The sequence below is a fragment of the Agarivorans sp. TSD2052 genome, assembly GCF_023238625.1.
Classification (GTDB): Bacteria; Pseudomonadota; Gammaproteobacteria; order Enterobacterales; family Celerinatantimonadaceae; genus Agarivorans.
Genome location: NZ_CP096670.1, coordinates 3,862,501 through 3,920,171, shown reverse-complemented (window position 1 = coordinate 3,920,171; position 57,671 = coordinate 3,862,501). Strand labels below are relative to the sequence as shown.

At 44.4% G+C, this 57,671-nt stretch carries 53 protein-coding genes, 3 tRNA genes and 1 pseudogene (2 of these 57 only partly in view); 34 read left to right on the top strand and 23 right to left on the bottom strand.

Annotated features, from left to right (window positions below):
* From M0C34_RS17875 to M0C34_RS17850, 6 genes and pseudogenes are all read left to right on the top strand, one after another.
* Positions 1-869: the 3' portion of a methyl-accepting chemotaxis protein gene (locus M0C34_RS17875; protein ID WP_248713017.1), read on the top strand. It extends 1,126 nt beyond the left edge of the window; the window shows 869 of its 1,995 coding nt (coding positions 1,127-1,995); its start codon lies beyond the left edge, outside the window; it ends in the stop codon at positions 867-869.
* 101 nt (positions 870-970) lie between these two features.
* Positions 971-1,411 (top strand): annotated as a pseudogene (locus tag M0C34_RS17870) (IS5 family transposase); the annotation flags it as partial.
* Between the two features lie 588 nt (positions 1,412-1,999).
* Positions 2,000-3,640 carry a dihydroxyacetone kinase subunit DhaK gene (locus tag M0C34_RS17865; RefSeq protein WP_248713016.1) on the top strand — a complete coding sequence of 547 codons (1,641 nt, stop codon included), beginning with the start codon at positions 2,000-2,002 and terminating at the stop codon, positions 3,638-3,640.
* 50 nt (positions 3,641-3,690) lie between these two features.
* Positions 3,691-5,646 (top strand): dihydroxyacetone kinase operon transcriptional regulator DhaR, encoded by a 1,956-nt coding sequence (gene dhaR / locus M0C34_RS17860; protein ID WP_248713015.1) that lies wholly within the window; start codon positions 3,691-3,693, stop codon positions 5,644-5,646.
* A 557-nt stretch (positions 5,647-6,203) separates the two neighbouring features.
* The gene (locus M0C34_RS17855) at positions 6,204-6,695 is read left to right on the top strand and encodes a putative pterin-binding protein (protein WP_248713014.1); all 492 of its coding nucleotides are present in this window, start codon (positions 6,204-6,206) and stop codon (positions 6,693-6,695) included.
* Positions 6,692-8,617, top strand: a complete 1,926-nt coding sequence (locus M0C34_RS17850; protein ID WP_248713013.1) for a putative bifunctional diguanylate cyclase/phosphodiesterase — start codon at positions 6,692-6,694, stop codon at positions 8,615-8,617. Before M0C34_RS17855 ends, M0C34_RS17850 begins: the two co-directional genes overlap by 4 nt.
* Here the strand turns inward: M0C34_RS17850 and M0C34_RS17845 are convergent.
* Together M0C34_RS17845 and epmB are read right to left on the bottom strand one after the other, a co-directional pair.
* Positions 8,607-8,921 (bottom strand): hypothetical protein, encoded by a 315-nt coding sequence (locus M0C34_RS17845; protein ID WP_248713012.1) that lies wholly within the window; start codon positions 8,919-8,921, stop codon positions 8,607-8,609. The two genes, M0C34_RS17850 and M0C34_RS17845, sit on opposite strands and share 11 nt — an antisense overlap.
* 86 nt (positions 8,922-9,007) lie before the next feature.
* Positions 9,008-10,030: an EF-P beta-lysylation protein EpmB gene (gene epmB / locus M0C34_RS17840; RefSeq protein ID WP_248713011.1), complete on the bottom strand. Its 1,023-nt coding sequence runs from the start codon at positions 10,028-10,030 to the stop codon at positions 9,008-9,010.
* A 34-nt stretch (positions 10,031-10,064) separates the two neighbouring features.
* Between epmB and efp the strand changes: the two genes are divergently transcribed.
* Both efp and M0C34_RS17830 read left to right on the top strand, forming a co-directional pair.
* A complete protein-coding gene (gene efp, locus M0C34_RS17835) occupies positions 10,065-10,631 on the top strand; it encodes an elongation factor P (RefSeq protein WP_248713010.1) in 567 nt (188 codons plus the stop codon).
* A 226-nt stretch (positions 10,632-10,857) separates the two neighbouring features.
* Entirely contained in the window at positions 10,858-11,076 is a 219-nt protein-coding gene (locus M0C34_RS17830) for a hypothetical protein (RefSeq protein ID WP_248713009.1), read from the top strand.
* 32 nt (positions 11,077-11,108) lie between these two features.
* On the opposite strand, the gene frdD is transcribed toward M0C34_RS17830, so the two are convergent.
* From frdD to frdA, 4 genes are read right to left on the bottom strand one after another with little or no spacing between them, the layout of a single operon-like run.
* Positions 11,109-11,462: a fumarate reductase subunit FrdD gene (gene frdD / locus M0C34_RS17825; protein ID WP_248713008.1), complete on the bottom strand. Its 354-nt coding sequence runs from the start codon at positions 11,460-11,462 to the stop codon at positions 11,109-11,111.
* A gap of 9 nt (positions 11,463-11,471) precedes the next feature.
* A complete protein-coding gene (locus M0C34_RS17820) occupies positions 11,472-11,861 on the bottom strand; it encodes a fumarate reductase subunit C (RefSeq protein WP_248713007.1) in 390 nt (129 codons plus the stop codon).
* A gap of 2 nt (positions 11,862-11,863) precedes the next feature.
* A complete protein-coding gene (locus M0C34_RS17815) occupies positions 11,864-12,598 on the bottom strand; it encodes a succinate dehydrogenase/fumarate reductase iron-sulfur subunit (protein WP_248713006.1) in 735 nt (244 codons plus the stop codon).
* A 1-nt stretch (position 12,599) separates the two neighbouring features.
* On the bottom strand, positions 12,600-14,393 hold the full coding sequence (gene frdA / locus M0C34_RS17810) for a fumarate reductase (quinol) flavoprotein subunit (protein ID WP_248713005.1): 1,794 nt from the start codon (positions 14,391-14,393) through the stop codon (positions 12,600-12,602).
* 196 nt (positions 14,394-14,589) lie between these two features.
* Between frdA and epmA the strand changes: the two genes are divergently transcribed.
* The gene (gene epmA, locus M0C34_RS17805) at positions 14,590-15,564 is read left to right on the top strand and encodes an elongation factor P--(R)-beta-lysine ligase (RefSeq protein ID WP_248713004.1); all 975 of its coding nucleotides are present in this window, start codon (positions 14,590-14,592) and stop codon (positions 15,562-15,564) included.
* Positions 15,565-15,596: 32 nt separating this feature from the next.
* Here the strand turns inward: epmA and M0C34_RS17800 are convergent, their stop codons facing one another.
* The 4 genes from M0C34_RS17800 to rsgA form a co-directional block, all read right to left on the bottom strand.
* On the bottom strand, positions 15,597-17,000 hold the full coding sequence (locus M0C34_RS17800; RefSeq protein WP_248713003.1) for an SLC13 family permease: 1,404 nt from the start codon (positions 16,998-17,000) through the stop codon (positions 15,597-15,599).
* A 70-nt stretch (positions 17,001-17,070) separates the two neighbouring features.
* The gene (gene mscM / locus M0C34_RS17795) at positions 17,071-20,346 is read right to left on the bottom strand and encodes a miniconductance mechanosensitive channel MscM (RefSeq protein ID WP_248713002.1); all 3,276 of its coding nucleotides are present in this window, start codon (positions 20,344-20,346) and stop codon (positions 17,071-17,073) included.
* Positions 20,347-20,491: 145 nt separating this feature from the next.
* Positions 20,492-21,349, bottom strand: coding sequence for an archaetidylserine decarboxylase (gene asd / locus M0C34_RS17790; RefSeq protein ID WP_248713001.1), 858 nt, complete (start codon positions 21,347-21,349; stop codon positions 20,492-20,494).
* Between the two features lie 24 nt (positions 21,350-21,373).
* Entirely contained in the window at positions 21,374-22,414 is a 1,041-nt protein-coding gene (rsgA, locus tag M0C34_RS17785; RefSeq protein ID WP_248713000.1) for a small ribosomal subunit biogenesis GTPase RsgA, read from the bottom strand.
* Between the two features lie 93 nt (positions 22,415-22,507).
* Between rsgA and orn the strand changes: the two genes are divergently transcribed.
* The 5 genes from orn to M0C34_RS17760 all read left to right on the top strand — a co-directional run bounded on the left by orn (position 22,508) and on the right by M0C34_RS17760 (position 24,919).
* Positions 22,508-23,062 (top strand): oligoribonuclease, encoded by a 555-nt coding sequence (orn, locus tag M0C34_RS17780; RefSeq protein ID WP_248712999.1) that lies wholly within the window; start codon positions 22,508-22,510, stop codon positions 23,060-23,062.
* A gap of 202 nt (positions 23,063-23,264) precedes the next feature.
* Positions 23,265-23,340, top strand: a tRNA-Gly gene (locus tag M0C34_RS17775).
* Positions 23,341-23,670: 330 nt separating this feature from the next.
* Positions 23,671-23,746 (top strand) — tRNA-Gly (locus M0C34_RS17770).
* A 241-nt stretch (positions 23,747-23,987) separates the two neighbouring features.
* Positions 23,988-24,063 (top strand) — tRNA-Gly (locus M0C34_RS17765).
* 133 nt (positions 24,064-24,196) lie between these two features.
* Positions 24,197-24,919: a DNA alkylation repair protein gene (locus M0C34_RS17760; protein WP_248712998.1), complete on the top strand. Its 723-nt coding sequence runs from the start codon at positions 24,197-24,199 to the stop codon at positions 24,917-24,919.
* On the opposite strand, the gene ppgK is transcribed toward M0C34_RS17760, so the two are convergent.
* Positions 24,916-25,653, bottom strand: a complete 738-nt coding sequence (ppgK, locus tag M0C34_RS17755) for a polyphosphate--glucose phosphotransferase (RefSeq protein ID WP_248712997.1) — start codon at positions 25,651-25,653, stop codon at positions 24,916-24,918. The genes M0C34_RS17760 and ppgK overlap by 4 nt on opposite strands.
* Before the next feature lie 58 nt (positions 25,654-25,711).
* Positions 25,712-26,845 carry a tRNA epoxyqueuosine(34) reductase QueG gene (gene queG, locus M0C34_RS17750; protein WP_248712996.1) on the bottom strand — a complete coding sequence of 378 codons (1,134 nt, stop codon included), beginning with the start codon at positions 26,843-26,845 and terminating at the stop codon, positions 25,712-25,714.
* Between queG and M0C34_RS17745 the strand changes: the two genes are divergently transcribed.
* The 11 genes from M0C34_RS17745 (at position 26,844) to M0C34_RS17690 (ending at position 38,298) form a co-directional block, all read left to right on the top strand.
* Complete coding sequence (locus tag M0C34_RS17745) at positions 26,844-28,361, top strand: NAD(P)H-hydrate dehydratase (RefSeq protein ID WP_248712995.1); 1,518 nt, start codon at positions 26,844-26,846, stop codon at positions 28,359-28,361. The genes queG and M0C34_RS17745 overlap by 2 nt on opposite strands.
* A 3-nt stretch (positions 28,362-28,364) precedes the next feature.
* Complete coding sequence (gene tsaE, locus M0C34_RS17740; protein ID WP_248712994.1) at positions 28,365-28,835, top strand: tRNA (adenosine(37)-N6)-threonylcarbamoyltransferase complex ATPase subunit type 1 TsaE; 471 nt, start codon at positions 28,365-28,367, stop codon at positions 28,833-28,835.
* Positions 28,825-30,174, top strand: a complete 1,350-nt coding sequence (locus tag M0C34_RS17735) for an N-acetylmuramoyl-L-alanine amidase (protein ID WP_305883139.1) — start codon at positions 28,825-28,827, stop codon at positions 30,172-30,174. Before tsaE ends, M0C34_RS17735 begins: the two co-directional genes overlap by 11 nt.
* Positions 30,175-30,178: 4 nt before the next feature.
* On the top strand, positions 30,179-32,008 hold the full coding sequence (gene mutL / locus M0C34_RS17725; protein ID WP_248712993.1) for a DNA mismatch repair endonuclease MutL: 1,830 nt from the start codon (positions 30,179-30,181) through the stop codon (positions 32,006-32,008).
* Positions 32,001-32,927: a tRNA (adenosine(37)-N6)-dimethylallyltransferase MiaA gene (gene miaA / locus M0C34_RS17720; protein WP_248712992.1), complete on the top strand. Its 927-nt coding sequence runs from the start codon at positions 32,001-32,003 to the stop codon at positions 32,925-32,927. The genes mutL and miaA overlap by 8 nt, the downstream gene beginning before the upstream one ends.
* An 86-nt stretch (positions 32,928-33,013) precedes the next feature.
* On the top strand, positions 33,014-33,262 hold the full coding sequence (gene hfq / locus M0C34_RS17715; RefSeq protein WP_016403748.1) for an RNA chaperone Hfq: 249 nt from the start codon (positions 33,014-33,016) through the stop codon (positions 33,260-33,262).
* Positions 33,263-33,311: 49 nt separating this feature from the next.
* The gene (gene hflX / locus M0C34_RS17710; protein WP_248712991.1) at positions 33,312-34,604 is read left to right on the top strand and encodes a ribosome rescue GTPase HflX; all 1,293 of its coding nucleotides are present in this window, start codon (positions 33,312-33,314) and stop codon (positions 34,602-34,604) included.
* 28 nt (positions 34,605-34,632) lie between these two features.
* On the top strand, positions 34,633-35,814 hold the full coding sequence (gene hflK / locus M0C34_RS17705; protein ID WP_248712990.1) for an FtsH protease activity modulator HflK: 1,182 nt from the start codon (positions 34,633-34,635) through the stop codon (positions 35,812-35,814).
* A gap of 3 nt (positions 35,815-35,817) precedes the next feature.
* Entirely contained in the window at positions 35,818-36,690 is an 873-nt protein-coding gene (gene hflC, locus M0C34_RS17700; RefSeq protein WP_248712989.1) for a protease modulator HflC, read from the top strand.
* A 36-nt stretch (positions 36,691-36,726) separates the two neighbouring features.
* Positions 36,727-36,915, top strand: a complete 189-nt coding sequence (locus M0C34_RS17695; RefSeq protein ID WP_248712988.1) for a DUF2065 domain-containing protein — start codon at positions 36,727-36,729, stop codon at positions 36,913-36,915.
* A gap of 87 nt (positions 36,916-37,002) precedes the next feature.
* Positions 37,003-38,298 carry an adenylosuccinate synthase gene (locus M0C34_RS17690; protein ID WP_248712987.1) on the top strand — a complete coding sequence of 432 codons (1,296 nt, stop codon included), beginning with the start codon at positions 37,003-37,005 and terminating at the stop codon, positions 38,296-38,298.
* A 67-nt stretch (positions 38,299-38,365) separates the two neighbouring features.
* Here the strand turns inward: M0C34_RS17690 and ispB are convergent, their stop codons facing one another.
* Entirely contained in the window at positions 38,366-39,337 is a 972-nt protein-coding gene (gene ispB / locus M0C34_RS17685; protein ID WP_248712986.1) for an octaprenyl diphosphate synthase, read from the bottom strand.
* Between the two features lie 244 nt (positions 39,338-39,581).
* Here ispB and rplU point away from each other — a divergent pair, with 244 nt between their 5' ends.
* The 6 genes from rplU to folA all read left to right on the top strand — a co-directional run bounded on the left by rplU (position 39,582) and on the right by folA (position 43,305).
* Positions 39,582-39,893, top strand: a complete 312-nt coding sequence (gene rplU / locus M0C34_RS17680) for a 50S ribosomal protein L21 (RefSeq protein ID WP_248715663.1) — start codon at positions 39,582-39,584, stop codon at positions 39,891-39,893.
* Between the two features lie 17 nt (positions 39,894-39,910).
* A complete protein-coding gene (gene rpmA, locus M0C34_RS17675; protein ID WP_248712985.1) occupies positions 39,911-40,168 on the top strand; it encodes a 50S ribosomal protein L27 in 258 nt (85 codons plus the stop codon).
* Positions 40,169-40,290: 122 nt separating this feature from the next.
* On the top strand, positions 40,291-41,460 hold the full coding sequence (gene cgtA / locus M0C34_RS17670; RefSeq protein WP_248712984.1) for an Obg family GTPase CgtA: 1,170 nt from the start codon (positions 40,291-40,293) through the stop codon (positions 41,458-41,460).
* Positions 41,461-41,497: 37 nt separating this feature from the next.
* Complete coding sequence (locus tag M0C34_RS17665) at positions 41,498-42,319, top strand: threonine/serine exporter family protein (protein ID WP_248712983.1); 822 nt, start codon at positions 41,498-41,500, stop codon at positions 42,317-42,319.
* 1 nt (position 42,320) lies between these two features.
* On the top strand, positions 42,321-42,788 hold the full coding sequence (locus tag M0C34_RS17660) for a threonine/serine exporter family protein (RefSeq protein ID WP_248712982.1): 468 nt from the start codon (positions 42,321-42,323) through the stop codon (positions 42,786-42,788).
* Between the two features lie 28 nt (positions 42,789-42,816).
* Positions 42,817-43,305, top strand: a complete 489-nt coding sequence (gene folA / locus M0C34_RS17655) for a type 3 dihydrofolate reductase (RefSeq protein WP_248712981.1) — start codon at positions 42,817-42,819, stop codon at positions 43,303-43,305.
* Here folA and M0C34_RS17650 read toward each other — a convergent pair.
* The 6 genes from M0C34_RS17650 to lptD all read right to left on the bottom strand — a co-directional run bounded on the left by M0C34_RS17650 (position 43,302) and on the right by lptD (position 49,954).
* Positions 43,302-44,132 (bottom strand): symmetrical bis(5'-nucleosyl)-tetraphosphatase, encoded by an 831-nt coding sequence (locus M0C34_RS17650; RefSeq protein ID WP_248712980.1) that lies wholly within the window; start codon positions 44,130-44,132, stop codon positions 43,302-43,304. The genes folA and M0C34_RS17650 overlap by 4 nt on opposite strands.
* Before the next feature lie 13 nt (positions 44,133-44,145).
* Complete coding sequence (gene apaG / locus M0C34_RS17645) at positions 44,146-44,529, bottom strand: Co2+/Mg2+ efflux protein ApaG (protein WP_248712979.1); 384 nt, start codon at positions 44,527-44,529, stop codon at positions 44,146-44,148.
* Positions 44,522-45,352 carry a 16S rRNA (adenine(1518)-N(6)/adenine(1519)-N(6))-dimethyltransferase RsmA gene (rsmA, locus tag M0C34_RS17640; RefSeq protein WP_248712978.1) on the bottom strand — a complete coding sequence of 277 codons (831 nt, stop codon included), beginning with the start codon at positions 45,350-45,352 and terminating at the stop codon, positions 44,522-44,524. Before rsmA ends, apaG begins: the two co-directional genes overlap by 8 nt.
* Positions 45,345-46,343 (bottom strand): 4-hydroxythreonine-4-phosphate dehydrogenase PdxA, encoded by a 999-nt coding sequence (pdxA, locus tag M0C34_RS17635; RefSeq protein WP_248712977.1) that lies wholly within the window; start codon positions 46,341-46,343, stop codon positions 45,345-45,347. The genes rsmA and pdxA overlap by 8 nt, the downstream gene beginning before the upstream one ends.
* Positions 46,340-47,617, bottom strand: coding sequence for a peptidylprolyl isomerase SurA (gene surA, locus M0C34_RS17630; RefSeq protein WP_248712976.1), 1,278 nt, complete (start codon positions 47,615-47,617; stop codon positions 46,340-46,342). Before surA ends, pdxA begins: the two co-directional genes overlap by 4 nt.
* A 63-nt stretch (positions 47,618-47,680) precedes the next feature.
* Positions 47,681-49,954, bottom strand: coding sequence for an LPS assembly protein LptD (gene lptD, locus M0C34_RS17625; protein ID WP_248712975.1), 2,274 nt, complete (start codon positions 49,952-49,954; stop codon positions 47,681-47,683).
* 151 nt (positions 49,955-50,105) lie between these two features.
* Between lptD and M0C34_RS17620 the strand changes: the two genes are divergently transcribed.
* From M0C34_RS17620 to djlA, 3 genes are read left to right on the top strand one after another with little or no spacing between them, the layout of a single operon-like run.
* Positions 50,106-51,095, top strand: a complete 990-nt coding sequence (locus tag M0C34_RS17620) for an aminoglycoside phosphotransferase family protein (RefSeq protein WP_248712974.1) — start codon at positions 50,106-50,108, stop codon at positions 51,093-51,095.
* A complete protein-coding gene (gene murU / locus M0C34_RS17615) occupies positions 51,092-51,772 on the top strand; it encodes an N-acetylmuramate alpha-1-phosphate uridylyltransferase MurU (protein ID WP_248712973.1) in 681 nt (226 codons plus the stop codon). The genes M0C34_RS17620 and murU overlap by 4 nt, the downstream gene beginning before the upstream one ends.
* Before the next feature lie 2 nt (positions 51,773-51,774).
* A complete protein-coding gene (gene djlA, locus M0C34_RS17610; protein WP_248712972.1) occupies positions 51,775-52,572 on the top strand; it encodes a co-chaperone DjlA in 798 nt (265 codons plus the stop codon).
* 1 nt (position 52,573) lies between these two features.
* Here djlA and M0C34_RS17605 read toward each other — a convergent pair whose 3' ends face one another.
* The 4 genes from M0C34_RS17605 to rapA form a co-directional block, all read right to left on the bottom strand.
* On the bottom strand, positions 52,574-53,530 hold the full coding sequence (locus M0C34_RS17605) for a D-2-hydroxyacid dehydrogenase (protein ID WP_248712971.1): 957 nt from the start codon (positions 53,528-53,530) through the stop codon (positions 52,574-52,576).
* Positions 53,531-53,616: 86 nt separating this feature from the next.
* Complete coding sequence (locus M0C34_RS17600; protein WP_248712970.1) at positions 53,617-54,384, bottom strand: DUF3530 family protein; 768 nt, start codon at positions 54,382-54,384, stop codon at positions 53,617-53,619.
* Positions 54,385-54,449: 65 nt separating this feature from the next.
* Positions 54,450-55,100 (bottom strand): pseudouridine synthase, encoded by a 651-nt coding sequence (locus tag M0C34_RS17595; RefSeq protein ID WP_248712969.1) that lies wholly within the window; start codon positions 55,098-55,100, stop codon positions 54,450-54,452.
* A 60-nt stretch (positions 55,101-55,160) separates the two neighbouring features.
* A protein-coding gene (rapA, locus tag M0C34_RS17590) for an RNA polymerase-associated protein RapA (RefSeq protein ID WP_248712968.1) crosses the window boundary here: on the bottom strand, positions 55,161-57,671 show its 3' portion. 408 nt of this gene lie beyond the right edge of the window; the window shows 2,511 of its 2,919 coding nt (coding positions 409-2,919); its start codon lies off the right edge, out of view; the stop codon is at positions 55,161-55,163.

Genomic DNA, 57,671 nt, shown 5'->3' with positions numbered 1-57,671 from the left:
ACAATTTTATAGAATTCTTACATTCAATTATGGTGATGGTTTCTACTTCCTCAAAAGAAATTTCCGATTGTGTTTCTCGTGTTGAAGAGCAGGTTCGAAGCAATCAATCAGTTATTCAAAAACACAGTGTTGAGACGGCGCATGCCGCAACTTCAATAGATACCATGAAAACGACGGCTGAAACAGTAGCATCTAACGCTAATGAATCCGCTTCGTTTACACAAAAGGTTAACAGTGAAGCAATTGGTTCAAAAGCGACTGTAAATATAGCTTCCGACAGCGTTAAAGGGCTACTGGATAATGTAAATAGTACTTACGGAGATGTTGAAAACATGAACGAAAGTACCAAGAAAATTGCTGAAGTCTTAAAGATTATTGGCGAAATCGCAGAACAAACCAATCTCTTAGCCTTAAACGCTGCAATTGAGGCCGCTCGTGCCGGCGATCAAGGGCGCGGATTTTCAGTCGTTGCTGATGAAGTTCGCGCATTAGCCGGTCGTACACAGAGCAGTACAAATGAAATTAAGAATATGATTAGCCAATTGGAAAATGGAGTTTCGTCAGTCGTGAACGCGATGGATAAGACGAAAGAAAGTTGCCAGGATACATCTCGTAATACCGAGCAAGTTAATATTAAGATAGATAATATTAGCTCTTCTATAGAGCGGATAAGTATACTAAGTTTTCAAATGGCAGAAGCAGCTGAAGAGCAGAAAATTGGTACTGAGCAAATTGATAGTATTATGTCTCACATAAAGAAAATTGCAGATGACATCACTCAAAGCGCTAATGTATCGATGGAGAGCACAGGTGCCTTATCAAATGCAAACAACCAACTAGTAGATTTAGTGAATAAATTTCATTTATAGCTTTGTGTTATGGCTTTCAAATTGATTTGGAACTGGCGAGGTAATGCACATTCTCGCCTTTCAGCGATCTGAACGTTAAACTGCAATAATCAGGTTACATTATGGGCAAAGCAAAAGGCGATATCGTTAACTGGGAACAATTCAACAAAGCCTTAACTCAACGAGGCTCAATCACTTTCTGGATAGAAGATTTTGCTATGAAGCAATGGTACAACAATACGCCTACAGGTCGCCGTGGGCGCAGTAACACCTATAGCGATATCGCCATTAGCACTGCATTGATAATAAAGAGTGTGTTTAAACTCCCGCTTCCTGCCTTGGAAGGCTTCATCAACTCTCTACTCCAACTCATGGATGTTGACCGTAAATCACCTGACTACAGCTGTACTAGTAAGCGAGCACAAACTGTTGCGGTAAATTATCGGCCACGGAGCTGTGGTCCGGTCAGGCATATAGTGATTGATTCAACAGGCCTCAAAGTATTTGGTGAAGATGAATGGGATATACGTAAGCACGGCAAGGAAAAGCGACGTACTGCCAGAATGAAAAAAACAATCGGGCTACCATGAGCGGTCATTATCCGAGACTGCCATGTATTGGTGTAAACTGCTGATAGGTGGAAAACTGATTTTTCGGAATTACAACGCCCACAAAGAAAGTAAGTTGTGAAACAAGTTTATTTACACAGCCTTTATTTTTCTTTAGACGGAATCCGTTGATATGTATGATCTAACCAATAGCCACAAAAGACGTTGGGGTGGTAGCCAGCATTTTATCTATAGTTTCTTATTCAAATTATAGATTGGGAATTGTTTGTAGAGCTGATTTTCCAGGTTATATTTTTAATGTAAGGTGATCGTTGTCACAATATTAACTCAAGACTTTCACTTGAATACCTACATATGGCCTACTCCGCCTTCCATCTCCACGAATACTTATCACTCAGAAGATGATTTAGCTCAAAACAAAAAGTATCTATAACTCCAGATGTTCCATTTGGAAACCTTTTGGGTCATATAATTGTTTCTAAATGAAACAATTATATAAAGATGACGGTATTTATTTTAGGCATATTATATCCATCACATTCAAAGAATGATTACGTTAAATCAAAGTGAAGGAAATATACGATGTCTCAGTTGATAGTTAATTCGAAAGAATCCTGGGTGGCCGACTCTATAGATGGAAGTCTATACACCAGTAAATACAACAACATATCTAAGATTGAGTTTGGCGATGGCTCAAATATTGTTGCCCGAAACGATTGGGATAAAAGTAAAGTCGCGATAATCTGTGGAGGAGGCTCGGGTCACGAACCTGCTCATGCAGGATTCGTCGGTAAAGGTATGTTAACAGCCGCTGTATGTGGAAACATATTTGCGGCCCCAAATGTAGATGCGGTCTTAAACGCTATTGTGCACGTTACGGGTGATGCCGGTTGCTTAGTTGTCATTAAGAATTATACGGGAGATCGCCTTAACTTTGGTCTGGCTTGTGAAAGAGCTAAAGACATGGGGTTAAAAGTAGATATGGTCATCGTGAACGATGATATTTCTATCCCTAGTAATCCTCAACCTAGGGGCATTGCCGGTACCCTATTTGTTAACAAGCTAGCGGGCTTCCTTTCTGAAAAAGGAGAATCGCTAGAGTCCATCAAAGAAAATGTTCAGAAAGCAATTAAGGATACTCATAGTATAGGAGTGGCCATTACTAGCTGTAATTTGCCTGAACAAACATCCGATAAGAGTATCTTGCCGGGTACTGCTGAACTTGGATTGGGTATTCATGGCGAATCTGGTATCGAAGTTATTCAGAATATTAAGTCCAAGTTACTCGTTCAAGTAATGATTCAGAAATTGCTTTTGGCGCAAGAGGACTCGCAAGCACCCTTGGCTGTAATTATTAATAATTTGGGAGGTTTATCTCCGATTGAAATGAACGTCGTTGCAAAAGACATATTTGAGTCTGAGTTATCGAATCGAATTAAGCTGGTCGTTGGGCCAGATACGTTGATGACCGCTATCGATATGAAAGGGTTTTCGATTTCTATTCTTGCCCTAGATGAAGTACGTCATGAAGCTCTGATAGCGGAAACACAAACTCAGGCATGGTCAGGGGCAAGGGAGCCACATAGTCGTTCAGTTTTAAATAGTGTAAATCATGCTAAAAAAACTCAGTACGAACCTTCAGAAAATGATCATGTGAAAGGTATTTTGCTTCGCGTGTGCAATAAAATTGTTGGTATGGAAGAGTCTCTCAATAATCTTGATGCAATAGTTGGTGATGGGGATACAGGTTCGACATTCGCTGCTGGAGCTAAGTCTATTCTTCGCAGAATTGATTTAAATGACTTACCTTTAAATGATACAGCGCTTTTACTTATGGTCATCGGAGAGAAGTTGTCAAAAAGTATGGGGGGATCATCAGGCGTATTGCTTTCAATATTTTTCACGACTGCCAGCCGACATTATTCAATAAGGAATTGCTTAGTGTCTGCTTTCCAAGCAGGTTTGGCTACAATGATGGAATACGGAGGAGCTAAGGTTGGAGATCGGACGATGATTGATGCTTTGTATCCCGCGCTTGAAGCATGGAAAGAAAAGGGTTTTTCTGCAGCGGTTCTTGCTGCTGCAAATGGAGCAGAAGGGACGGTTGATATGACAAAAGCAAAAGCTGGCCGTTCTTCATATTTGAGCACCGCTTCTTTAATAGGTACGAAAGATCCCGGCAGTTATGCGATTGAAATGATGTTTAAATCGGTGATCGATTAGTACCTTTATGCTCAGAATATAAAGTTCTGAGCATTTTTTTTAGAGGAATCATGACTACTTATTTAAAAGTAACCAAGGATATATGGGCTGAATTTGTCAGTGATACTGTGCTTAGTGACCGTATTGCAGGGATTGACCCCTCATTACTTCAGACTTGGAATCGCTGTAAACGTCAATTGTCCTATAAACAATGGATCACCCCGCATTATGCGAAAGGGATATCTTTCGAAGCAATAAAAAAAAATAAAAATGGTTTTCTGAATTTTTCCATTCCCGTTTTGGAAGATGTATTCGAACATTTGGAAAACGAAAACTGTTCTTTGCTTCTTACTGACGAGACAGGATGTACACTATATTCAATTTCTACTCCGCTAATGAAAGAAACACTATCTGAATTGCGCATACAAGAAGGCAGTTATTGGAAGGAAAGTAGCATGGGAAACAACGGTGTATCCACAGCTATGCAACAAGGTATCTCAGCGAGCTCCTGCGGTTTCGAACATTATAATCAAGCCTTACATAAGCTAGCAATCTACAGTTCACCAGTGATTGATAGTTCAGGTAAGGTGCATGGTTCGGTGTCTATGCTCATTCCAAGTCAACACAGCAACGCTTTTTCTACTGCTTTAATTCACTCGGTATCAAAAGATATTTCAAGTCAAATACAAGCTGACACAATGCTAAATGAGTCAAACCAGTATTTGTCCGAGGTTAACGTCTTGCTAGAAGGTGTAGAGGAAGGCGTGATCTCTTGGTACACAGATGGCGTCATTCATTATTTGAATACGAAAGGAGCGGATTTATTGTGTTTGCAAAAATCAGATTTAGGGAATGATGTAAACTCATTATTGAAGTTCCCGCAGCAAGCTAAAAGAGCTATACGTAAAAGAAAGTCTTTGGAATTATTTGAGACAACAATTGAATCGAAGGGAAAACTAATTTCGCTGTTGATGTCTATTAACGTTGTCAAAAGCGCTGACAATTCGACTCACTGCTTTATTGCATTACTTTACCCGCTCAGAAAGCTTCACGATCTTGTTAATCGTCATAATGTTAATTGCGCTAGGCACTCCATTGATGACATTATTGCTGAATCTGACACAATGAGTAGAGTAAAACGCCAAGCGAAACAAATTGCGAAAACGACTACGCCTATAATGATTCAAGGGGAGGATGGTTTAGGTAAAAGTCATTTAGCAGAAGCTATACACAATTTAAGCAATCGAGCAAAAGGGCCTTTTGTATCCATTAATTGTGAGGCTATTCCACATAAAATGATACTGAATGAATTTCTCGGTAACCGACGAAATGCAGAGAATGCTACTCCATCTAAATTGGAACTAGCGAATGGGGGAACTCTATTTCTTGATCAAGTGGAGTACTTACCAAAAGAGGCTCAGGCGACTCTGGTTCAAGTTATGAAAACGGGATTTCTCAATCGAATTGACGGCTATATAATCCCTATCGATATTCGTGTCATTGTCACTTCTTGTGTTGACCTCGTTCAGCACGTTGAACAAGGTAGGTTTAGGAAGCAATTAATGCTTGAATTACAGGCGTGTACTATTCAAATCCCTCCATTAAGAGAGCGACAAAGCGATATTCCGCAATTAGTTAAGACAAAGCTTTCTCAAATAGAGAGTTTTGTGTCATCTCAAATCGATATTAGCGATGAATCCATGGAGCTCTTGTGTTGTTATCATTGGCCTGGAAATCACAGAGAGTTACAAAATTGCATTGAAAGGGCGGCGAGTTTTGCAAAAGACAATAAAATTCAAGCGAAAGACCTTCCTGAAATACTGACAAATTTCATTGGCATTAGACAGCAAGGTGATGAAGTGCAGAGTGCGATATCAATTAGTGATGCCGAAAAACAAGCAATTATTAGGGCCGCTATTTTGTGCAATGGACGGGTCTCAAAAATGATAGTGGAATTGGATATTGCTCGAACGACTTTGTGGAGAAAACTCAAGTTCTTTAAAATAGATTTGTCCGACTATAAGTAAAGCTGTTGGGCTTACCAATAGCCTTTTTTAGAATGCTTTGCAGTTGGGATACTCTTCTCCATTCAAACTATAGTGACCGTGTTTTTGTTAGTTTTGAGCTGATCATCGTACAAATTTGGCTAATTAGCCAATGCTATTGGTGGAAGTCGGGTATAAATAGGGGTATGTATTTTTACGGTTTTTTTTAATTAAATTAAATCAATGGTTTATTGTGTGGTGGGCGGCATGATGTAATCATCGCTCCAGCTATTCATAGAAACTCATAAAGTTTCTTAAAGCCCGTAAGGCATTGCTTTACGGGCTTTTTTATTTAAGTCGAACAGTCATTGTGGCTTAAGTGTGCGCGCCATAGCTTTATTCTCGAGGGGGGGGAAAGCCTTAGCTGAGTTGTCATCTCATTCTTGGCTCCCTAGGCGGCGCTAATCTTGAAGCCGGGGGATCTTCTACCGTACTTCGTATAACGGCTGTTCTTTTCTATTGACCAATGATCACTCATACTGAATGATAGTGTTAGTGACTGATTTTAATTGGCATTTAGCCGATAGGGAGAACCTGTTATGCGATTTTTGTTGGTAAGTAGTTTGTTTTTTTGTACTTACTTCGCTCAAGCGGAACTAGCAAAGCCACATGATGAACCCATTTTAACAGTCGCAGGGGTGATTCAAAACAGCAACAATAATGGCGTGGCAGACTTCGACTTAAAAATGTTGCAGAGCCTTCCTCAGCACACTATCGTCACTCGAAACCCTTGGGTTGAAAGCCGTCATCATTATAAAGGCCCCAAAGTCGCAGATATATTAGAGTTGGTTGGTGCGCAATCTACCGAATTAGTATTAGTGGCCTTGAACAACTATGAAGTAGAAATAGAGTTTGCCGATATTGCCGAGTATCAGCCTATCTTGGCTTGGTCTGATAACGATAGACTGATGCGAGTGAGAGACAAAGGACCATTGTGGCTGATGCTACCCATTGACCAGCACCCTGAGTTGCTTCAGATGCCCTATAATGATTTTATGATATGGCAACTACGCAGTATAGTGGTTAAATGATACGTTTCTCTTTAAATAGCTTACTTAAACTGCCGGCAAAATATAAAAAAGGCTTACTGTCATTAGTGGTGTCGCTGTTTATTGTCAGCGCGGTCATCTGCGTGTATCAGCTGCGGCATATTATTCAAATCTTAGAATCCCCCAAATCAACCACCTCGTGGTCGGTGGTGCAATTGCAAATGGAGCATCGGCGTTTTATTAACGAGCTACAGCTTTATCGCTTAGACGGTACTACGCTATCTCAGTTAATGCTGCGTTATGATATTTTGTGGAGCCGTTTTCCGGTTTTATTAGAAGGCCAAGAAACCGCCGGTTTTCAATCAATTCCTAGTGCTATTCAGTTGGTACGGGAGTTGTTTAAAGAAATCCAAAGAATAGAACCGTTATTGCAAGCGCTGCCGCCTGGTCACGAGAAATTTGAACAAATAGTCGATCGTCTTGAGTTTTACTCCTCTCCCATTAACAGCTTGGTAAATAAAGAGTTTCAGCGTAATAGCGAGTTTGATCTGAAAACAGACATCAAGTTACTGCAACTACAGCTTATTTTATCGTTTTCAATTGGCGCTTTGCTGATTTGTGGCTCTATCCTGATTGTGTTGATTGTTCGTGAAAACCACCGAAATAGATATTTAGCTAACCATGATGTGCTTACTGGTTTACCTAATCGGGCAGGCTTACGCGAATTTATCGCGAGCCTCAATCAAGACAAACGCGATTACGCGATCATGGTGCTCGACCTTAATGGTTTTAAGGGGATTAACGACAGTTATGGCCATGAATACGGCGACCAAATTCTAAATCTGGTTGGGCAAAGATTAGATGGGCAAATGCGTCACTGTGATTTTGCGGTACGTTTAGGCGGTGATGAATTTGCGATAGTGCAAACCCGTGTTCGCTCCATAGAGGATTGTTCTGGTTTTGCTCAACGATTGATTAATGTGATTGAAAAACCGATGTCTTTGGAAGGGCGAGAGTGTTTTGTTGGCACTAGCATAGGTATCAGCACCGCTTTAGATAGTGACGATGATTGGCTAACTATTCTAGGGCAGGCCGATACGGCAATGTATCAAGCCAAACATGAGGTGAGGGGCAGTTCGTGGCAGTTCTTTGAGGGAGAGATGCAGTTAGCAAAAGAGCGCGAACAACAACTGCTGAGCCAGTTCCGCGAAGCTCTCGAGCAGCAACAGTTATGTTTGTTTTATCAACCCATTGTAGACCTATCCACAGAAAAAGTGGTGGGCGCTGAAGCACAGGTTCGTTGGCAGCACCCTACTTTTGGTTGGGTAGAGCAGGCTGAATTGGTGGATATCGCGCATGCGTGTGGTTGTGTCGTCATTTTAGAATCTTGGGTATTAAAGGTCGCAACTCAGCAGTTGAAACGTTGGCATCATGGGGTAAGCCCACATTTACAACTCGCGGTGTCTATTTCCTCAACGACCTTACATGGCGAACTACTGGTTTTAGTCAATAAAGTGTTAATAGAGAGCCGAATATTACCGCATCGTTTGATCATTAATATTATTGATAGTGATAAACACATGTTATTGAGCTGTGTAGACGCAATTCGTGAATTACGGCGTATCGGGGTCAGCTTATGCTTAGATAATTTTGGCAGTGCGGAGTGTCCGTTAGAGTTGCTGAATCACCTGCCAGTACAATATTTGCGAGGAGCTAAGTCTTTAATGGCTGATTTACTCACCTCTCCAGATAAGCAACCAATGCTAACCGCTACGGTGATGTTTGCTAATCGCTTGGGGGTTAAATTGATTGTGCCAGGTATTGATAACGAGCAACACTTAGCTCAGCTAAAAGCGATTACTAAAGATGTGTATGTGTTGGGTTCGGCCTTTGCTTCATGGGCGCCAGCCGAAGAGTTTTCACCGTATCTACGAAATTTGTCGCTAAAAGATCCTAGCGAATAAAGGGCTTAAATTCGGCCAGTAATTTGTGAATTTGCTCTAGCTTAGCCACCATTATTTTTAACTGCGTGACAAAGTGTTCGTCGTCTTGGCACTCTTGTAGGAGCACCAAGTCACTGGCTAGTTCTTCCACGTAAGGTAGAAACTGTCGGTGTTGTTGCTTAAACAAGTCACCTTTGAATAGCCCGTTAAATTTGGCGCTGCCCTGTTCTTGAAGTTGTTTGAGTACCGCGTCAGCATCGATAGCTTTGTGGTAAATATCTTTAAGGTTTATTTGAATCTGCTCTACGAGCTTAATTTTATCCATGGGCACAATCACTACTTTTTTGTTTAGTATACGTTAGCTGCAAATGCTTTACAGTTTTAGCCAGCAGACTAAGCTAATCACTTAGTTTAGCTCAAACCAATATCTATCGGGGTTTTACTGGATTTTCCCGCTTGCTCTCGAGATAAGCGAGGCACCAAATAGCCTGGCAGTAGTTTATACAGTTGGCGCATTATCGCTACTGCCTTTTCTTCTGAACTATCAAAATGCGCCGCGCCTGCGACTTTATCTAACAGAAATAAATAGTAGGGCATGATGTGGCTAGCAAACAATTGCTCACTGAGTTTGGCCAAGGTATCAGCATTATCATTGATACCTTTTAGCAGTACCGCTTGATTTAACAAGCTAATGCCTGCTTTATGCAGCCGTGCATAGGCTAAACGCAATTCATCATTTATCTCATTAGGGTGGTTAATATGGCTAACCATCACACATTGCAAGCGCGTATCTTGCAGTAAGCTAACCAGTTCATCAGTAATTCGGTTGGGTATCACTACGGGTAAGCGACTGTGAATTCGCAAACGGCGTAAGTGAGGTATTTGTTCTAGTTGGCCTACCAGCCAGGCGAGTTGCTGATCATTGGCCATAAGTGGATCACCACCACTAAAAATTACTTCATTAATGTTCTTGTCTTGGCGAATGTAATCGAGGGCTTGCTGCCACCCTGCTTTATTGGGGCTGTTGTCTTGATAAGGGAAGTGGCGCCTAAAGCAGTAACGACAATTCACTGCGCAACCACCTCTAACAATAAACAGCACTCGACTTTGGTATTTATGTAGTAACCCTGGGACAGCCGATTGATGCTCACCTAAAGGATCTTCGGTAAAGCCTGGACTGGCTATAAACTCTTCAGCTAAAGGTAACACTTGCAGTAATAATGGGTCTTTAGGGTTACCTTTCTCAATCCTGTTCACAAAACTCATGGGGACTCGCATTGGGAACAATTTGCGTGCTTCAATGTCTTGTTGATGGTTTTCAGGGGCTAATTGTAAGCGTTTTAGCAAATCTTTGGGATTTGTGATGGCGTTTGCCAGCTCTTTTTGCCAATTACCCTGCACAGCGAGGCCGTTTCGCGGTATTATTCGCACCATTGAAATTGAAATTACCTTGTAAGTAGAGGAACAAATGGCGTCATATAATACCAGTGAATTCAAAGGCGGGCTAAAAATAATGCTCGACGGCGAGCCTTATGCAATTATCGAGAACGAATTTGTTAAACCTGGCAAAGGCCAAGCCTTCAGCCGAGTAAAAATGCGTCGTTTATTGACCGGCAAAGTGTTAGAGAAAACCTTTAAGTCTGGCGATACAGTCGAAGCTGCTGACGTCATGGATCTTGAGTTAGCCTTCTTATACAGTGACGGCGAGTTTTGGCATTTCATGAACAATGACACCTTTGAGCAAATCGCTGCAGATGAAAAAGCGGTAGGCGATAGTGCCAAATGGTTAGTTGAGCAAGATTCGTGTGTGATCACCACGTGGAATGAGAATCCGATTTTAGTGACTCCGCCAAACTTTGTAGAGTTGGAAGTGACAGAAACCGATCCAGGTTTAAAAGGTGATACCGCCGGAACCGGCGGCAAACCAGCGACCTTAAGCACGGGTGCGGTAGTGCGTGTGCCTTTGTTTATTCAGATTGGTGAAGTGGTAAAAGTAGATACACGCAGCGCTGAATACGTAGGCCGCGTGAAATAGCCACTATTTTTCTCGAAAAAAAAGGAACCTATGGTTCCTTTTTTTATTTCTTTTATAGCGTGTTTACTGGTTGATTCAACCAATAACGCAGCACAAGATTATCTTTGTTAGTTGAATAAAATATTGTAATAACAGTCTTTGATTTAAATCAAATTTGTATTTTGCGCATTCTCTGTTTGTCTGCAATGCTTAATCCATGGCTTATTAATGATAGGAAGGTTACCTAATGGATATTGTCTTAGATTCAGCCGTTGAGCATATAAACAAGCGCTACTCGAACAGAATTAGTTTTGCCAAAGGCGGCGGAGATTACCCAACAGGGGTCTTTGAGCAATTGGCTTGCAAAGAAGCTGAGTTAGACATGCTTAAGCAGCGTGAGCAGCAATTAGAGCTAGATATTGCAGCCTTAAAGAATAGATGCCAAAGAGATTTAAAAATGGGCTAAGTATTTAGCCCATTTGCTTACTTGTTACTTGATTACAGTAGACCTAATAGCAACAAAGTTGCGCATGCCACTGAGCCAGCAAAAGCCACGCCATAAAACAGCGTTTTTACTAGGTTGCCCGCATGAATGCCAAAGTCATGCAGGGTGTGGTACAAGCGGTGCATACACAGCCATAGCGGTAGGCTAACAATTATCCAAATTACTGCCGCACCAATCCAAGATTGTGAAAATCCTAGTAAGCGTTCGTAAGAGAATTGTTCCGCTGGAATAATTCCTAGTGGCACCATTAAACCGGTAATTAAAATAGCAATTGGAGTCAATAGGGCGGCGACCATGCCACCGGCTCCAAACATTCCCCAAAATACTGGTTCGTTTGAACGTTTCATTTTCGTCTCCTAAATTAATACCAATATTAAGCCGATTAAGCTAATCCCGGCCAAACTGGCGTATAAGCCACTCACAATCCAGCTATCAGGAACGCGCTTTTGGCCAAGCCAAAGGTTGGCGGCTTTTGGTGCAAGACTAAACCAAGTGATGCTGTGATACAGCGTCCATACAAAGGTGATGAGATGAAATACCAGCCAAGCTGGTTGAGTCATCGCTGCTAACCAACCGCTAAAGGCCTCAGCACCTTGGCTTAAACGAAATAAACCAAACAGCAATACAAAGCTGTATATGGCTATTACCAAACTTGAACCTTCACGAATGATGTATTTGGTGTGAAAGGTGTTTTTTAACCACCATGTGGCACCCATTTCACGTTGATAAGGTTTACGTTTTGTCATGACTACTCTCCTGGCTTGAACATGGCAATCACATAGTCTTTTGCACTATCAACTTTACCCAGTTGAATGGCTGCGGCTGGATCAACATCTTTCGGACAAACCACCGAGCAGTAACCTACAAAGGTACAACCCCACGCGCCTTCTTCAGCGTTGACAATTTTCATACGCTCCGCTTTACCTGCATCACGGGTATCTTGGTTATATCGATGCAGAAGTGCCAAGGCTGCAGGGCCGGTAAAGGACTTATCCAAACCGTATTGTGGGCAAGCTGCGTAACATAGGCCACAGTTGATACACATTGAGAACTGGCGATACTGCGCCATTTCTTTTGGTGATTGGCTATGACAGCCGTCTTCTAAGGCTCGTGGTTGGTCGTTAATTATGTAGGGCTTCACTGACTCCAACTTCTTGATGAAGTCGCTCATATCAACCACTAAGTCTCGTTCAATTGGGAAGTTGGCGAGGGCTTCGATTTTCATTCCTTTAGGGTAGTCTCGTAGGAATGCTTTACAGCCTAGCTTTGGAACCCCATTGATCATCATTCCGCAGCTACCACAAATTGCCATTCGACATGACCAGCGGTAGCTTAAGGTGGGGTCTAGTTCATCTTTAATGTAGGCTAAGGCTTCTAGTACCGACATTTCGCGGGTATAGGGAACATCATAGCTTTGCCAAACAGGCTCTTTATCGGTTTCAGGTCGATACCGAAGAATTTCTATTTTCATCACTTCAGCCATTTTATTGTGCCTCCGCTTTTTTGTTAGCTGCTTCTTGGGCATCGGCCGCTGCGCCATAGACACGCTCAGCGGGTTGAGACTTGGTGATTTTCACATCGCTATAGCTAATTTCCGGCGCCATGTCTGGACGATATATAGCGAGGGTGTGTTTTAAGTAATTGACATCATCACGTTGCTCAAAGCCGTCAATGCGTTGGTGAGAACCGCGGCTTTCTTTACGGTTAATCGCTGATACCGCCATAGATTCCGCAACATCTAATAAATAACCCAGCTCAACCGCATATAACCATTCAGTATTAAACACTTCGCTGTCATCAACTAACTTGATGTTTTTGTAGCGCTGTTTCAGCTCTGCAATTTTGTCGATGGTTTGCTGCATGGTTTCTTCGGTGCGGTAGATACCTACCCCTGATTCCATAGCGCGTCCAAGTTCATTGCGAATATCAGCTGGTTTTTCTTCACCTTGAGTATTTTTTAAGGCTTGGTATTTAGCCAGTGTTTGCTCAGCTTGAGCAAGCAATGACGCACTGTCACTATGCTCGCTTACCAAGGCATTACGTGCTGCTGATTCACCTGCTACTTGGCCAAATACGGTGATTTCGGTGAGTGAATTAGAGCCTAAGCGGTTGGCGCCATGTAAACCTACTGAAGAACACTCGCCTGCTGCATATAAGCCCTTTAAGGACGTAGCGCAGCGGCCATTGGTTTCAATTCCACCCATGGTGTAGTGAACGGTAGGTCTTACAGGGATAGGTTCTTTGACTGGGTCAACGCCCATGTAAGCTTTGGCCAACTCACAAATAAATGGTAAACGTTCATGAAGGTACTCTTCACCCAGATGAGTGAGGTCGAGGTTAACGTAGTCACCGTTTGGCCCTTCAATGGTTCGGCCTAATTGAGCTTCTTGCCAAAAACACTGGCTTAAGCGATCGCGAGGACCTAGCTCCATGTACTTGTTTTTAGGTTCGCCAACTGGGGTTTCTGGACCCAAGCCGTAATCTTGCAAGTAACGGTAGCCGTCTTTATTGGTGAGAATCCCGCCTTCGCCACGACAACCTTCGGTCATTAAAATGCCTGAACCGGGTAAACCCGTTGGGTGATATTGGACAAACTCCATATCACGTAGCGCCACACCATGGCGGTAAGCCAGAGCCATACCATCGCCGGTAACAATACCGCCGTTGGTATTGAAACGATACACGCGGCCTGCACCACCGGTGGCAATAATCACAGATTTTGCCTGGATAAGTTTGGCAACGCCTTCGGCGATGTCTAAGGCAATAACTCCTTTGACTTCGCCGTTTTCAACAATTAAATCTAGAACGAAGTGTTCGTCGTAGCGCTTAATGCTGGGGTATTTCATCGATGTTTGGAACAGCGTGTGGAGAATATGGAAGCCACTTTTATCTGCAGCAAACCAAGTGCGCTCTATCTTCATTCCACCAAAGCGTCGCACATTAACAGTGCCATCGGGACGGCGTGACCAAGGGCAACCCCAATGTTCTAGTTGAGTAAGCTCTTTAGGGGCTCGTTCAACAAAGAAGTCGACGACATCTTGTTCACATAACCAGTCGCCACCAGACACGGTGTCGTTAAAGTGGTTGTCGAAACTATCGTGATCCTGTGCAACACCAGCGGCACCACCTTCTGCGGCAACGGTGTGGCTACGCATTGGGTACACTTTTGAAATTAAAGCTATTTCTAACTCGGGGTGTTGCTCAGCAACTTCGATCGCAGCACGTAAACCTGCGCCCCCTGCGCCAACAATGGCAACATCAGTTTTGATTACTTCCACGCTTTTCTCCATACGAAATAAGCCTACTTTGATTGTGCGGGTATTCAGTTTTTGAAGCTTGACTAAAATCAAAAATTAGCGCTACTTTGTGAAGCACATCGAGATAATTTGCCTTTTGCGATATAACTCCCGCTTTTGTTACAAAAGTGGTATAAATCTCGGGGAGAAAAATAACCCTTTGCAGGAATTAATTTGCATGTCTGAAACACTATGGCAACCCTCTGCAAGCATTGAGTTGCTTAGGCTACGCGCTTCAATTGTCACACAAATACGCGGTTTTTTTAGCCAGCGAAATGTGCTGGAAGTCGATACGCCGGCGTTGAGCCAAGCGTGTGTGAGTGATGTGCACCTGCATAGCTTTTCTACCACTTTGACGGGGCCGGCGGCGCCACACTCAATGAGTCTATATTTGCAGACTTCGCCAGAATTTCACATGAAGCGTTTATTAGCTGCGGGTAGTGGTTGTATTTACCAGATCGCTAAGGCCTTTCGTAATGAAGAGTCTGGCCGTTTTCATAATCCCGAATTTACCATGCTAGAGTGGTATCGCTTGGGGTTTAACCATTTTGATTTAATGGATGAAATGGAGCAGTTAATTGATTTGGTGCTGGGTTGTGGGCCAGCGGAACGTATTAGTTATATTGATGCATTTCAACAATATATCGGTATTGATCCACTCCGTTCAAGTCATGCCCAGATGGTGGCCGCAGCGGATACCTTTGGGGTGGCTGATTTAGTGCGCAATGAACGTAATCGGGATACCATTTTGCAGTTGTTATTTGGCTTGGGCGTTGAGCCAAAGATTGGCCAGCAACAGCCTTGCTTTGTTTATCATTTTCCCGCTTCTCAAGCTGCTTTGGCAAAGATTTCTACTGAGGACCCGCAAGTCGCCGAGCGATTTGAGTTGTATTATCACGGTATGGAGTTAGCCAATGGTTTTCATGAGTTAACGGACGCCAATGAACAAGCAGAGCGCTTTGCTAAAGATCAGCGTTATCGTGAACGTCACGGTCTTACCGCGGCTTCAGTGGACCAGCATTTGTTAGCGGCGTTAGCGGCAGGTTTGCCGGATTGCGCTGGCGTCGCTTTGGGAATTGACCGTTTATTAATGCTGGCGTTAAAACAAAACCATATCCAAAAAGTGCAAAGTTTTAGCATTGAGCGGGCATAAACCATGGAGCCCCAAGGGGCTCCATTTTACGTTTAAAGAATCACCAGCATCGCAACATACAGTAAGGCTAAGCCTGTCGCGCCAATAATTCCGCCCACTTTAATTAAATCTTTGGTTTCAATAAAGCCGGTGGAATAGGCCAAGGCGTTGGGGGGCGTGCTGACTGGCAACATCATGCCTAATGATGCAGATAAGGCGACAATGATTAATAAGGTGGTAATGCCTCCGTCTCCGTCTAAGCCGCTTAAGCTAGTGGCTACAGCTGCGGCGATGGGCATAATCAAGTTGGCGGTGGCAGTATTTGACATGAAGTTGGCCATCACCACACAGATTATCGATAACACCACAATTACGCCTAAGGTCGGTAAGCTGGCAAAATCGATAGAGGTGGCTATTTTGGCGGCTAAGCCACTCTTCTCAAGCGCCATGCCCATCGCTATACCACCGGCAACCAGCCAAAGCACATCCCAGTTGAATAGCTTGAGGTCTTCTTTGCCAATCACCCCCGTGAGGGTGAACACCGCAAGTGGGATAATCGCTACCACATAGCTATTCATACCGTGCCAAGCCGTGCTCAACCACAATAAGATGGTCATGGCAAAGGTAGCGTAGACTATGTAGGCTCTGGTGTTTCGTTGGAATGTGCCTTTTAATTTGAGTTCTAAAATGCCGGTTTTAGATGGGTACAGCTTGCATAGTATATACCACGCAATCGCCAGTTGAATAATCACGAAGGGAATACCAAAAGCCATCCAAGACGCGAAGGTAATTTGCCCTTCTGGGATGTATTGTAAAGCGATCGCGTTAGGCGGGGTGCCGATTGGGGTACCAATACCACCGGTATTCGCCGCTACAGGAATGGCTAACACCAATCCTTTCATGCCCAGGTCGGTGCGAGGCGCGGTGGCGATGATCGGGCCTACAATCGCTAACATCATGACCGTGGTGGCGGTGTTGCTCATAAACATACTAAATACCGCTGTAATGAGCATAATGCCGAGCATGATCATCGGTACTTTTTTGCCAAATGGTTTAAGTAATACTCGGGCCAAATTGTTATCTAATTCGAATTTAGAGGCGGCAATTGCTAAGGCGAAGCCACCCATGAACAACATGATTATCGGAGAAGAGAAAGCACCAAAAATACTGGTGTAAGGGATCAACTCGCCCATTGGCGCGGGCCCTGTATCAGCAATAAATACGCTGATACCTTGGGTGGAAATGAGCACCAGTTCAAGGGTGATAATTAACAGCGAGGTTGCAAATACCGGGACTGGTTCAAATATCCACAGTAAGGCTGCCAACACAAAAATCGCAATTATTCGATGCTGGACAACCGTTAAGTCAGGCAGAGGTATTGCGCTGGTGGGCAGAGCCAAAATCAATAAAGGAATGATAAAACAGACAAGTAGCTTTATATTTTTACGCAATAACATGCTAAAACATCTCTAGGCTAATCAATTGATAACAAGGGTATTAACAGCCCTACGATAACCAATCACCGGCCTAGGAATTGAGAGATACATCTAATTGTGGGTAGGCAACAACTATGTTATTCGCCTTAAACTTGTCGTTGATCAAAGTATACAATTCATGGGTCATCGGCAAACGATAACGCATCTCACTTACGTAAACACGCATCTCATACTTTAATCCGTTGTCAGTATATCCGGTAAAGTAAATTTCTGGTGTAGGGTTGGTTAAGACTAAGCTGTTTGCTTCAACGGATTCTTGCAATAGCTCGGTAACCAACTGATTATTTGAGCCTTGTTTCACTTGGACCATGAGTACCACCCGAGTGATAGGGTCGGTGAGAGACCAGTTAATAAATTGTTCGGTAATAAAGGCTTTATTAGGAACAATAATTTCTTTTCTATCCCAGTCAACGATAGTGGTAGCGCGAGTTTCAATGTTTGAAATGGTACCTGTTAGCTCCCTGATGGTCACTGTGTCACCGATTCTGATCGGCTTTTCAAATAAAATAATTAAACCTGAAATAAAGTTCGCAAATATTTCTTGCAGACCAAAACCCAAACCCACGGTTAAGGCGGCGATTAACCATTGCAGTTTTGACCATTCAATCCCTAACAAACCAAAGCCACTGAAAATACCAAATAGGATCACCATGTAGTTAATCATGGTGGTAATGGCAAAGCCGGTGCCGGGACTAAGTGATAAATGCTGTAACACCATGAGTTCTAATAAACCGGGTAGGTTTCTAATCAATAGCATGGTAAAGAAAAATACCAATAACGCAGAGCCTACAGAGCGCAGTGTTATGGCGTCGACCATGGCGACACCCGCGCGGCTGGTATTACTTTCCCATAGGGTCACATTATCTAAAAACGAAAAAGCACTGGTCATCTCTGACCAGCTAAATAGTAACACCGAGACTAACGCCAATATTAGGGCTGCTCGCAGTAATCCTAATGATTGGGCACTAATCGTATCAAGATCAATAACCGGTTCTTCTATCGCGTCAACAAACCCCTCATTGGAGCTAGTGCCATCTTCATCTTCTGCATGACGCTGGGCGATCATTTCGGCACGACGTACTTTGGCGCGATCAAAAGCAATACGCCTTCGTTGCAACAACATCCAGCGGTGGCTAAGTAAATAGATCAATAAGAAAATCGCGGCAATGATGAAACTCCACATCACTTGCCAATATACGGTGAACGCGGTAGCAAAAAAGCCAGCCGCTGAGGCAAAGGCGGCGATGAGCGGAATGCTTATAGCTGCCCCCCAGATGAGTTTTCTCGCTAGCTGCGGGGCTTTAAAAATATCTAAGTGGTAATTAACAGGTAGCTCCATGCGATAAATTCGATGAAAGCCATAGGCGGCCCATACCAGTATGCTGATAAACGTTAAGCGAGCTAAGCTGCTATAAGCGGGTTGGCTGGTTTGCAGAATACATAGGTTTAGCACAAACAGCAGTGGCAAGCTGATATAGACTAACTTACGAATTAGGGTGATGGCTTGTTGGATGTTAATTAGCGGCCATTTAAAATGGGTATTGAGTAAGCCATTTTTCTGACAAAATTGTTGTAACAAATGAAATAGCCATAAGCCCATCGCCACCTTGATTAGGGCGTCGCCAACATCCCGAACATAGGCAAATTCCCACTGATACATCAAACCAAAGCCTAGGCTGGCAATAAATAGAGCGATAGGAGTGGCGAAAGCGGCGCTCAACAAGAGATTGCTTAGCGTATAACTAAAGCGGTCTCTGGTGATATTCCCGGTTTTGGCGTCAATACGTTGCAGGTAGCCTTTTAACCAATGCTTCTTAAGGTATCTGACATAGCCAATGCTTGCAGCAACCATAGCCAACCAAACCAGCCACAGCCAAGAAGTACTTTGCAGCGCTTGTTTAAGTTGCGTTAGATGCTGAGCTTTGAATAACCAGGCTAGCGACTGACTCAGTTCACTGAAAAAACTTAAGTCGATGGCTTTCACATCGGCTGTCCAAAATAACTCCTGATTGGCTTCTTGGTTAATCGTTTTCAGTTGATCATTTAATCTAGAGTAATCGAGCTTTAGCCGAGCAAGTTCAAATAAGCGGGCATCTAATTCCAACAGGTATTTAGCTGAAAGTTGTTGATTCAGTTTTAAGTGCTTATTAACAATTTTACTTTGGCTCTCAGAGAGGCTAGCAAACAAGTCTTGCTGGGCGCGTTGGTTGGCAGCGCTGCGAAAATTATATATTTCATTTTGCTCGCGGTGCTTACTGATCCGTACTTCGATAATTTGTTGCTCAACGGGCGCGAGGGTCTTTGCTTTAGGTAGGGTGGCGATTTGCTCGCGCAAATATTCACCGTAAGAACGGGTGACTTTAAGCCAAGAAACTTGTTCTTTAAAGTTCGCGAAAGTGAGTTTTACATACTCAAGCTCTTCATTAACTAATTGTTGTTGCAGGGCTATGTCTTCGCTTTGTTCAAACAAGGCTGATAGTTGTGTTTGCAGCTGTCGATTATTTTGAACCAAGTTTTTAACTAAAGGCTGCTCGAGTAGCTCAGGGGCTTCAAAGGCGAGCTGATCTGATAGACGCTTCGTTTCGGCTCGGTGTTCAATAGATAAAGCCCCTTTAAGCTGCTCTACTATGCGTTTTTCAGCCAGTTGTTCTCGTTGCAATAAACTGATTTTTAGCTGTAGCAGCTCATTACGATAATTAGCACTTTGAGCGGCTAAATCAAGCATTGCAAGTTGAGCGGTTAAGCTGGCCTCTGAGACTTGGTTACGAACGCGTTGTGCTTCTTCTACTTCATTGAGTACACCAAACTGTTGTTTCTCTAAATTGGCGCGCAGTGTGGTAAGTTGCTGACGAAGTGGTCCGCTACGCTGATGGTTTTCACTCACATCTAAGTCTATGCGGTACTGGCGTTGTTTGAGCTCATCTATTTCAGAGCTTGAATTATTGAGCTTGGTTTGCCACTCACCCAGCTGCTCTGTGAGTTGTTTTGAGTTTAAGGCATTCCAGTCGAGGGTCGGGTCTTCAAATTGATTTAGTTGTTGCTGGATCTCACTGCGCAGGCTGGCGAAGTTGTTGATAATATTTCGATATTCTTTGGCTTTGTTTCGGTAATCGTCACCTTCTTTCAACAATGCTAAAGATTCTTCATAAATAAGCTGTTGTTGTTGGGTATTAAGGTTGTTTGGCTGAGTGTTTAAAGAGCTAATCAGCCCAGTGAGATGAGTTTCACCCGTTTGGTTAGCATGGGCAACAACACAGCAAAATAACAGTGGAAACAATAGCCAACGAGCACTTACAGGTAGATTCATTGATAATTAGCCAAGATGAAGGCAAGCAATATTGCTTAGACGTTGTTGTATATTTTATTATAAATATTAAATTTAGCGTAACAATCTATGGATTCTCCAGTAAATGAGGGACTAAGCCCCCATAAATGGAACCATTTATTGCGTTCTAGCTACTGCGTTTGCCGGCAAAGTGACTACCCATTACTGTTGTAGTGGTAGGGATTAGATCCGCTTGAAACTCAATAGCGTCGTTAGCGAATAGCATGACAACGGTAGAACCTAATTTAAAGCGTCCCATCTCTTCGCCTTTGTCGAGGCAGATATTTTGATCTTGGTAATCCCAGCTGAATACTTGTTTACCACCGGGAGGAGTCACTGTACCTGACCAAACAGTTTCGATGCTAGCAACAATAGTCGCGCCAACTAACACCATGGCCATTGGTCCAAATTCGGTATCAAAAATAGCCACCACACGTTCGTTGCGGGCAAACAAGTTAGGCACGTTTGCGGCCGTTAGAGGGTTAACGGAAAAGAGCTGACCAGGAACATACACCATCGTTCTTAAGGTGCCTTTACACGGCATATGTATGCGGTGGTAGTCTTTTGGCGCAAGGTAAATAGTGGCAAAGTCACCGTCATTGAATTCTTCAGCTAAGGCTTTATCGCCTCCGAGTAATTCACGGGCGCTGTAGTCATGGCCTTTAGCTTGAATAATTCGACCATGTTGGATTGGTCCCAGTTGGCTTACCGCTCCGTCTACAGGGTGAGCGAGGGTGTCTTCACCTTCAACAATTGGGCGGGTACCCGGCTTTAAAGGGCGCGTAAAAAAAGCATTGAAGCTAGCATAGCTACTCGGTTCGCTATCAACAGCATCATTCATATTGACTTGATAATGGCTAATGAAGTGCTTGATTATCCAATGGCTAAATTTACCCGCCTCGGCTTGAGCAAGTTTACCGACTAAGCGCGATAAGCCGTGTTGTGGGAAGCAATATTGAGCTGCAACTTTAATTTTGTCTAACACACTGATCTCTCATTGTTATTGATTTTATTTTTTACCCGGAATAGCCCGGGTTGGTTTATTGTTTTCCATTGTTTCTAGCAGCCGCTGATAACTGTTGAATCGCTTTTGCTGAATTTTACCCGAGTCTATGGCTTCTTGCATCGCACAGCCGGGGTCGCCTTGGTGTTTACAATCTCTAAATTTGCATTGATTAAGCCAAGGACGGAACTCTATAAAGCCCCAAGCCACTCGATCTTTTTCTAAGTGCCATAACTGGAATTCTCGAACGCCAGGAGAGTCAATTAAGCGCCCACCATGCTTCAAGTGATACATGCGCGCGGTGGTAGTGGTGTGTTGACCTAGCCCTGATAACTCTGAAACTTCTTTAGTATCAATACTTTGATCTGGGAGGAGACTGTTTACTAATGAGCTTTTACCGACACCAGATTGGCCAACAAAAATACTGGTTTTATTGGTGAGTTGTTGGCTTAGGTCGACCAACCCTTGTTCTTCAACGGTACTGGCGTAAATGACTTTGTAGCCAAGTTGTTGGTAGTCTTTTAGTTGCTCTTCAATGATGCGTCGCTGTTCGGCATCCAGTAAATCAACTTTGTTTAGCAAAATAATGGGATCTAAATTTACGTCTTCAACTGCTACCAAATAACGGTCAACGATATTGGTTGAGAATTCTGGTAGCACTGCCGAAACAATGACGACTTGATCAATATTTGCTGCAATGGGTTTGATGCCATCGTAAAAATCAGGGCGGGTAAGTACAGAACGACGCTCATGACAGGCTTCAATGATACCGCGAATACCAGATTGCTCTTCATTGCCGGAGCGCCAAACTACTTCATCTCCGGTGACGAGAGAGCCTATAGATCGACGTAAGTTACAGCGGAATATCTCTCCACTGTTGTCTTCCACGTCGGCATGCTGGCCGAAGCGACTAATGATAGTACCTTCTTGCTGAGGACCTAGTTGGTCGTCTAGCCATTGATGGCTATCTTCTTTTTTTAAGCGCTTTTGTTGGTTACTTCGCACACGACGAAGTTGTCCTTGGCTCAGTTTCTTTCTCTTGGTCACGAAAACTGCTATTCAAGTAAGGGTAATAAATCGCTATGATACCGCTTATCAAAGATTTGCGGAAAATATTTCCAAAATATAAATAGGGTCAACATGACTATTAGCGAAAATAATCTAGTTTGGGTAGATATGGAGATGACTGGTCTCGAGCCCATTAGTGATCGAGTTCTAGAAATAGCGACCATTATTACTGATGGCCAGTTAAATATTTTGGCCGAGGGGCCGGTGATTGCGGTTCATCAATCTGACGACATACTTTCAGGTATGGATGAGTGGTGCACTAATACTCATACTGGGTCTGGACTGGTTGCGCGAGTGCGGGCGAGCACTGTTAACGAGCAACAGGCATCTGAAGATACGATGGCGTTTATTAGTCAATGGGTGCCAAAAGGTGTATCACCTATGTGCGGTAACAGTATTGGTCAAGACCGTCGATTCATGCATCAGTATTTACCTGAGTTAGAGAAGTATTTTCATTATCGTAATATTGATGTCAGTACGGTAAAAGAATTAGCACGTCGCTGGCAGCCTGAAATTTTAAATGGCTTTAGTAAAACAGGAACCCATTTAGCTCTGGATGACATACGAGAATCGATTGCAGAAATGCAGCATTACCAAAAAACCTTCTTCAAGCTGGGCGAAAACTAGCCAAACAGTTACTTGGGTGAATTTTTTTGCCTTTATGCTCTTGCAAAGGCAAAAATTCCTCGTATAATTCGCAGCCCTAAATGACGAGAAGGCAAGCCCATCTAGTTGTTTGGGATTAGCGGCACTGGCTCAGTGTGGGTATCAAGAGTAGCGCAACCTTAGGGTTAAGCACTTACCACATTAAATAGTGATAAAAAATTAAGCGGCACTAGCTCAGTTGGTAGAGCGCAACCTTGCCAAGGTTGAGGTCATCAGTTCGAACCTGATGTGCCGCTCCAAATTTTAAAGCTTCGTCATCACCAAATGACTGAAGTATTAAAAGTTAGCAGATGATGCTGATGCTAATGAACAATATAAGCAGCACTAGCTCAGTGTGGGTATCAAGAGTAGCGCAACCTTAGGGTTAAGCACTTGCCACATTAAATAGTGATAAAGAATTAAGTGGCACTAGCTCAGTGTGGGTATTAAGAGTAGCGCAACCTTAGGGTTAAGCACTTGCCACATTAAATAGTGATAAAGAATTAAGCGGCACTGGCTCAGTGTGGTATCAAGAGTAGCGCAACCTTAGGGTTAAGCACTTGCCACATTAAATAGTGATAAAGAATTAAGCGGCACTAGCTCAGTTGGTAGAGCGCAACCTTGCCAAGGTTGAGGTCATCAGTTCGAACCTGATGTGCCGCTCCAAATTTTAAAGCTTCGTCATCACCAAATGACTGAAGTATTAAAAGTTAGCAGATGATGCTAATGAACAATATAAGCAGCACTAGCTCAGTGTGGGTATCAAGAGTAGCGCAACCTTAGGGTTAAGCACTTGCCACATTAAATAGTGATAAAGAATTAAGCAGCACTAGCTCAGTGTGAGTATCAAGAGTAGCGCAACCTTAGGGTTAAGCTCTTGCCACATTAAATAGTGATAAAAAAATAAGCGGCACTAGCTCAGTTGGTAGAGCGCAACCTTGCCAAGGTTGAGGTCATCAGTTCGAACCTGATGTGCCGCTCCAAATTTAAGCCCTGCATCTTTGATGTGGGGCTTTTTTTATTTCTTACTTTTACGTATTTCAATTATTTCTTTTATGATTCCCTTAGAGGTTTGTGATCACTCCACTCATCCCAAGAAAATATGGGAGCATATTTTTGGATCAAGTCATTCAAGTAAAAAGAGCATTACGTGACTATGCAGACGCAGAAAGGGCCGCTTTTATGCCGCAGTTTTTTCAAGCGTTCGAAGGCGGTTATGGTGAGGGGGATCGGTTCTTGGGTGTTCGAGTGCCAAATGTTCGCAAAGTAGCTAAAGACCACCCTTTGCCGATAGATCAGTTAAGGGCGTTGATGTGTTCTTCTTTTCATGAAGAACGCTTGTTTGCCATCTTGGTTCTTTGTGGGCGATATAAAAAGGCGAAAAATTTAGCGCAGCAACATGCGTTAATAGCGTTTTATCGGCAGCACATAAAATGGGTCAATAATTGGGATTTGGTGGACTGCTCTGCTCCGCATCTTATTGGGCCCTATATTTGGCAACAACAAGATATGAATTTTCTTGGTGCGTTAGCTCGTAGCGATAGTATGTGGCAACAGCGCATGGCTATGGTGAGTTGTTTTTATTTCATTCGCCAGAATGATAGTGCGATAACCTTAGATTTAGCCGCACGTTTTCGTCATCACTCTCATCCGTTAATGCATAAAGCAGTGGGATGGATGCTACGTGAACTGGCTAAGCGAAATCAGCCTGAAGTAGAAGCATTTTTACAGCAACATCTTGAGGCGCTTCCTCGAGAGTTGCTGCGTTATGCGATTGAACGCTTTAATGAACCATTGCGCCAAGCCTATTTAAGTGGCTCAATCTTAGCCTCGGGTTAAAGCTGATGTTGGGCGTACATAGCTGCCCCAACAATACCCGCTTGGTTTAAGCCTTGCGCGGGCAATACTTCGGCTTTTAGTGCTAATTGTGGTGAGTATTTATCAAATTTCTTACTGGCTCCACCGCCGATGATGAAGCAATCAGGAGACATTAGAAATTCTAAGCGCTGTAGGTAGAGGTTGAAGCGTTTCCCCCACCTTTTCCAGCTGAGATCTTCAAGCTCTCGCACCCGCGCGCTGGCGACATGTTCAGCAACTTGTCCGTCGAGAATAATATGGCCAAACTCAGTATTGGGTAGCAGCTCACCATTGACAAACACGGCACTGCCTAGGCCTGTGCCAACGGTGATGATAACCACCACTCCCTTATGGCCAAGCCCCGCGCCAAAGTCCATTTCAGCCATGCCTGCAGCATCAGCGTCATTAACCACGTAACACGGACAGTCGGTGTATTCAGAAAACAATGCTTCTACATTGGTGCCAATCCAGCTTTTATCTATATTAGACGCCGTTTGTGCAACACCGTGATGAACGGTAGCTGGGAATCCGCAACCAATGGGGCCCTGCCATTTAAAATGTTCCACCATTAGTTTTAGGGTGCTTGCCACTGCTTGAGGAGTCGCAGGTTGAGGAGTGGCGATGCGATGCCGCTCACTAATTAGTTGACCCGTTTTTGAGTCAACAATGGCAGCCTTAATGCCTGTGCCACCTATATCAACGCCGAGTAAATGCATAAATTGCTTCCATCCGTTTAGTTACAAAAAGTGTAACAGAAGTTAAAAGAGAGATGCATTAAGCATCGCGACTTAATCCTTTTTCTACAATTCTTATCAAACGTGCAGTCTTACGAGAGGCGGTAGCTGCTTTGTTTTGTTGTTGGCTTATTGCCCACTGTATATGAAGTTGTGCTATTTCGCCTACATCTTGTTTGTCTTTGAGTTGCTGTAGGGCTTGCTCTGAGTAACTGGCGTTGCCGAGGGCAATTGCTAGGTTTCGGATCCATTGTTGATAGCCAATCCGGCGGATCGGCGACCCTTCAGTTTTACTGAGGAACTCTGCTTCAGTCCAAGCAAATAGGGTTAATAAGCCGGGTTGGTCTAATTGTTCGCGAGTGGCAAAATCAGCTTCTTGAGTCAGTTGTGCGTAGCGATTCCATGGGCAAGTTAACTGGCAGTCATCACATCCATATATGCGGTTTCCCATTAAGGGGCGTAATTCTTCGTCTATCACTCCAGCGTATTCGATGGTCAAATAAGAAATGCAACGACGCGCATCAACTTGATAGGGGGCTACGATTGCTTGGGTAGGACAGATAGTTATACAGGCTACACAATCTCCACACTGCTGCTCCACGGCTTGGTCAGTGGGTAGCGGTAAATCAATGAATAGCTCTCCTAAGAAAAACCACGAGCCGGCATCTTGGTTAATGATTAAGCTGTGCTTACCTGTCCAACCTAAACCTGCTTTCGTAGCAAGTTGGCGCTCTAACACGGGGGCTGAGTCGACAAATGGTCGCATATTCAGCTGACGCTCACAGTATTGGTTGATTGCTTTGCCTAACTGGTTAAGGCGTTTGCGCATCAGTTTGTGATAATCACGCCCAAGTGCATATCGGCTGATGTAGGCTTGCTGGCTATTGCTTAGACTTTGAGCAAACTTAGCATCTTCAGGTAGGTAATCCATTCGCACGGAAATGACTCTTCGCGTGCCTTGATGCAATTGCTCGGGGTGTTTACGCAGGTCAAGATTGCGACTTAGATAATCCATTTCACCGTGGTAGCCTTTAGCTAACCAGCTATCGAGGTTTTGATGATGTTGACTAAGATCCACATCTGCTATGCCGACTTGCTGAAAACCTAGCGCTTTAGCGGTGAGCTTGATATGTTGAACGAGCAGTTTTAAGTCGATTTCAGATGGTAAGGACATGGCTCAGCAAGACGATTTATTTTCGACAAGTTTACCACAGTCTTTGTGGAGAGCCGAGGTAGTGAAAAACCAAGAGGTTTTGATTGCTGAAAAGCAAGGTATTAGCTTGTCGTCACTGATGGAACGAGCTGGCGCTGCATCTTTTGCCTACCTTCAGTACCGTTGGCCACAAGCGAGTAAAATATTAGTATTGGCCGGTGGTGGCAACAATGGTGGTGACGCTTATGTGGTTGCTCGTTTAGCTAAACAGTTTGGTATCAAAATTCAGCTAATTGAGTTGGGTAAGATTGATAAATTACCCAAAGAAGCTCAATTGGCCCGTGATGCTTGGTTAGCCGCAGGAGGGCAGAGTAGCGATTGGCAGGCAATAGATTGGCAATATGACTTAATAGTAGATGGTGTCATGGGGATTGGTATTTCTACCCCTTTGAGACCGTTTTTAGTCCAGTTTTTTGGCCACGTTAACCAGCAAGCACTACCGGTGTTAGCGTTAGATATTCCGTCAGGCTTATGTGCCAATTCTGGGCGTAACTTGGGGGCTGTTATCCAAGCCAGTGCTACGATCACTTTTATTGCGGCTAAACAAGGTTTATTTACTGGGCAGGCCGCTAACTATGTTGGCGACATCGTCTTTGCAGGTCTCGGGCTTGACGAGCAGTTTGAGCGAGATAATAGCAGCAAAATTGCTTTGTGCTCACAACAGGCTTTATCTGCAATGTTAAGGCCTCGCGCACGCGTTAGCCATAAAGGTGACTTTGGGCGAGTGGTGTTATTAGGTGGCAATATTGGTATGGCTGGCGCGATTCGCTTGGCTGCAGAAGCCTGCCAGCGGGTAGGGGCTGGTTTAGTGAGGGTTATTACTAAACCTGAGCACCATTTGGTCATTTTATCCGGTCGGCCAGAGTTGATGGTTACGGGGATCGAGATGCAACAGCCAGAACTGTTGCAGGATGCGCTTAAGCTAGCAAGTTGCGCAGTATTAGGCCCCGGACTTGGCCAAGATGAATGGGCCAAAGGTTTATTCAAGCAAGCCTTAGCGCAGAATTATCATAGTGTTGTTGATGCTGACGGCCTAAACTTATTGTCCCAAGTGCCGCAAAGGCGAAGTAATTGGGTTCTCACACCCCATCCGGGCGAAGCCTCTCGTTTGCTGAATTGCACGATTGGAGAGATTGAGGCCGATAGAATGACGGCGGCCTTCACTATTCAGCAACGTTATGGCGGCGTTTGTGTATTAAAAGGTGCTGGAACAGTGATTGCGGGTGGGAATGGAGCGATAAAAATTTGTAATTTTGGTAACCCAGGAATGGCATCAGGTGGGATGGGTGATGTATTGTCTGGTATCATTGGCGGGTTAATCGGCCAATTTGCAGCGCAATATTCTTTGTTTGAGATTGCCTGCCTTGGTGTGAGTATTCATAGCCGCTCAGCAGATCTTGCCGCAGAAATGGGCGAGCGAGGCATGTTAGCATCTGATTTGATGCCGTATATAAGACAATTAGTGAATTTAAAATAGCAAATGAAAATCTGGCAAACTCAATTACATGATGCCGAGGCCACAGTCGCTTTGGGTGAACAGTTATCTAAGGCTTGCGAGCAAGCTTGTGTTATCTATCTTGAAGGCGATTTAGGCGCCGGTAAAACCACGCTTACTCGTGGTTTTATTCAAGGTAAAGGCCATCAAGGAAAAGTAAAAAGTCCTACTTACACGCTGGTAGAACCTTATCAACTGGCTCAGTGGCAGGTAAATCATTTTGACTTGTATCGCTTAGCTGATCCTGAAGAGCTAGAGTTTATTGGCATTAGAGATTATTTTACAGAAGACTGTTTGTGTTTAGTTGAATGGCCAGAAAAAGGCAGGGGTTTTTTGCCAGAAGCTGATTTGATGGTTGAATTGGCCTATCTCGGAGAGCAGCGAAGTGCCCAGATAAGCGCTTACACCGAGGCTGGAAGAACTATTTTGGAGCGCTTAGATAAACATGAAGTTTAGCTGGTTGTTAAGCCGCGGGATTGGCTTATTGTTGTATTTTGTGTGTGGGCTTGCCTTTGCAGGCTCTAGCGTATCGGGTTTACGAGTTTGGAGTGGGCCTGACAATACTCGCATCGTGCTGGACCTATCGGCTGCTGCTGAATTTAGTCATTTTAATCTAAGCGGGCCGCATCGCTTGGTGGTTGATCTAAAAAGTACCAAAATGGCCGCAGAACTCAGTAAGGTTGCTCTTTCTGGCAAGTTAGTCAAAAAGGTTCGCGCGAGTACACCAAAGAATAAGGGTGACTACCGTATGGTGGTTGAACTTAGCCAAGCGGTAACGCCTGTGGTTTTTGCGCTAAAGCCAACCGGGAATTATGGCCATCGTTTGGTGATCGATTTACCAGATAAAGTGGGAAAAGCTGAGACTAAAAAACAGCAACAGCAAATCTCTAAAACTAAAACCAAACAGCAATTGTCTGGCGATCGCGATATTATTATTGCTATTGATGCGGGTCATGGTGGTGAAGACCCAGGCGCAATTGGTAATCGTAAAACCTATGAAAAAAATGTGACTCTGGCCATTGCTAAACGGGTTCAACGTCTTATTAATCAAGAGCCTGGCCTGAAAGCAGTGTTAGTTCGTCAGGGGGATTACTTTGTTAACCTGAATAAGCGCTCACAGATAGCTCGTCAGAATAAAGCCGATTTTCTCGTATCGATTCATGCCGATGGCTTTACCTCGTCGCAACCGAAAGGAGCATCTGTGTGGGTGGTGTCTAATCGGCGCGCTAAAAGTGAGGTTGGCCGCCATTTAGAAGACCATGAAGCCGAGTCTGATTTACTTGGCGGGGTAGGGGAAGTGATGGGCAGTGTTGAAAATGATGCTCATCTCAACTTTGCACTGATTGATATGCAAATGGATTATTCAATGAATACCGCCTTTGAGGTGGCTAAGCAAGTGTTAGGTGAACTGGGGAAAGTGACGAGTTTACATAAGAAACGCCCTGAACATGCCAGCTTAGCGGTACTCAAATCGCCGGATATTCCCTCTATTTTGGTCGAAGCTGGTTTTATCACTAACCATAAAGAAGAAAAACTTCTCAAGTCGGGTAATCATCAAGAGAAGATCGCCAAGGCCGTGGTTAAAGGCATTAAAACTTACTATAGCGCTAAGCCTTTAGCCGGAACCTTGTACGCACAAACTTACGGTGTGAGAAAGCATACGGTGCAACGTGGTGATTCGTTGTCGGTATTGGCTGCACGTTATAACACCAGCGTTAATGGTTTGAAAAAAGCCAACAAGCTGTCTTCTAATGTTCTTAAAATAGGTCAAGTTCTGACCATTCCAAATAGTTGATGTAATGTCTATTCAAATATTACCGGCGCAGTTGGCCAACCAAATAGCGGCTGGAGAGGTGGTTGAACGCCCTGCTTCAGTGGTTAAAGAACTGATTGAAAACAGCCTAGATGCTGGCGCTACGCGTATCGATGTTGAGATTGATAAAGGCGGCGCGAAGCGTATCCTGATTAGGGATAATGGCAGCGGTATTATCAAAGAAGAGCTGTGTTTGGCTTTAAGTCGTCATGCGACCAGTAAAATAGACAGTTTAGATGGTCTAAATAATATTGCGACTTTGGGCTTTAGAGGCGAAGCCTTAGCCAGTATTAGCTCGGTGTCGCGTTTAAGCTTGAGTTCTCGAACTGTTAATCAAGAGCAAGCTTGGCAAGCACAGGCTGCAGGTCGTGACATGGACGTAAGTTTGCATCCTTGTGCTCATCCAGTGGGAAGCTCTATTGAAGTTCTCGATTTATTTTTTAATACGCCAGCCAGACGTAAGTTTCTTCGTACTGAAAAAACCGAGTTTTCGCATATTGATGAGTTGCTTAAACGTTTGGCATTAAGCCGTTTCGACGTTGCTGTTAGCCTTAAACACAATGGTAAGTTAATACGTCAGTACCGTATGGCTAACGATCGCGATAAACAGCTTAAACGGATTAGCGCTGTACTTGGCGCCCCTTTTGTTCAGCATTGCCTGCATATCAACAATCAGCATGACCAATTACGTTTGCATGGTTGGCTGGGCTTGCCTGATGTGGCTAGAGCACAAAATGACCAGCAGTTCTTCTATGTCAATGGAAGAATGATGCGTGATAAGTTATTGCAGCATGCAATACGTCATGCGTTTTCTGCGTATTTATCCGATGACCAGCACGCCAGTTACGTGTTGTATTTAGAGCTGCCCTTAGATCAGGTTGATGTGAATGTTCACCCCGCAAAACACGAGGTGCGTTTTCATCAGGCTCGTTTAGTCCACGATTATATTGTGCAAGTCTTAGCATCGGCCTTGGCACATATTCCTCAGGGGGCTCACGAGGCATTTGTTGAGCAAGACTTGGTTGATAGTGCTGACGCTTCGACAACCAGTTATTACCATCCTCGTTCAGCCGCTGACTATCAAGTTAAAACGCCAAGTCCCAGTAATTCAGGAGAAGGTCGTCATCAATATCAGTCAAATTTGCATCGTTCGCCACCACCGAGCGTTAATGAATTAGGCGCCAACAACCACTGGTTAGGCAGTACCGCGCAATTTGTTAGCGGCCAACAATCAACGCCGGCGATGTCACCGGCTAAACAAAGCGATGGATTAAGGCCATTGCATCTGCTCGACAAGGGCTACTTGTTAGTCGAGCGTCAGCAACAGCTTATCGTGATTGATTTATGGGCTAGCTTACAACACTTCGCCTTTAAGCAAGCTTTGTCTCAGTGGCAACAAGGCCTTGATAGCGTGCCTTTATTGTTACCACTAAAGCTCAAATTGGACGCTTCGCTAGTGGCCCTGGCGTTGCAGCAGCAACAGGCATTCGCCCGATTAGGGTTTAGCCTCAACCATTTGAATAAAACGCAAGTGATCGTTGGGCAAGTGCCCAAACTATTTAGAAAGGCCGATTTTTCGCAAGTGATTCCCAACTTGTTGCAGGCGATGAGTCAATTACCAGAGAGCGAGTGGCAACAACCTGAAGCCTTGCTCAGCGGCTTAGTGAAATTGCAAGTGAAACCAGAGTCATTTAGTTGGCAACAAGCGGAAGAAAACTGTCAGCAACTTTACGCCGAGTACGTCGATAAATTACCGGAAAACTTGTGGCGAATATTGGATGTTAGTACAACGATAGAGGGTTTTTCTCATGTCTAGTCCTTTACCTGTGATTACGCTGATGGGGCCTACAGCCTCAGGAAAAACAGCTTTAGCTATAGATTTACACCAGCAGTTAGGGTGTGAGTTGGTTAGCGTTGATTCAGCTTTAATATATCGCGGTATGGACATTGGTACAGCGAAGCCGACAGCGCAAGAGCAAGCCAACGCTCCCCATGCCTTGATCGATATTTGTGAGCCAACCGCGGTCTATTCTGCGGCTGACTTTCGTCGAGATGCTTTGTTACAGATTAGTGAGATCCATCAGCGCGGTAATATTCCTCTGCTGGTGGGGGGAACCATGTTGTATTTTAAAGCGCTGGTCGACGGCATCGCTGATTTACCAGAAGCCGATGCTCAATTACGAGCTGAAATACAACAACAGGCTGTAGACAGCTCATGGGACGATTTGCATCGCCAATTAGCGGAGTACGATCCGACCAGCGCAGCAAGGATCAGTGTCAATGATCATCAACGCTTAATGAGAGCAATAGAAGTCTATCGTTTAAGCGGGAAGTCTTTGACTGAGTTAAATAGCCAGCCGGTTGCTAAGTTGCCGTTTAAGGTGCATCAATTTGCTATTACTCCGAAAGAAAAAGTGCAATTACACCATCTGATAGAGCGACGTTTTCATATGATGCTGGAACTCGGCTTTGAAACTGAGGTCAAAGCGCTGATGCAAAGAGGGGATCTCAATTTAGGCTTGCCGTCGATGCGGAGTGTTGGTTACCGACAAATGTGGCAATATCTTAGTGGTGAAATTGATTATGATGAAATGGTATTTCGTGGAATAGTGGCGACTCGGCAGCTGGCTAAGAAACAAATGAACTGGCTAAAAAGTTGGCCCGCACTCACTTGGCTGCAAAGCGCAGACCCAGAAAATAACAAAATAATTATTAATTCACTAAGTGATACTTGAAAATGTCGCTATAAGGCACCAACTTAGTGGTATATAATCGAATTTGATCTATGCCAATTAATTAATAAGAAAAAAGGAACAATAACATGGCGAAGGGGCAATCATTACAAGACCCATTTTTGAATGCGTTACGACGTGAGCGTATTCCCGTTTCAATTTATTTAGTAAACGGTATTAAGTTGCAAGGCCAAGTTGAATCATTTGATCAGTTTGTCATCTTGTTGAAAAACACTGTCAGTCAGATGGTTTATAAACATGCTATCTCTACTGTGGTTCCAGCTCGCGCTGTGCCTCACCATACCCCAGTATCTGACGATTCTAAAAACGACGAATAGCATTTGCGAAGGCTTATTAGCCTTGGTCAATGCCAAGGAGTGAATTAGCTTGTTTGATCGTTATGAAGCAGGTGAACAAGCCGTCTTAGTGCATGTAAATTTTAATGACGAAGATGAGCGTGAAGACCTGCAAGAACTGAAGATGTTAGTCAGTTCTGCAGGCGTTAATTCGGTTGCTACTGTTACCGGTAGCCGAGTATCTCCTCACCCTAAGTATTTTGTGGGGTCGGGGAAAGCCGAAGAAATTGCAGAAATAGTAAAAAGTGCCCAAGCGGATGTGATTATTTTTAATCACGCTTTATCGCCAGCACAAGAGCGAAACTTAGAAATGCTCTGTGAGGCGCGGGTACTTGACCGCACAACCCTCATATTAGATATTTTTGCCCAACGAGCACGTACCCACGAGGGTAAGCTGCAAGTAGAGTTAGCTCAATTACGCCATATGTCTAGCCGTTTGATTCGAGGGTGGACTCACCTAGAACGGCAAAAAGGTGGTATTGGTTTGCGTGGACCTGGAGAAACGCAACTAGAAACCGATCGACGTTTGCTTAGAGCGCGTATAAAGCAGATAACCCAACGCTTAGATAAAGTAGGTAAACAGCGCGAACAAGGGCGTCGAGCCCGACAGCGTGCAGAATTGGCTACGGTGTCTTTGGTTGGTTACACTAACGCGGGTAAGTCTACGTTATTTAACCAAATTACCGAATCTAAGGTGTATGCTGCGGACCAGCTGTTTGCAACACTTGACCCAACCTTGAGAAAGATAGAAATCGAAGATGTTGGTAAGGTGATATTGGCGGATACAGTAGGATTTATTCGCCATTTACCGCATGACCTTGTGGCTGCATTTAAAGCGACCTTAACTGAAACTAGAGAAGCTCAATTGTTATTGCATGTGATTGATTGTAGTGATGAAAGAATGGCTGAAAATGTAGAGCAGGTTGAGGTAGTATTAGAAGAGATTGGTGCGGGCGATACGCCATTTTTGCAAGTATTTAATAAAGTGGATCAGCACCCAGATCTGAGTCCTCGTATTGAACGAGACGAGAATGGTTTACCTCAGAAAGTGTGGGTATCAGCGCTAACGGGAGAAGGCTTGCCTTTGTTGTTTAAGGCAATCAGTGAACGTTTAGTTGGTGATATGGTTAACCACACTTTACGTTTACCGCAGAGTGCAGGGCGCTTGCGTAGTCGTTTATATCAGTTAGACTGCGTAGCAGATGAACGTTTAGACGATAATGGAAACATCGTCATTGATATCCGCTTGGATGCTGTTGAATGGCAGCGTTTGGATAAACAGTTTGATCATAGTTTAGAAAAATTTATTGCTCAATGTGAGTAGGCATTAACTTTAATTTCTGGAGATACAGATGGCCTGGAATGAGCCTGGCAACAAAGGTGGCGGCGGAGATCGAGACCCTTGGGGCAATAACAATAAGAACAAAAGTGGTAATCAGGGTCCACCTGATTTGGATGAAGTGATAACTAAACTTACTCGTAAGTTTGGCGGCATCTTTGGTGGTAATAAAAAACCATCGGTAGGTGGCGACGGCGGTGTGAGTGGATTTGGTATCGGTATTGTTGCTGTTATTTTGGCAGTGATATGGGTAGCAAGTGGTTTCTACACTGTCGCTGAAGCTGAGCGTGGGGTTAAACTTACCTTTGGTAAATACGATGCAGAAGCTGGGCCGGTTGAACCGGGCTTGAACTGGAAAGCAACGTTTATTCAAGATGTCATCTCAGTCGATGTAGAAACGATTCGTTCACTACCCGCTTCTGGTTTTATGTTAACCGAAGATGAAAACGTAGTACGGGTTGAAATGGACGTACAATATCGTGTGGTTGATCCGAAGAACTACTTGTTCAGCGTAACAGCGCCGGATGATAGCTTAGCGCAAGCCACTGATAGTGCTTTGCGCTATGTTATTGGCCACACCACCATGGACGATATTTTGACCACGGGTCGTGAAGTAGTAAGAAGTGAGACTTGGGAGTTACTTGAAGAGATTACCGGCCCTTATAATCTTGGTATTCAAGTTGTCGATGTGAACTTCTTGCCTGCTCGTCCTCCTGAAGAAGTGAAAGATGCATTTGATGATGCTATTTCGGCTCAAGAAGATGAACAACGCTTCATTCGTGAAGCAGAAGCTTATCAACGTGAAATTGAACCTCGAGCTCGTGGTCGTGTTCAACGTATCGAGCAAGAAGCTCAGGGTTATCAAGAGCAAAGCGTATTACGCGCGCAAGGTGAAGTTGCTCGATTTGTGCAACTATTACCCGAGTTTGAAGCCGCGCCAGATGTCACTCGTCACCGTTTGTATTTAGAAACGATGGAAGAGATCTACGCTAAATCGAACAAGGTTCTGATCGACGCATCTAACAATAGCAATATGTTATACCTTCCTATTGATAAACTGATGGAAAGTAGTAAACAGTCATCGCCACGAACGTCGAGCAGTAAGTCACAAGTGAGCTCAGAGCCGGCTACGTCAACTCCATCACGTCCCACTTCGATAAGAAGTAGTGACCGCTCAACTCAAGGGAGAAACTAAGCCATGAAACAATTTGCTATTTTTGGCGCTATATTGGCTTTGTTAGTCGCTTACTCTTCGCTTTTTGTTGTTAAAGAGGGTGAGCGAGGCATTGTTATTCAGTTCGGTAAAGTACAACGTACCGCTGATGGTGAAACCAAAGTGTATCAACCGGGTTTGCAATTTAAAGTCCCGTTTATTGATACCGTTAAGAAGCTAGATGCTCGCATCCAAACCTTGGATGGTAATGCAGATCGCTTCGTGACCTCTGAGAAAAAAGACTTAATTATTGATTCTTACGTTAAGTGGAGAATTGAAGATTTTTCTAAATTCTACCTTTCAACGGGCGGTTCGGTGCTTCAAGCTGAGTCATTGTTGATGCGTAAAATTAATAACGGACTACGTAGTCAAATTGGTTCTCGTACCATTCGTGAAATTGTTTCAGGTGAACGTGGACAAGTCATGGAAGATGCGCTGAAACAGATGGCTCGCTCTTCTGAAATTGGCATTGAAGTGACTGATGTTCGAATTAAACAAATCAACCTGCCAGACGAAGTCAGTAGTAGTATTTACCAACGGATGCGCGCAGAGCGTTTAGCGGTAGCTAAAGAGCACCGTTCGCAAGGTCAGGAGCAAGCTGAAATTATTCGTGCAAATGTAGATCGCCGAGTAAATGTTTTGCTCGCTGATGCTGACAAACGTGGTAAGGAATTACGTGGTGAAGGTGATGCACGCGCTGCAAAAATATATGCAGATGCTTATAAGCAGAACCCAGACTTTTATAAATTCTGGCGTAGCTTACGAGCTTACAAAACGAGCTTCGAGAGTGGCGGGGACGTTATGGTGTTAGAACCTGATAGCGAATTCTTCCGTTTCATGAAAGAACCTAATTCATAATGCAACGAGGGCCCAGATCTCATCTGGGCTTTTTTTATGCAAGATTCAATTTTATTCGCATTGGCTTTAGTCTGTCTTATTGAAGGGCTAGGGCCATTATTATTTCCTAAGCGTTGGAAACAGCTACTAAAATTGATTTCTGAATCGCCAGCAAGCAGTATTCGGCAAATTGGTCTGGTATTGGTGTGCATTGCCCTTGGGCTGTTTTACGTGATTAATCTTTGACCTTAAGGTATAAAATCGGTATAACATGCACCCCTTAACTGTCCGATTTCTGCTAGAATCGCTTTTTAACTGAGACGACAAAAGACAATGGGAAAGAACGTAGTTATCCTAGGCTCCCAATGGGGAGACGAAGGCAAAGGTAAGATTGTTGATCTTCTTACCGATAAAGCAAGCTATGTGGTTCGCTATCAAGGCGGTCACAATGCAGGTCATACCTTAGTTATTGACGGTGAAAAAACTGTCCTCCACCTCATACCATCTGGTGTACTCCGCGACAATGTTACCTGTGTAATTGGTAACGGTGTGGTACTGGCCCCTGATGCGTTATTTAAAGAGATGGCTATGCTCGAAGAGCGTGGTGTACCTGTTAAAGAACGCTTGGTTATCAGTGAAGCATGTCCGCTAATTTTGCCTTACCATGTCGCCTTAGACATGGCTCGCGAAAAAGCCCGTGGTAAGAATGCTATTGGTACGACTGGTCGTGGTATTGGTCCTGCTTATGAAGACAAAGTAGCTCGTCGCGGTTTACGCGTGGGTGATTTGTTTGATATGGAGCAGTTTGCTGTCAAGCTAAAAGAAGTCATGGAATATCATAACTTCCAACTTAATCATTACTATGACGCTCCAAGCGTAAGTTATGAAGACGTGCTTGAGCAAATGACTAAAATGGCGCCGGTACTCATTGCAATGGTAGCCGATGTTACTGATTTGCTCGATCAAGCTCGTCGCCGCGGCGACTCAATCATGTTTGAAGGTGCTCAAGGTACCTTACTTGATATCGATCATGGTACCTACCCATTCGTTACTTCATCGAATACCACTGCGGGTGGCGTTGCTACCGGTAGCGGTTTTGGTCCTCGCCATCTTGATTATGTGTTGGGTATTACTAAAGCTTACACCACGCGTGTAGGTTCTGGTCCGTTCCCTACTGAACTTGATGACGATATTGGCCAACACCTAGGTGTTAAAGGACACGAGTTTGGCGCAACGACTGGGCGTAAACGCCGTTGTGGTTGGCTAGATGCTGTTGCAATGCGCAGAGCGGTACAAATAAATAGCTTATCTGGTATTTGTTTAACTAAGTTAGACGTATTAGATGGTCTAGAAGAGCTGAAGATCTGTACTGGTTACCAAATGCCTAACGGCGATTTGTTGCGTGTACCGCCAATGGCTGCAGAGGGCTATGAAGTTGCTGTACCAGTATATGAAAGTATGCCTGGTTGGTCTGAGAATACCTTTGGTGTTACCGATCGCAGTGAACTGCCTGCCGCAGCTTTAGCTTATATTGCTCGCATCGAAGAGTTACTTGAAGTTCCTGTTGATATTATCTCAACCGGTCCTGATCGTGTTGAAACGATTATCTTGCGTCACCCGTTTGCCTAAATAGGGTAAATAGATGCAATTAAAAAAGGCTGCCATTGGCAGCCTTTTTTGTCGCTGTTATTTATTGTTATGCTGCGCGGTCGGCGGCTATATTCGCTAAGCTCATCAAGGCTTGCTTGTATTCGCTGTCGTCAATAATGCTTAGAGCATCGATGGCTTTCTGCGCTTCGTCTGCGGCACGAGAGCGACAGTATTCTAGCGCATTGGTTTTATCGAGTATCGCTAAGATCGCGTCGAGTTTATCAAGTGAGCCACCTTGCTTAATCGCTTCGGCTATTAGCGCTTTATCGGCGCTGTCAGCCTTCGTCATCGCATAGATGAGCGGTAGGGTGGGTTTACCCTCTGCAAGGTCATCACCAACGTTTTTGCCCATTTCGGCTTCATCGGCAACATAATCAAGTACGTCGTCCATAATTTGAAAGGCGGTACCCAAAAACTTGCCATAATCTTGCATGGCTTGCTCAATGTGTGGGGGCTGATTTCCGATTACAGCTGCCAGACGAGTGGCTGCCTCAAAAAGCTTTGCTGTTTTACAATAGATCACTTCAAAGTAGCGTTGTTCGTCGGTATCTGGGTCATTACAGTTAATCAGTTGTAATACTTCACCTTCGGCAATGACATTAGTTGCATCAGCCAAGATGTCCATCACATGCAAGTTTTTAAGCTGAGTCATTAATTGAAATGAGCGAGAGTATAGGAAGTCGCCAACCAGCACGCTAGCAGCGTTGCCAAACCTTGCGTTGGCGGTATCTTTCCCTCGGCGCAACTCTGATTCATCCACTACATCGTCATGCAGTAAGGTAGAGGTATGAATAAACTCAATGATAGCGGCCAGTTTTATATGTTGTTGCTGTTGATCGCCTAATGCTCTTGCTGCCAATACAGTGAGTAAAGGGCGTATTCGTTTGCCGCCACTATTAACTATATAGAAAGAGATTTGATTTATGAGCGCTACATCTGACTCTAGCTCTTTAAATATGAGCTCGTTGACTGCCGTCATGTCTTGATTTGACAGCGTTTTTATCGCATCCATTTGCATAATTTTTTTGTTAGAGTCTCATGCTGAGAGATCAGCAATTTATTACGATGAATTAATGACAGAATAGTATCTCAATTCTTGCCGCTTAGCAGCTTTAGCTAGGCAAAATTATTAGCCTTGCGTGATTTTTAAACTTTTTTAATTTTCCGCTTGCGAGAACGGATCTTTTTCCGTAGAATCCGCCGTCATTGTTAAGAATTATATACACCTTGAAATACTAGGTGTACAGCGGAGTTTGAAAAAAATGTACGCGGTTATCCAAAGTGGTGGTAAACAACACCGTGTGGCCGAAGGTCAAACACTTCGCCTTGAGAAACTAGACGTTGAGACTGGTGAAACAGTTGAATTTGATAACGTATTACTAGTTGCTAATGGCGATGATGTTCAAGTAGGCGCACCTTATGTAGATGGTACCAAAGTAACAGCTGAAGTTGTTTCTCATGGTCGTGGCGATAAAGTTAAGATCGTTAAGTTCCGTCGTCGTAAGCATTCACGTAAGCAACAGGGCCACCGTCAGTGGTTCACTGAAGTTCGCATTACAGGCATTAACGGTTAATTTAGAGGAATATACTCATGGCACATAAAAAGGCTGGTGGTAGTACTCGTAACGGTCGCGACTCAGAGAGTAAACGCTTAGGTGTTAAACGCTTTGGTGGCGAGTCTGTTTTAGCGGGTAGTATTATTGTTCGTCAACGTGGTACTAAGTTCCACGCGGGCTCAAATGTTGGTATTGGTAAAGACCATACTCTTTTCGCTACTGCTGAAGGCAAAGTGAAATTTGAGGTTAAAGGCGCTAAAAGCCGTAAGTTTGTTAGCATCGTAGCTGAATAAACTACCAACTCAATACTTTAAAAGCCCCGCTTACAGCGGGGCTTTTTTTTTCTAAGGCTTAAGTATTTCTGTCGCTAAATTAATGCAGTGCATTATAGTTATTGATAATGCTGGAGTAGATTATGAAATTTGTAGATGAAGCAGTAATCAAAGTTGATGCAGGTGATGGTGGTAATGGCACTATCAGCTTTCGTCGCGAAAAATATGTTCCTCGTGGTGGCCCTGATGGCGGCGACGGCGGTGACGGTGGCAGTGTCTATTTGGTTGCCGACGAAAACCTAAATACTCTGATTGATTATCGCTTTGAACGTTTTCACAAAGCAGAACGTGGTGAGAATGGTCAAGGCTCTAATTGTACAGGTAAACGCGGTGAAGACTTAGAGCTGCCGGTACCTGTGGGGACGCGAGCTCGCGATCGCGACACCGGTGAGCTTTTGGGTGACTTAACTCAAAACAAACAGCGTCTGTTGGTGGCTAAAGGTGGCTTTCACGGATTAGGCAATACGCGTTTTAAAAGTAGTACTAACCGTGCTCCACGTCGGAAGTCAAACGGCACGCCTGGTGAAGTTAGACAGCTACAATTAGAACTTCTATTGCTCGCAGATGTGGGGATGTTAGGTTTGCCTAATGCCGGTAAATCAACTTTTATTCGCAGTGTATCTGCCGCTAAACCTAAAGTTGCTGACTATCCCTTTACCACTCTAATACCTAACTTGGGTGTGGTGAGACAGTCAGAAAACCGCGGTTTTGTAGTTGCTGATATTCCGGGTTTGATTGAAGGTGCCGCAGACGGTGCTGGTTTAGGCGTTCGTTTCCTTAAGCATTTAGAGCGCTGTAGAGTATTGCTACACATGGTTGATGTATTGCCAGCTGATGGCAGTGACCCAGCAGAAAATGCAGTGACTATTATTAAAGAACTTGAGCAATACAGCGAAAAGCTGTTTGAGAAACCTCGTTGGTTAGTCTTCAACAAAGTTGACTTGGTCCTTGAGGAAGAAGCGGAAGAAATTCGCCAACAGGTGATCGAAGCGCTAGATTGGCAGGGTGAAGTTTTCTCTTTGTCGGCTCTTGAGAAGACGGGCACGAAAGAAATCTGTAAAGCGATTGGACAATTCATTGAAACCTTGCCGGTCATTGAAGAAGAAATTGCGGAACGTGAAGAAGTTAAATTCCAATGGGATGATTATCATCAGCAACAAATTGATCAAGCGAATCAAGAAGATTGGGATGATGACGATGATGATTGGGATGATGATGACGATCATGGTGTAGAGGTTATTTACCAGCCATAGTAAGCTTAACCTAGTGTCATCTTACTTGGATCGTTGAATGTTACGCTCGTTTAGAAATACTCCGGAGCCTGTCCAGGCTCCGGTTCGTCAAATTACCCTCGAACAACAAACCAGTATTTGTAGAGTAGCCGTGCAAGCTGGCCGCATCATGCAACAGCATGGGGCTGAGAGTAAGCTCATTGAAGAAACTACTGTACGCTTAGGCTTAGCCCTCGGCTTAGATAGCGTAGAACTCGCCATTACCGCAAATGCATTAATTCTGACAGGCTTATCTAATGGGCGTTGTATTACTACCACGCGTCGCGTTTACGACCGCGGGATTAACATGCACATGGTGTGTGAAGTTCAGCGCATTACTATCATGGCAGAAAAACAGCTATTGGATGAAAGTGACGTTGTTAAACGTTTAGCCCGCTTAGTGCCATACAAACATAACCGTTGGTTGGTGGTGTTTATGATTGGTTTATCTTGCGCTTGCTTTAGTCACCTATTTGGTGGCGACTGGTCGGTATTTGGCATGACCTTTATCGCGTCCGCTGTCGCGATGACCTTTCGCCAAGAGATGGCCCATCGACATCATAATCCCATTCTTAACTTTGGCATGACCGCGTTTGTAGCAACCACTATCGCCGGTTTAGCAGTACGTTATGACATTGGTAATCAACCCCAAACGGTAATGGCCGCCTCTGTGCTGTTGCTGGTGCCTGGCTTCCCCTTGATTAATGCCGTATCTGATATGGTAAAGGGGCATATTAGTATGGGGATCTCACGGTGGTTTTTTGCGTCTCTTCTTACTTTAGGGGTGGCCATGGGAATTGCTTTCTCCATGTGGGCGACGGGTGTAAGTGGGTGGTTATAAGATGATAGATTTAATTAAGTTATTAATAGAAGATGCCTTATTCTCTGCGGTGCCTGCCGTTGGCTTCGCGATGGTATTTAATGTTCCGACTAGAATGCTAGGGTTCTGTGCCATCGGCGGCGCGTTTGCGCATAGCTTGCGAACCTTGTCTATATACTGGGGAGTACCTCTGGAGTGGGCCACCCTCATCGCCTCCACGAGTGTGGGTTTACTAGGGGTGTATTGGTCGCGACGTTATTTGATTCCTCGGCCTGTATTCACAGTGGCAGCGGTGATTCCTATGATTCCCGGTAGCTATGCTTTTACCACGATGGTTGGCATAATCAGTTTATACAGTACCGGGTTTAGCGAGCCCTTATTAGCCACCATTATTGAAAACGGCCTACGTACTATGTTTATTTTAATGGCATTGAGTTTTGGTTTAGCCATCCCCTCGGTAGTGATCTATCGCGGTCGGCCAATTGTCTAACCCCTTCAGATTAGGAAAGAATAGAGCAGTGAAAGTAGCAATGATAGCCGCGATGGCAGAGCAAAGAGTCATCGGTAAAGACAATCAGATGCCATGGCATCTACCCGCCGATCTCAAGCATTTTAAAGCGGTGACTATGGGTAAGCCGGTGATTATGGGACGGCTAACATATGAATCGATTGGTCGCCCTTTACCGGGGCGTTTAAATATTGTGATCAGTCGGAACCCTGAGCTGCTTATTGATGGTGTGACGGTAGTGAACAGCGTGGATGCGGCCTTGGCGCTAGTGCCTGACGAAGCCGAAGTGATGATTATTGGTGGCGCTAATATTTATCAGCAGTGTTTACATTTGGCGGAGGTATTGTACCTCACCTTCATTGACAAACAGGTTGAAGGGGACGCACATTTTCCGGATTATCAGCAGTTTCAATGGCAGGAGGTAGACCGTGAGTCTCACCTAGCGGATGAACGAAACCCTGTTAACTATCAGTTTGTTACTTTGCAACGTCAGGTTTAAGCTTTAGCCTCGTCACTTAAGCAAGCTTGGGTATAAAAGCGTTGGTCGTCCCAACGCAACATCGTGAGGTGGTTACCCCATACACAGCCAGTATCTAGCCCATTAACTAATGGGCTTTTACTTTTACCCATTAAGGCTGCCCAATGACCAAATATTATATGGGTTTGTTTGAGGTGCTTCCCAGGAAGCTCAAACCAAGGCCTGAGATTGGGGTTAGTATTTTTATTGGGTGGGATTTTTAGCTCGAAGTCTAAACTGGCGTCTGGAAAGCAATAGCGCATCCGAGTAAATACATTAATGATGTAGCGCAGTCGATCATAACCTACTAGCTCATCACTCCAGTGCGCAGGTTCGTTGCCATACATATTCTGCAGTAACGCTAAGTAATTGTCGCCGGACAACTGGTTTTGCACTTCTTGCCCTAGCTTGAGCGCTTTGCTTACTTTCCATTTAGGGTAGATGCCTGCGTGCACCATCACTACGTCAAACTCTGGATGTTTGGCAATCAGTGGCTGACAGCGCAGCCAGTTGAGTAATTCGTCACGGTCTGGGGCGTCTAATAAAGCGTGTAACTTATCACGGCGTTTGGCGCGATGAATGCCATTGGCCACTGCCAATAGGTGTAAATCATGGTTACCTAATACCACTTGAGCAGCCTCTCCCAAGTCCATCACAAACCGCAAGGTTTCCAATGATTGGGGGCCTCGCGCTACCAAATCACCGGCGAGCCATAGTTGATCCCTTTTTGGGGAAAACTTCACTTGTTTCAGTAGCGCCTTGAGTTCATCTAGGCAGCCTTGAATATCGCCAACGAAGTAGGTAGCCATAACTTACTCTACGCTAGTGCAGCTTGTTAGGGAGGGATAAACGAAAGGCCGGAACTTCAGCTTGAAATTCGTTACCGTCTTCGTCTACCAATGTATACCAACCTTGCATTACTCCTACTTCAGTCGCCAATACCGCGCTACTCGTATAGCTGAAGGGTTTATCTGGCTGTAAATGTGGCTGCTTACCCACCACACCTTCGCCTTTTACTTCATTTATCTCGCCGTTCCCATCGGTAATTATCCAGTGGCGGCGCAGTAGCTGTAAAGCTTGGCTGCTGCAGTTGCGAATAGTGATGGTATAGTAAAAAGCAAATTGCTGGTTTTCAGGAACAGAATGTTCAGGCAAAAATCCAGATTCAATGTCGATATCTAAATCATAATCAAGACTATTACTCATCGCTAGCAGGCGCCTGCAGTAGTTGTTCGCGGTCGATGTAATTAGCAATATCACAAAATTGCTGAATAGTTAAATTTTCCGGACGTAATGTGGGCTTTAAGCCTAAAATTTCCAGTTGTTCAACGGTGAGTAAGTTACCTAATGCATTACGAATGGTTTTTCGACGCTGATTAAAAGCTTCTTTACATACTCTATCCAAGGTGGCTAATGAGGTCAGTGGATATAAGGTGCTTTCATAAGGCTCTAGGCGGACCACTGCTGAGTCAACCTTCGGTGGTGGCATAAAGGCTTCAGGTGGTACTTCTAAAGCGGGCAGAACGCGGCACTGTACTTGAGTCATTACAGTTAGCCTGCCATAGGCTTTACAATCTGGCCCCGCAGCCATGCGTTTTACTACTTCTTTTTGTAGCATGAAGTGCATGTCAGATATTGCGCTAGTAAAGCTCAGTAAATGAAAGATAAGCGGAGTAGAAATGTTATAGGGTAAGTTACCGAATACCCGCATCTTTTGTTCAGGTTTCACCAATTGCATGAAATCAAACTTAAGTGCATCAATTTCATGGATGGTGAGCATGTTAGCTAGCGTGGAGTGCTCGCGCAGGCGTTGCGCAAGATCTCTGTCAAGCTCTACGACTTGTAGGTGTCCGGCAGCGTTTGCCACTGGCTCAGTTAATGCGCCTAAACCTGGGCCAATTTCAACTAAATTTTCACCGGGTTGGGGGTAAATTGTAGCGACGATTTGGCTGATTACAGCATCGTTATTAAGAAAGTTTTGGCCAAAACGTTTGCGGGCGCGGTGCCCTTGATGGACTTGATTATTCATGTTCACGCTCTACCATATCAATGGCTTGTTCAATTGCGGTTATCATACTTCCATGGTCGGCTTCACCAGTGCCAGCGAGTTCTAAGGCTGTTCCGTGATCAACTGATGTTCTAATAAAGGGCAGGCCTAAGGTGATGTTGACCGAGTTTCCAAATCCTTTGTACTTAATAACCGGCAAGCCTTGATCGTGATACATCGCTAGTACGGCATCTGCTTCATCTAAATATTTAGGCTGAAATAGAGTATCTGCTGGCAGCGGTCCGATTAAGTCCATGCCTTTTTCTGCGCGCATTTGGTCTAGTAAGGGGATGATTACATCCAACTCTTCGCGACCTAAATGGCCGTCTTCACCGGCATGTGGGTTGAGGCCACAGACAAAGATTTTTGGCTGCTTAATGGCAAACTTTGTTTTTAAGTCATGATGCAAGATACTAATAATATTGTATAAGCGCTCATGGGTTATCGCTTTAGCGACATAGGCTAGCGGTAAATGGGTAGTCGCTAACGCAACACGCAAGCCTTCAGTGGCTAACAACATGACAACATCAGAAGTGCCCGATTGTTGGGCGAAAAACTCTGTGTGTCCACTGAATGAAACACCCGCTTTATTGATGATGCCTTTGTGAACAGGGCCGGTGACCACCGCCGCAAATTGACCATTCATGTTGCCGTCGCAAGCAAATTTTAAGGTATCAAGCACATAGTGACCATTGGCTTCATCAAGTTGACCTGCCACTGCTGGGCTGCTCATCGAAATGGGCGCAATAGTTAAGGTACCAGCGGCCTGTGGTTTAGCTTGTTGCTCAGGCTGATAGGGGCGTAAGCTTATGTCAATCCCCAGTTGTTTAGCGCGATCTTGAAGTAAGTTGGGATCGGCGATTACCACTAACTCCATTGGCCAGTCACGCTGACTAATGCTTAGTACTAAATCTGGGCCTATACCAGCGGGTTCACCTGGCGTAATCGCGATTCGTGATACCTGTTGGCTCATGCGTCACCATCCAAAATTTCAACGTAAGCTTCTTCGCGCAATTCTTCTTGCCAAGCTTGAGTTTCTTCGTTGAATTTACGGTTAAAAATCATTTGGTATGCTCTATTTTCACTGGCTTTATTGGTGGTGTCAGTAGTACGTTTGTCCAATACTTCCAATAAGTGCCAGCCAAAAGTTGATCTGAATGGTTGGCTTAACTCTCCGGCATTGAGTCGAGTAACGGTATCTTTAAAGGCAGGCACAAAGGATTGCGGATCAGACCAACCCAATTCTCCACCACGTACTGCTGAACCTGGGTCTTCTGAATATTGGCGAGCCAACTCTTCAAAGGTCACTTCTTCTAAGACTAACTGTTGACGAAATTCAGCCAACAAGCTTTCGGCCTTTTTATCACTGAGGATAATTGAAGGTTTGATCAATATATGACGGGCGTTAACTTCTAGGGTTTCAACTTTTTGTAAGCCTTCGGCATCCAGCACCTTAATAATATGCAAGCCTGACTCAGTCCGAATCGGTCCTAGCACAGTATCTTTGTGTTGATTCTTCACGACGCCAGCAAACAATGTCGGCATTTCTTCCAGCGTCATCCAACCCCAATCTCCACCTTCAAGTGCTTTGGGGCCTTGTGAATTGGTCATGGCTATTTGGTTAAAGTTTTCCCCGGCCTTAAGCTGAGAGACAATGCTTTCAGCAAGCTGCTGAGTCGCGCTTTCGTCACTGCCAACCCGCAATAATATGTGGCCTACGTGATAACGAATAGTCCCTTTATCTTGCTCATCAATCAGTTTCATTAGGGCTTGTATCTCTTGTTCAGACACTTTCACTCTGCGCTGAACCTGACTACGACCCACTTCGCCCAAAATTATTTCTGTTCGAATGTCTTCACGAAATTGATTGTAGGTAATCCCTTGTTTTTCTATGTCAGCAAGAAACGCTTCTCGGGTTTTCTTTTCGCCACGGATGATGTTGTCGATAGTGTTTTCTAATTGGCTATCGCTTATCTTGATACCAAGGCGCTCAGCAAGTTGTAACTGCAAGCTTTCTAGAATCAAACGGTTCATCACTTGTTCTTGCAGTTCATCTTTAGGCGGCAAGTCTTGACCGCTAGACGCAGAGTTTCGAACCACTTTATTGGTGAGCTCTTGTATCTGATTTTCGGTAATCACATCGTTGTTCACAATGACTACAACTTTATCGAGCAATTGCTCTTGGGCTTGAACAAGCCCAGCGACTAGCATTACTAGGCCAGCACTAAGCAAAATTAATTTTTTCATTCGTTTCCTACATTACGGCACGCAAAACGCCGCCTACTTTATCATATCTGTGCTAAAGGTTTTTTAATTGTTGAGATAAAATGGGCGGCCATACTTAAAGTTACCACCTTCTAACATTTCTTCTCGGCTGCTGGTATCACTTCCACCTAGTCCTTTAATCTCAAAATCTAAGCGTAGCGAGCTATCGAATTCACCCACTCGGTCAATGCCAGAGCTGTCATCAACATAGGTGCTTTTTAAGCCTCGTTGATAAGTAAGACGAATACCCCAGCAGCAGGAGTTATATTGCAAACCCAAGTAGCTTTCGATGCTTCGGTCTAAAATCATATCGCGATAGTAGCTAGCGACAGCTGATACTTTACTGTGAATTGGCCAAGCCACCTTACTACCTACTTGGTTAATGTCGCTGACCATTGATTCGTCAGCTAAAGAATAGCGATAATTCAATTGAATCAGTTTTTGCGCTTCAGGGCGCCACTCTATCGCGGCATTTGCCTTGTTGAGCTCACTCTCTAAGGTGTCGATTTGTAAACCAACATGGCCATACCAATCTTGGCGAATATTAGCGTCTACTTCAAATGCCAACGCAGAGCTGGAACTGGTTGATGATTCACTATTTGGGGATAACGTGGTTCGGCTGGGCTCTATATAGATAATTTGTCCAAGGCTAAGGCGCAAGGTTTCTTGATTGCTCGGGGATAAAAAGCGCGAGTTAACCCCTAAGGTGATTTGGTTGGCATCAGCAATTCGATCTAAGCCACTGTACCTTTGATCTCGGAACAAGCCGTAATAATCTTGCTGTAAGTAGTCAGTGTCGTAGATGCCAATACTGTTTTGATCGGTGTAGGGGATATAGAGATACTTAATTACAGGCTCTAAGGTTTGGGTAAAATTATCCCCATACCAGCGAGTTTTGCGGTCAAAGTTTAGCCCGCCTTGAACACTCACTTTTGGTAAGGTACGGTTCTCTGAAGCTGAAATATCAAAATCTGCACTAGTACCTTGTGATTGGCTGTAGTAGGTATGCATTAATGCTAAATCGGCTTGAAAAAATCCGGCTGGCACGACATAGGGTAAACTTAGCTTGGGTTCAAAGTGAACTCGCTGGGCGGTGTTTTGGGTTGGGTCACTATGTGCAAAATTACTGATTTCTGAAGCAAAACCAAATTGTAAAGTTTGCCAGTTTAGATCCCAATCGCCTGCAAAACTTAGTTGCGGGAGCAGGGTATGTGGTTGGTCTGTGTCACCCAATACTTGAAAGTCTTGTACTAGCAGTTCGGTATACCAATTTTTGGTATGGTAGCTGACATCACCAGTTTGCAGCAGCTGGTTTTCGTTTACTTTGCCCAGCTTATCACCTAAATCATTGAAGTAATTGTCGTCACTGATCCGCGTGTATTCAGTATTAAAACGCCAGTTACGTTGGTATTGACCTTGGTGATTCCAGTGGACCAAGTACCGGTCCCTGTCTAGAACGCTGTCATTGGCTAGGTATTCTGCATTCACTGTACCGGTGTTTTGACCCAGTAAATAGCGAAATTCACTTTGCAGTTGCATACCGCGACGAGTTAGCAATCGAGGGGTAATCGTTGCGTCAAAATTAGGCGCGATATTCCAATAGTAGGGGGCTGAAATATCAATTCCGTTAGTGGTTGAAGTAGAAACGCTTGGAAATAAGAAGCCACTATGGCGTTGATCGCCGATAGGGTAAGAAAAATAAGGTAAATATAATACTGGTACATCGAATAAGCGAACAGTGGCATTTTTAGTGGTTGCCCATTGTTCTTGTGAGTCGATATCAATTTTTTCTGCGCGAATTTCCCAGCTAACGTCATCGGGTGGGCAGGCGGTGTAGCTGGCATTTTCAAGTGATAGCTGTTGTTCGCCAGTAATTGTTAAGTTATTTGCTGCGCCGCGCCCTTGTTGTTCAAACAGCTGATACTCAGCGGAGTTGAGTGTGGCTTGATGGTCACGTAAGTTTGCATTAAAGGTATCACTTTTAACACTCACCAAATTGTCTTGAAACTCAATATTGCCATCTGCTTGCAGAGTTTGTGCTTGCTCATCAAGTACCGTGTTTTCAGCTTTAAGTACTCTAGGGCCTTGAGAAAACTCTACATTACCGGTGAAGCTTGCCTTATCACCTTGTTTGGCCTGCAGTTGATCTGCTGAAACCATGTAAGGTGCATTGGGATCAAGGGGGCCTAATTCGCTACGCTCTGGAATATGAGCGCGACACTGAGGCATTGATAACGGTGTTTCTGCGCGTGCAGCAAAACTTGAAAGCAACACCGCTAAAGCGAGCGATGTTTGTTGGCACCGTTTAGTTACGAACATATAAATATGAACCATTCCCTGATATAAACAAATTCGAAGCGCGAGTTAGCAACGTTGTGCTTTATGAATTCTATAGTTAAAGTTAGCCGCATATAATACTGGAATTATTGGTAAGCGGCTATTTAAAGGCTGCTATTTAGTATAAGTAATTATGAGTAATAATGTGCGTGAATCTGGTTTACAACAATGGTTGTCAAAAAGTTTAGACATTGAGCTTCCCGAGTTAACAATGATTAGTGGTGATGCTAGTTTTCGGCGCTATTTCCGTTTCGATTATAATGCTGAAAAAACCGCCATCGCGGTGGATGCTCCACCCAGTACTGAAAAAAATGCACAGTTCGTCGCCTTAGCGGGTTGTTTAGCTGAGCACCAACTAGCGGTTCCTAAGGTTGAGGTGGCTAACTTAGAAAACGGCTATTTGTGTTTGGAAGATCTCGGCTCTACGATGCTAGAGGATAAACTTGATGCCAGTACGGCTACTGAATTATATAGACAAGCTAGTGACTTAATCGTTCAGTTACAGACGCTTAATCGATCTCAATTACCAGAAATAGAGTTTTTTGATAGCGAATTTATCGAACGAGAGTTAGCCATTTTTTCAGACTGGTTTGTCGCAAAAGAATTACAAATCAGTGACGCTAGCTGGCAACAATCAGCTCAATGGCGTGATGTTTGCGAGCTATTAAGCTCGGCAATTTTAGAGCAACCTTACGTTGCTATGCATCGAGACTTTCATAGTCGCAATCTGATGTTGAAAGATTCACGCATGGTGATGATTGATTTCCAAGATATGGTTTGGGGGCCGATTAGCTATGATCTGGTTTCCTTATTACGAGATTGTTACGTCGCATGGCCAGAATCCTTGGTCGCGCAGTTAAGCAAAGAGTTTTATCTTTCTCAGAAAATGTTGCAGCAAGTCGATGAAAGTCAGTGGCAACGCTGGTTTGATTTCACCGGTTTGCAGCGACACTTAAAGGCGGTGGGCATCTTTTGTCGCCTTGATCATAGAGATGGTAAAACCGCTTATCGAGCGGCGATACCACAAACGCTGCATTATATTCTCGACGTTAGCGCTCGCTATCCTGAACTGAAAGCGTTGAATCAATGGCTAAGCCCCTTCGCGAAGGGCTTTAATAAATGACTGCGCTAACAACAGCAATGATCTTGGCTGCGGGGCGCGGCGAACGAATGCGACCGCTAACCGATAATTGTCCTAAACCTCTATTAAAGGTGGCTGGTAAGGCGTTAATTGAATGGCATATCGATAAGTTGGTGGCGGCTGGATTTAAGCGAGTGGTGATTAATACCGCTTATTTGGGCCAACAGATAGAAAGCTATTTAGGAGACGGTCAGCGCTGGAATATTGAACTGCGTTACAGCCATGAGCATACCGCCCTAGAAACAGCGGGTGGCATAAAAAACGCCTTACCGTTGATAGCCGCCGATCCTTTTTTAGTGATTAATGGCGATATATGGAATGATTGGGATTATAAGCAACTCGCCAAGCTTGAAATCGGCAGTGTTAATGCCCATTTGTTAATGGTAGAAAACCCTCCGCATAATCAAGCGGGTGACTTTGCCATTGCTAATGGCAAAGTACTTGATCGACCTGAGTTTACATTTAGCGGTGTAGCCGTTTATCGAGCGGCTTTTTTTACTGGTTTGCAAACCGGCAAGCAAGCGCTAGCACCCTTGTTGCGAAAGGCTATGTCTGAGCAGCAAGTGGCTGGGCAGTTACAACCTGGCCAATGGGTCGATGTGGGTACACCGCAGCGGCTAAACGAATTAAATAATCAATTAACAAATAGCAGAGATTAACTATGCGGGTTTGGGGAAAGGTATTAGGGGTATTTTTTGGCTTCATGTTTGGCAACATATTTGGAGCGTTGTTGGGTTTATGGCTAGGCCATCGTTTTGATAAAGCAATGGGGCAAGGCTTTGTCTTTTCGAGTGCGAATAGCCAAGCTGCCCAACAAGAGTTTCTATTTTCGACCTTTGCGGTTCTAGGGCATATTGCCAAGTCGAAAGGCGTAGTGACGCAACAGGAAATTCAAGTCGCTAACTTTTTGATGGATCAAATGCGCCTGCAAGGCGACGCTCGCAGTCAAGCACAAGATGCGTTTCGTCTGGGGAAAGATGCCGATTTTCCTTTAGAGGAGCAGATTGCTAAGTTTGTTGAAGCGGTTCAAGGGCGGCGTGATTTATTACGAATGTTTATGGAAATTCAGCTGCAAGGGGTTTTTGCTGATGGTGTGGTAGACGATAGCGAGCATGCTTTATTAAAGCGAGTCGCTGCTGCGCTGGGCTTTTCAGAGCAAGAGCTGAATTCGATGATCTCTCGTTGGGAAGCTGAACTTAAGTTTCATCGTCACGGTGGAGGGCAACAGCAAAGTGCCCAAAGCAGTGCCAAACAAATTGAAGAAGCCTATCAAATCCTCGGCGTTAGCGAGCAAGATAGCGATCAGCAGGTTAAACGCGCTTATCGTAAGCTAATGACTCAGCATCATCCCGATAAACTCGTCGCCAAGGGTTTACCTCCAGAGATGATGGAATTGGCCAAGCAGCGAACCCAAGACATACAGCAAGCTTACGAACTCATAAAGAAACAGCGTAAGTAAGCTATTTCGCCACCACTTGGTTTTTAGCTCGACCAGCAACAAAGGCTTCTATATTGTCGATAAGCTGGTCAGCTAACATTTGCATATTTTGCTGGCTCGCCCATCCAATATGTGGGGTGAAAATAAAGTTAGGCAGTTGCTGAGCCAACATAAGTGGGCTGCCCTCTGCAGGCGGTTCTTGCTCTGAAACATCAAAGGCGGCCCCTGCTATTTGCCCACTTTGCAAGGCTTGTAGTAAATCCAATTCATTCACAATCCCCCCTCTGGCAGTATTTAGTAACAGCGCGTTGGGTTTCATTAATGCCAACTCTTTCGCGGCGATTAACTGCTGAGTTTCAGCATTAAGAGGGCAGTGGATACTGACGACATCAGCGCAGCTTAACGCGTCGCTAAAGGATACTCTTCCTTGGCGCGGTGATTTGTTTTTATGCTCAGCAAACACCACTTTCATACCAATGCTTTTGGCTAGGTTGGCGGTGGCTTGGCCTAGATTTCCTGCCCCGATGATAGCCAAAGTCTGATTGGCTAAATTGTCTATAGGGTAGTCGAAGAAGCAAAATTGTTTGGCTTGTTGCCAACGACCTTGCTTAATCGCTTGATGGTAAGCCATGAGGTTTCGTCGTAAGTTAAACATCAAACCTATGCTATGTTCAGCAATGCTTTGTGAGGCATAGTCTCTAATGTTGCTAACACAAATGCCTAATTGGGTCGCTGCTGGTATGTCTATATTATTGGTGCCTGTGGCGGCCACTGCAATGAGCGTTAGTTGTGGCAGTGACTTAAGCGTTTTTGCGTCCAACTTGACCTTATTTACCACCAGAATGTCGGCATTTTGGGCCCGTTTAACGACTTGTTGAGGGCTGGTGTTTGGGTATTCTTGCCACTGGTGCGGAAAGCTTGGGCTGCTTAAAGTTACGTTATTAGCTAGGGTTGAGCGGTCTAAAAAAACAATCTGCATTGTTATCCCTTGATGTAAATGGTGGAAAGCCCTTAAGCCTGAATACGATCGTCCTTTAGTTTTCAGCGGCAGTGTTCAGTAACGCGTTAATACCAACCTAAAGAACTAAACCAACCATAAACGGTTTTATTCAATGTGGCACTATTGGGAGCAGTATCGGCCGTTGCTGGTAATAGTGTTTGCCGATAATTAAACTTCTGGTTTTTATTGGTGGCTATTAAGCGCTGCTTACTGGCTGATGCCTGCCATTGATTATAGTCATCAGCATAAATGTCTAGCACTGGAATGGCCAGCAGAGCAGTTTGCGTTGCCAGATGAATATTGAGATTTTTATCGGGATAATAAGCACTGATTAATACTATGCCATCGGGAGCCGGAATTTGTTGCTCGGCAAGAAGCTCAACCAGCCAAGCCCCCATTACCCCTTGAGCGATGATTACTTGAAAACCAAATTGTTCTTGCTGGGTTTGCTTGGCGGTTTCTAGTACGGCTTTTAATTGCAGCTTATAGTTAGCTAGTTGCTCTAGGTCACCACCTGATTGCATTATATTCTTAGACGGTTGCGGCGGTAAGATAGCCCCTGTTTCCCAACCTATGTCTGGTAAGGCTTGGCGTAGTGCATCGATACCTCTAGCGTCACTGGGTGAGCTACCCCAATCAGGCAATAGCAGCGCAGTGCCGCGTTTTTGTGGGGTTTGTTCCTCGAGCCAAACACTGACAAACTGCTGTTGGTCTGCGTCGAGTAGCTTAACCTCCCCAATAATAGGCCATGTGGAAAAATCTTGGGTTTGTGGCTGAGCTGCCACTAAACCACTGATAAATAGGCTTAGCCACAATAATCGAGTTAACTGCACAATGTTGTATGTCCGTATTTACAGGCATGATTACCTTTATCGGGTACTAGACGCAGAAGCTTTAATTAAAAAGGCGGCTGGCAGTCAAATTCTAACCATTTCTCGCTACTTGGGTGAAAAAATCCGAGTTTAGCGGCATGAAGATGTAAGCGCTCAGAATAAGCAATCGCGTCAGGCGTGGCGTAAAATCCATCTCCCGCGATTGGGCAGCCTATTTGTTGCATGTGTACTCGTAGTTGGTGAGTTCTGCCGGTAATCGGTTTTAGTTCTACCAGACAGGTGTGTGCTCTTCGCTCTAAAACTTGCCATTGGGTTTGGGCTGCTTTACCCAGTTCAAAATCAACAATCTGTTTTGGTCGATTGGGCCAGTCACAGCGGATCGGCAGATTAACTTCGCCTTCATCGTCTGCAGGGTGGCCGTATATCTCAGCGTAATAAGTTTTGGCTGTTCTACGCTGTTGAAATTGACGACTTAAATGACTTTGTGCCGGTTTGCCGATGGCCATCACAATTAAACCAGAAGTGGCCATATCGAGTCGATGAACCACTTTTAGCTCAGGCCACACCCTTTGAGCTCGTTGCCAAAGGCTGTCTGGTTCTAATCGTCCAGGTACTGACAATAAGCCACTGGCTTTGTTAAATACCACTACATCATCATCTTGATAAACGATGGTGATAAAGGGAGACATGGGAGGGCGGTAAACAAAATTGGGCATTAGAGAAACTCTGTAAAATAAGGCCTTAGTTTACCTAAGGCCTTGAGTAGAACAACTGACTTAGTTATGTGAGACTAATATCACCCTTAACGCATCCAGTTTAACTTGGGCTTTTTGCAGATAGTCATCCGCGGTATCGCGTAGTTGGCGGAGCGTGTCGAGCTCGTCTTTACGAATACTTGGATTCACCGCACTAAGAGCCTCTAGGCGTTCTAGTTCATTATTTAAGCTTTGTTGCATTGCATCACTGGCATTGGCCACAATACTTGAAAGTTGCTGCTGCGCTAGTTCATTCGCTTGTGCTAGTAAGGGATGAATTTGTGCTTGAGAAGCGCTAACCAGTTTTGCGGCTAAGTGGCGATTTACTGCAGATAATTGCGCATTAAATTGGTCAAAGCTGACATTGTCTGACAGGTTACCGCCATTTTTGTCTAATAGAATACGGACTGGCGTGGCCGGTAAGTAACGCTCAATTTGATATTGAGCTGGTGCACTGGTCTCAACAATAAACATTCCTTCTAAAAATAGGCTGCCTACTGGCAAGGCTCTGTTTTTTAGCAAGGCGACTGAAGTGGTACCAAGATCCGCACTTAAAATCGTATCGATACAGCTTTGCAGTAATGGGTGTTCCCATGACATTAATTGTATTTCGTCACGGCTTAGCGCAGTTTCCCTGTCGTAAGTAATGGTACAACCGTCTTCAGGTAAACCTTGAATAGTTGGCACTAACATCTGTTCGCTGGCATGTAAAACCAGAGCGTTCTCGCCTTTGTCATCTTGATTGATACCAATGGTGTCGAATAAACGCAGGCTAAAGGTAACAAAATGGGGATCTTGTTCTGCAGCTTGAATTTTCTCAACCAGTTCAGTTGCCTTGCTTCCACCACCAGAATGGATTTCAAGTAAGCGGTCTCGTCCCGCATCCAGTTTCTGTTTAACCACATGGTAGCGTTTTGAACACTCCGCAATAAGCTGGTTTAGTTGCTCTTGTTCGGGATTTGTTTGAACCAGCAAGCCATTTAAGCGTTCGCCAAACTCAGCATAAATCTCCGAGCCAGCCGGACAAGTTTGCTCAAAAGCGTTAAGGCCTTCGTGATACCAGCGTAATAAGGTTTCTTGTGGCGTATCTGTCAAATAAGGGACATGGATTTCAATATCGTTCTGCTGACCGATACGATCGAGGCGACCAATGCGCTGCTCAAGCAAATCGGGGTTAATCGGCAAATCGAATAACACGATATGGTGAGCAAACTGGAAATTACGCCCTTCAGAACCAATTTCGGAACATACCATTAACTGAGCGCCAGCTTCATCTTGGGCAAAGTAAGCGGCGGCTTTGTCGCGTTCAAGTAACGACATATCTTCGTGAAATACAGTCGCGCGGATCCCTTCGCGTGTGCGCACCGCGTCTTCTATGGCTAATGCAGTAGCTGCCTTAGCGCAAATAAGCAGTATCTTCTTTTGTTTGTGAGCAAGTAGGAAGCCAACTAACCAATCAATTCGAGGATCAAACTTGCTCCAACTGGCTTCACCTTCTACTTCGCCTTCAAATTGCTGATACAATTCTTCAGGGAACATCAACTGCATGACATCTTTAGACGAAGAACCTTGCATCATTTGATGTACTTTTAATGCGGTTTGATACTGACTCGGTAGCGTTAATGGGTAACTGCTTAAATGTCGCAAAGGAAACCCCTGCATCGCACTTCGAGTATTTCTAAATAACACTCGCCCAGTACCGTGTCTGTCTAGTAGGTGCTGCAATAACTCTTCACGTGCTTGCTGTTGCTGCTCATAACTAGACGCTGCATCGTTGATGATGGTCAGCAAGGGCTCAATGTCATTCTCCCCCAGCAATTCAGTTAGTTGATTGGCTTGTCCTGGTAGCAACGGAGCGCTATCTAATAATGATTGAGCCGCAGTGGCCACTGGCTGATAGTGTTTTTCTTCTTCTATAAAGGCGTGGTAATCGTAAAAACGGTCAGGGTCTAACAAGCGAAGCCGAGCAAAGTGGCTTTGATGGCCTAACTGATCGGGGGTGGCAGTTAGTAACAATACCCCTGCCACTTGTTTCGCTAGAGCCTCAATAATTTGATACTCGCGGCTAGGTGATTGTTCATCCCATTTTAGATGGTGGGCTTCATCAACAATCATCAGGTCCCAATCGGCTTCAAGTACTTGCTCGAAACGCTTTTTACGGCTGCGTAAAAAGTTAAGGCTACATAATACTAATTGCTCAGTATCAAAGGGATTATCCGATTCAGCATAAGCTTCGATGCAGCGGTCTTCATCAAATAAGCTAAAGTGCATATTGAATCGACGTAGCATTTCAATTAACCACTGATACTGAAGTGCATCAGGGACGACAATGAGTACTCGTTTGGCTAAACCAGCGATTAATTGCTGGTGGATAATCAAACCCGCTTCAATAGTTTTACCTAAGCCCACTTCGTCTGATAGCAATACCCGTGGTGAAATTCTTCGGCCCACTTCGCTGGCTATATAAAGCTGATGAGGGATCAGGCTCACTTTTCCGCCCATCAGTCCTTTTAAATCTGACTGTTGCTGTTC

Coding starts and splice junctions, on each gene's coding strand:
- M0C34_RS17660 (WP_248712982.1), top strand. CDS start 42,321: ATGATAGATTTAATTAAGTTATTAATAGAAGATGCCTTATTCTCTGCG.
- M0C34_RS17845 (WP_248713012.1), bottom strand. CDS start 8,921: ATGGATAAAATTAAGCTCGTAGAGCAGATTCAAATAAACCTTAAAGAT.
- M0C34_RS17815 (WP_248713006.1), bottom strand. CDS start 12,598: ATGGCTGAAGTGATGAAAATAGAAATTCTTCGGTATCGACCTGAAACC.
- M0C34_RS17650 (WP_248712980.1), bottom strand. CDS start 44,132: ATGGCTACCTACTTCGTTGGCGATATTCAAGGCTGCCTAGATGAACTC.
- mutL (WP_248712993.1), top strand. CDS start 30,179: ATGTCTATTCAAATATTACCGGCGCAGTTGGCCAACCAAATAGCGGCT.
- M0C34_RS17830 (WP_248713009.1), top strand. CDS start 10,858: ATGGATATTGTCTTAGATTCAGCCGTTGAGCATATAAACAAGCGCTAC.
- ppgK (WP_248712997.1), bottom strand. CDS start 25,653: ATGCATTTACTCGGCGTTGATATAGGTGGCACAGGCATTAAGGCTGCC.
- M0C34_RS17690 (WP_248712987.1), top strand. CDS start 37,003: ATGGGAAAGAACGTAGTTATCCTAGGCTCCCAATGGGGAGACGAAGGC.
- miaA (WP_248712992.1), top strand. CDS start 32,001: ATGTCTAGTCCTTTACCTGTGATTACGCTGATGGGGCCTACAGCCTCA.
- M0C34_RS17620 (WP_248712974.1), top strand. CDS start 50,106: ATGAGTAATAATGTGCGTGAATCTGGTTTACAACAATGGTTGTCAAAA.
- pdxA (WP_248712977.1), bottom strand. CDS start 46,343: ATGAGCCAACAGGTATCACGAATCGCGATTACGCCAGGTGAACCCGCT.
- M0C34_RS17745 (WP_248712995.1), top strand. CDS start 26,844: ATGGCTCAGCAAGACGATTTATTTTCGACAAGTTTACCACAGTCTTTG.
- cgtA (WP_248712984.1), top strand. CDS start 40,291: ATGAAATTTGTAGATGAAGCAGTAATCAAAGTTGATGCAGGTGATGGT.
- M0C34_RS17605 (WP_248712971.1), bottom strand. CDS start 53,530: ATGCAGATTGTTTTTTTAGACCGCTCAACCCTAGCTAATAACGTAACT.
- M0C34_RS17850 (WP_248713013.1), top strand. CDS start 6,692: ATGATACGTTTCTCTTTAAATAGCTTACTTAAACTGCCGGCAAAATAT.
- M0C34_RS17735 (WP_305883139.1), top strand. CDS start 28,825: ATGAAGTTTAGCTGGTTGTTAAGCCGCGGGATTGGCTTATTGTTGTAT.
- ispB (WP_248712986.1), bottom strand. CDS start 39,337: ATGCAAATGGATGCGATAAAAACGCTGTCAAATCAAGACATGACGGCA.
- tsaE (WP_248712994.1), top strand. CDS start 28,365: ATGAAAATCTGGCAAACTCAATTACATGATGCCGAGGCCACAGTCGCT.
- lptD (WP_248712975.1), bottom strand. CDS start 49,954: ATGTTCGTAACTAAACGGTGCCAACAAACATCGCTCGCTTTAGCGGTG.
- surA (WP_248712976.1), bottom strand. CDS start 47,617: ATGAAAAAATTAATTTTGCTTAGTGCTGGCCTAGTAATGCTAGTCGCT.
- hflK (WP_248712990.1), top strand. CDS start 34,633: ATGGCCTGGAATGAGCCTGGCAACAAAGGTGGCGGCGGAGATCGAGAC.
- rplU (WP_248715663.1), top strand. CDS start 39,582: ATGTACGCGGTTATCCAAAGTGGTGGTAAACAACACCGTGTGGCCGAA.
- M0C34_RS17595 (WP_248712969.1), bottom strand. CDS start 55,100: ATGCCCAATTTTGTTTACCGCCCTCCCATGTCTCCCTTTATCACCATC.
- M0C34_RS17855 (WP_248713014.1), top strand. CDS start 6,204: ATGCGATTTTTGTTGGTAAGTAGTTTGTTTTTTTGTACTTACTTCGCT.
- queG (WP_248712996.1), bottom strand. CDS start 26,845: ATGTCCTTACCATCTGAAATCGACTTAAAACTGCTCGTTCAACATATC.
- mscM (WP_248713002.1), bottom strand. CDS start 20,346: ATGAATCTACCTGTAAGTGCTCGTTGGCTATTGTTTCCACTGTTATTT.
- dhaR (WP_248713015.1), top strand. CDS start 3,691: ATGACTACTTATTTAAAAGTAACCAAGGATATATGGGCTGAATTTGTC.
- hflC (WP_248712989.1), top strand. CDS start 35,818: ATGAAACAATTTGCTATTTTTGGCGCTATATTGGCTTTGTTAGTCGCT.
- epmB (WP_248713011.1), bottom strand. CDS start 10,030: ATGGTGCGAATAATACCGCGAAACGGCCTCGCTGTGCAGGGTAATTGG.
- M0C34_RS17800 (WP_248713003.1), bottom strand. CDS start 17,000: ATGTTATTGCGTAAAAATATAAAGCTACTTGTCTGTTTTATCATTCCT.
- M0C34_RS17695 (WP_248712988.1), top strand. CDS start 36,727: ATGCAAGATTCAATTTTATTCGCATTGGCTTTAGTCTGTCTTATTGAA.
- apaG (WP_248712979.1), bottom strand. CDS start 44,529: ATGAGTAATAGTCTTGATTATGATTTAGATATCGACATTGAATCTGGA.
- M0C34_RS17865 (WP_248713016.1), top strand. CDS start 2,000: ATGTCTCAGTTGATAGTTAATTCGAAAGAATCCTGGGTGGCCGACTCT.
- frdD (WP_248713008.1), bottom strand. CDS start 11,462: ATGAAACGTTCAAACGAACCAGTATTTTGGGGAATGTTTGGAGCCGGT.
- rpmA (WP_248712985.1), top strand. CDS start 39,911: ATGGCACATAAAAAGGCTGGTGGTAGTACTCGTAACGGTCGCGACTCA.
- djlA (WP_248712972.1), top strand. CDS start 51,775: ATGCGGGTTTGGGGAAAGGTATTAGGGGTATTTTTTGGCTTCATGTTT.
- murU (WP_248712973.1), top strand. CDS start 51,092: ATGACTGCGCTAACAACAGCAATGATCTTGGCTGCGGGGCGCGGCGAA.
- rsmA (WP_248712978.1), bottom strand. CDS start 45,352: ATGAATAATCAAGTCCATCAAGGGCACCGCGCCCGCAAACGTTTTGGC.
- hfq (WP_016403748.1), top strand. CDS start 33,014: ATGGCGAAGGGGCAATCATTACAAGACCCATTTTTGAATGCGTTACGA.
- efp (WP_248713010.1), top strand. CDS start 10,065: ATGGCGTCATATAATACCAGTGAATTCAAAGGCGGGCTAAAAATAATG.
- epmA (WP_248713004.1), top strand. CDS start 14,590: ATGTCTGAAACACTATGGCAACCCTCTGCAAGCATTGAGTTGCTTAGG.
- orn (WP_248712999.1), top strand. CDS start 22,508: ATGACTATTAGCGAAAATAATCTAGTTTGGGTAGATATGGAGATGACT.
- M0C34_RS17665 (WP_248712983.1), top strand. CDS start 41,498: ATGTTACGCTCGTTTAGAAATACTCCGGAGCCTGTCCAGGCTCCGGTT.
- M0C34_RS17820 (WP_248713007.1), bottom strand. CDS start 11,861: ATGACAAAACGTAAACCTTATCAACGTGAAATGGGTGCCACATGGTGG.